At 41.7% G+C, this 57,671-nt stretch carries 46 protein-coding genes; 36 read left to right on the forward strand and 10 right to left on the reverse strand.

Going from position 1 to position 57,671, the window contains the following annotated elements; genetic code table 11:
* Positions 1-283 precede the first annotated feature (283 nt).
* From grxC to H6G18_RS16320, 3 genes are all read left to right on the forward strand, one after another.
* Entirely contained in the window at positions 284-595 is a 312-nt protein-coding gene (gene grxC, locus H6G18_RS16310) for a glutaredoxin 3 (protein ID WP_190408151.1), read from the forward strand.
* Positions 596-733: 138 nt separating this feature from the next.
* Positions 734-1,177 (forward strand): tRNA adenosine(34) deaminase TadA, encoded by a 444-nt coding sequence (gene tadA, locus H6G18_RS16315; protein ID WP_190408197.1) that lies wholly within the window; start codon positions 734-736, stop codon positions 1,175-1,177.
* Positions 1,178-1,290: 113 nt separating this feature from the next.
* Positions 1,291-2,118 carry a lysophospholipid acyltransferase family protein gene (locus H6G18_RS16320; protein WP_190408152.1) on the forward strand — a complete coding sequence of 276 codons (828 nt, stop codon included), beginning with the start codon at positions 1,291-1,293 and terminating at the stop codon, positions 2,116-2,118.
* Positions 2,119-2,139: 21 nt separating this feature from the next.
* Here H6G18_RS16320 and H6G18_RS16325 read toward each other — a convergent pair whose 3' ends face one another.
* Positions 2,140-4,266, reverse strand: a complete 2,127-nt coding sequence (locus H6G18_RS16325) for a S8 family serine peptidase (RefSeq protein ID WP_190408153.1) — start codon at positions 4,264-4,266, stop codon at positions 2,140-2,142.
* Between the two features lie 175 nt (positions 4,267-4,441).
* Here H6G18_RS16325 and H6G18_RS16330 point away from each other — a divergent pair, with 175 nt between their 5' ends.
* Positions 4,442-5,026, forward strand: coding sequence for a hypothetical protein (locus tag H6G18_RS16330; protein ID WP_190408154.1), 585 nt, complete (start codon positions 4,442-4,444; stop codon positions 5,024-5,026).
* Positions 5,027-5,406: 380 nt separating this feature from the next.
* On the opposite strand, the gene psbA is transcribed toward H6G18_RS16330, so the two are convergent.
* The 3 genes from psbA to H6G18_RS16345 form a co-directional block, all read right to left on the reverse strand.
* A complete protein-coding gene (gene psbA / locus H6G18_RS16335) occupies positions 5,407-6,489 on the reverse strand; it encodes a photosystem II q(b) protein (protein ID WP_190408155.1) in 1,083 nt (360 codons plus the stop codon).
* 173 nt (positions 6,490-6,662) lie between these two features.
* Complete coding sequence (locus tag H6G18_RS16340) at positions 6,663-8,162, reverse strand: MBOAT family O-acyltransferase (protein WP_190408156.1); 1,500 nt, start codon at positions 8,160-8,162, stop codon at positions 6,663-6,665.
* Positions 8,163-8,330: 168 nt separating this feature from the next.
* Positions 8,331-11,348 carry a DUF1574 family protein gene (locus H6G18_RS16345; RefSeq protein WP_190408157.1) on the reverse strand — a complete coding sequence of 1,006 codons (3,018 nt, stop codon included), beginning with the start codon at positions 11,346-11,348 and terminating at the stop codon, positions 8,331-8,333.
* 217 nt (positions 11,349-11,565) lie between these two features.
* Here H6G18_RS16345 and H6G18_RS16350 point away from each other — a divergent pair, with 217 nt between their 5' ends.
* From H6G18_RS16350 to H6G18_RS16375, 6 genes are all read left to right on the forward strand, one after another.
* Entirely contained in the window at positions 11,566-11,805 is a 240-nt protein-coding gene (locus H6G18_RS16350; protein ID WP_190408158.1) for a hypothetical protein, read from the forward strand.
* A 99-nt stretch (positions 11,806-11,904) separates the two neighbouring features.
* Positions 11,905-14,985 (forward strand): phosphoenolpyruvate carboxylase, encoded by a 3,081-nt coding sequence (gene ppc, locus H6G18_RS16355; RefSeq protein ID WP_190408159.1) that lies wholly within the window; start codon positions 11,905-11,907, stop codon positions 14,983-14,985.
* A gap of 72 nt (positions 14,986-15,057) precedes the next feature.
* Complete coding sequence (locus H6G18_RS16360) at positions 15,058-15,312, forward strand: hypothetical protein (protein ID WP_190408160.1); 255 nt, start codon at positions 15,058-15,060, stop codon at positions 15,310-15,312.
* A gap of 32 nt (positions 15,313-15,344) precedes the next feature.
* Entirely contained in the window at positions 15,345-15,968 is a 624-nt protein-coding gene (locus tag H6G18_RS16365; RefSeq protein ID WP_190408161.1) for a hypothetical protein, read from the forward strand.
* A gap of 67 nt (positions 15,969-16,035) precedes the next feature.
* Entirely contained in the window at positions 16,036-16,341 is a 306-nt protein-coding gene (locus tag H6G18_RS16370) for a small RNA NsiR4-regulated ssr1528 family protein (RefSeq protein WP_190408162.1), read from the forward strand.
* Between the two features lie 305 nt (positions 16,342-16,646).
* Positions 16,647-17,501, forward strand: coding sequence for an SDR family NAD(P)-dependent oxidoreductase (locus H6G18_RS16375; protein ID WP_190408163.1), 855 nt, complete (start codon positions 16,647-16,649; stop codon positions 17,499-17,501).
* A 122-nt stretch (positions 17,502-17,623) separates the two neighbouring features.
* On the opposite strand, the gene H6G18_RS25080 is transcribed toward H6G18_RS16375, so the two are convergent.
* Together H6G18_RS25080 and H6G18_RS16380 are read right to left on the reverse strand one after the other, a co-directional pair.
* Positions 17,624-17,752 carry a hypothetical protein gene (locus tag H6G18_RS25080; protein ID WP_277875603.1) on the reverse strand — a complete coding sequence of 43 codons (129 nt, stop codon included), beginning with the start codon at positions 17,750-17,752 and terminating at the stop codon, positions 17,624-17,626.
* Positions 17,753-17,921: 169 nt separating this feature from the next.
* Complete coding sequence (locus H6G18_RS16380; protein WP_190408164.1) at positions 17,922-19,334, reverse strand: DUF3370 domain-containing protein; 1,413 nt, start codon at positions 19,332-19,334, stop codon at positions 17,922-17,924.
* Between the two features lie 232 nt (positions 19,335-19,566).
* Here H6G18_RS16380 and H6G18_RS16385 point away from each other — a divergent pair, with 232 nt between their 5' ends.
* The 3 genes from H6G18_RS16385 to H6G18_RS16395 all read left to right on the forward strand — a co-directional run bounded on the left by H6G18_RS16385 (position 19,567) and on the right by H6G18_RS16395 (position 23,519).
* Complete coding sequence (locus H6G18_RS16385; RefSeq protein ID WP_190408165.1) at positions 19,567-19,953, forward strand: hypothetical protein; 387 nt, start codon at positions 19,567-19,569, stop codon at positions 19,951-19,953.
* Positions 19,953-20,285 (forward strand): hypothetical protein, encoded by a 333-nt coding sequence (locus tag H6G18_RS16390; protein WP_190408166.1) that lies wholly within the window; start codon positions 19,953-19,955, stop codon positions 20,283-20,285. Before H6G18_RS16385 ends, H6G18_RS16390 begins: the two co-directional genes overlap by 1 nt.
* Positions 20,286-20,798: 513 nt before the next feature.
* On the forward strand, positions 20,799-23,519 hold the full coding sequence (locus H6G18_RS16395; RefSeq protein WP_190408167.1) for a zinc-dependent metalloprotease: 2,721 nt from the start codon (positions 20,799-20,801) through the stop codon (positions 23,517-23,519).
* Positions 23,520-23,528: 9 nt separating this feature from the next.
* On the opposite strand, the gene H6G18_RS16400 is transcribed toward H6G18_RS16395, so the two are convergent.
* Together H6G18_RS16400 and H6G18_RS16405 are read right to left on the reverse strand one after the other, a co-directional pair.
* Complete coding sequence (locus H6G18_RS16400) at positions 23,529-24,359, reverse strand: response regulator transcription factor (RefSeq protein WP_190408168.1); 831 nt, start codon at positions 24,357-24,359, stop codon at positions 23,529-23,531.
* A 136-nt stretch (positions 24,360-24,495) separates the two neighbouring features.
* The gene (locus tag H6G18_RS16405) at positions 24,496-26,409 is read right to left on the reverse strand and encodes a scytonemin biosynthesis sensor histidine kinase (RefSeq protein ID WP_190408169.1); all 1,914 of its coding nucleotides are present in this window, start codon (positions 26,407-26,409) and stop codon (positions 24,496-24,498) included.
* 970 nt (positions 26,410-27,379) lie between these two features.
* Between H6G18_RS16405 and scyA the strand changes: the two genes are divergently transcribed.
* From scyA to H6G18_RS16520, 23 genes are all read left to right on the forward strand, one after another.
* Positions 27,380-29,272, forward strand: coding sequence for a scytonemin biosynthesis protein ScyA (scyA, locus tag H6G18_RS16410; protein WP_190408170.1), 1,893 nt, complete (start codon positions 27,380-27,382; stop codon positions 29,270-29,272).
* A gap of 351 nt (positions 29,273-29,623) precedes the next feature.
* Entirely contained in the window at positions 29,624-30,685 is a 1,062-nt protein-coding gene (gene scyB / locus H6G18_RS16415; protein ID WP_190408171.1) for a tryptophan dehydrogenase ScyB, read from the forward strand.
* Positions 30,686-30,721: 36 nt separating this feature from the next.
* Positions 30,722-31,705: a scytonemin biosynthesis cyclase/decarboxylase ScyC gene (gene scyC, locus H6G18_RS16420; RefSeq protein WP_190408172.1), complete on the forward strand. Its 984-nt coding sequence runs from the start codon at positions 30,722-30,724 to the stop codon at positions 31,703-31,705.
* 80 nt (positions 31,706-31,785) lie between these two features.
* Positions 31,786-33,051, forward strand: coding sequence for a ScyD/ScyE family protein (locus H6G18_RS16425; RefSeq protein ID WP_190408173.1), 1,266 nt, complete (start codon positions 31,786-31,788; stop codon positions 33,049-33,051).
* 82 nt (positions 33,052-33,133) lie between these two features.
* Positions 33,134-34,492 (forward strand): ScyD/ScyE family protein, encoded by a 1,359-nt coding sequence (locus H6G18_RS16430; protein ID WP_190408174.1) that lies wholly within the window; start codon positions 33,134-33,136, stop codon positions 34,490-34,492.
* Positions 34,493-34,594: 102 nt separating this feature from the next.
* Positions 34,595-35,761 (forward strand): scytonemin biosynthesis PEP-CTERM protein ScyF, encoded by a 1,167-nt coding sequence (gene scyF, locus H6G18_RS16435; RefSeq protein WP_190408198.1) that lies wholly within the window; start codon positions 34,595-34,597, stop codon positions 35,759-35,761.
* 115 nt (positions 35,762-35,876) lie between these two features.
* Positions 35,877-36,629 (forward strand): EboA family metabolite traffic protein, encoded by a 753-nt coding sequence (locus H6G18_RS16440; RefSeq protein ID WP_190408175.1) that lies wholly within the window; start codon positions 35,877-35,879, stop codon positions 36,627-36,629.
* Between the two features lie 72 nt (positions 36,630-36,701).
* Positions 36,702-37,637: a TatD family hydrolase gene (locus H6G18_RS16445; RefSeq protein ID WP_242040355.1), complete on the forward strand. Its 936-nt coding sequence runs from the start codon at positions 36,702-36,704 to the stop codon at positions 37,635-37,637.
* A gap of 49 nt (positions 37,638-37,686) precedes the next feature.
* Positions 37,687-38,586: a UbiA-like protein EboC gene (gene eboC, locus H6G18_RS16450; protein ID WP_190408176.1), complete on the forward strand. Its 900-nt coding sequence runs from the start codon at positions 37,687-37,689 to the stop codon at positions 38,584-38,586.
* A 45-nt stretch (positions 38,587-38,631) separates the two neighbouring features.
* On the forward strand, positions 38,632-39,459 hold the full coding sequence (gene tyrA, locus H6G18_RS16455; protein ID WP_190408177.1) for a bifunctional chorismate mutase/prephenate dehydrogenase: 828 nt from the start codon (positions 38,632-38,634) through the stop codon (positions 39,457-39,459).
* Between the two features lie 90 nt (positions 39,460-39,549).
* A complete protein-coding gene (locus H6G18_RS16460; RefSeq protein WP_190408178.1) occupies positions 39,550-40,191 on the forward strand; it encodes a DsbA family oxidoreductase in 642 nt (213 codons plus the stop codon).
* A complete protein-coding gene (locus tag H6G18_RS16465) occupies positions 40,188-41,363 on the forward strand; it encodes a 3-dehydroquinate synthase (protein WP_190408179.1) in 1,176 nt (391 codons plus the stop codon). Before H6G18_RS16460 ends, H6G18_RS16465 begins: the two co-directional genes overlap by 4 nt.
* Before the next feature lie 148 nt (positions 41,364-41,511).
* Positions 41,512-42,756 carry a metabolite traffic protein EboE gene (gene eboE / locus H6G18_RS16470; RefSeq protein WP_190408180.1) on the forward strand — a complete coding sequence of 415 codons (1,245 nt, stop codon included), beginning with the start codon at positions 41,512-41,514 and terminating at the stop codon, positions 42,754-42,756.
* An 81-nt stretch (positions 42,757-42,837) separates the two neighbouring features.
* A complete protein-coding gene (locus H6G18_RS16475) occupies positions 42,838-44,235 on the forward strand; it encodes an alkaline phosphatase family protein (protein WP_190408181.1) in 1,398 nt (465 codons plus the stop codon).
* 318 nt (positions 44,236-44,553) lie between these two features.
* On the forward strand, positions 44,554-46,782 hold the full coding sequence (locus tag H6G18_RS16480) for an anthranilate synthase (protein ID WP_190408182.1): 2,229 nt from the start codon (positions 44,554-44,556) through the stop codon (positions 46,780-46,782).
* Entirely contained in the window at positions 46,775-47,599 is an 825-nt protein-coding gene (trpC, locus tag H6G18_RS16485) for an indole-3-glycerol phosphate synthase TrpC (protein ID WP_190408183.1), read from the forward strand. The genes H6G18_RS16480 and trpC overlap by 8 nt, the downstream gene beginning before the upstream one ends.
* A 200-nt stretch (positions 47,600-47,799) precedes the next feature.
* On the forward strand, positions 47,800-48,759 hold the full coding sequence (locus tag H6G18_RS16490; RefSeq protein WP_190408184.1) for a zinc-dependent alcohol dehydrogenase family protein: 960 nt from the start codon (positions 47,800-47,802) through the stop codon (positions 48,757-48,759).
* A gap of 51 nt (positions 48,760-48,810) precedes the next feature.
* Positions 48,811-49,626 carry a tryptophan synthase subunit alpha gene (gene trpA / locus H6G18_RS16495; RefSeq protein WP_190408185.1) on the forward strand — a complete coding sequence of 272 codons (816 nt, stop codon included), beginning with the start codon at positions 48,811-48,813 and terminating at the stop codon, positions 49,624-49,626.
* A 134-nt stretch (positions 49,627-49,760) separates the two neighbouring features.
* Positions 49,761-50,990, forward strand: coding sequence for a tryptophan synthase subunit beta (trpB, locus tag H6G18_RS16500; protein WP_190408186.1), 1,230 nt, complete (start codon positions 49,761-49,763; stop codon positions 50,988-50,990).
* A 12-nt stretch (positions 50,991-51,002) separates the two neighbouring features.
* Positions 51,003-52,097: an anthranilate phosphoribosyltransferase gene (gene trpD / locus H6G18_RS16505; RefSeq protein WP_190408187.1), complete on the forward strand. Its 1,095-nt coding sequence runs from the start codon at positions 51,003-51,005 to the stop codon at positions 52,095-52,097.
* 22 nt (positions 52,098-52,119) lie between these two features.
* Entirely contained in the window at positions 52,120-53,184 is a 1,065-nt protein-coding gene (aroF, locus tag H6G18_RS16510) for a 3-deoxy-7-phosphoheptulonate synthase (protein ID WP_190408188.1), read from the forward strand.
* Positions 53,185-53,599: 415 nt separating this feature from the next.
* Positions 53,600-54,358: a hypothetical protein gene (locus H6G18_RS16515; RefSeq protein ID WP_190408189.1), complete on the forward strand. Its 759-nt coding sequence runs from the start codon at positions 53,600-53,602 to the stop codon at positions 54,356-54,358.
* A 132-nt stretch (positions 54,359-54,490) separates the two neighbouring features.
* Entirely contained in the window at positions 54,491-55,729 is a 1,239-nt protein-coding gene (locus tag H6G18_RS16520) for a hypothetical protein (protein WP_190408190.1), read from the forward strand.
* Here H6G18_RS16520 and H6G18_RS16525 read toward each other — a convergent pair.
* Both H6G18_RS16525 and H6G18_RS16530 read right to left on the reverse strand, forming a co-directional pair.
* Positions 55,709-56,128, reverse strand: coding sequence for a hypothetical protein (locus tag H6G18_RS16525; RefSeq protein WP_190408191.1), 420 nt, complete (start codon positions 56,126-56,128; stop codon positions 55,709-55,711). The two genes, H6G18_RS16520 and H6G18_RS16525, sit on opposite strands and share 21 nt — an antisense overlap.
* A gap of 16 nt (positions 56,129-56,144) precedes the next feature.
* Positions 56,145-57,635, reverse strand: a complete 1,491-nt coding sequence (locus H6G18_RS16530) for a glycosyl hydrolase family 57 (protein WP_190408192.1) — start codon at positions 57,633-57,635, stop codon at positions 56,145-56,147.
* Positions 57,636-57,671 lie beyond the last annotated feature (36 nt).

Consider the following 57,671-nt stretch of genomic DNA (forward strand, 5'->3'; position numbering starts at 1 on the left):
GTTATGTTCATTGGTTTGAGGAGATAATGTTATGTTGACTATTTTAGGACTTTTGGAGTTAGTCTAACTAAGAATGTAAAGTTTTGTATCAGCTTTCAACATTTCTGCAAAAAAAGATAAATTCATTCAGCAGTCTCAGCAATCATCTACGGTAGAACAGAGCATTGTCGCAGCAAAATTTTGTCAAGGTTTGCCAACAGAAATTTCTCAAACTAACCCTTCGGCAGTACAAAGAAGTTCGACATCCACTTTATAATTTCCCAAAACCCATAAAATCAAAACTATGTTGAACTTATTCAATCAATTTTTTGGGCGCTCTCCAGAAAAAATTAAAGCCAACGTAGAGATATATACTTGGCAAACTTGCCCTTACTGCATTCGTGCCAAAATGCTGCTCTGGTGGAAAGGTGTACAGTTTAACGAATATAAAATTGATGGTGACGAAGCAGCCAGAGCCAAAATGGCAGAACGTGCCAACGGCCGCCGCACAGTACCGCAAATTTTCATCAACAACCAACACATTGGTGGTTGTGACGACATTTATCAGCTAGATACCAAAGGTCAACTTGATCCCCTTTTGGTACAGCCAGCATAATTGAGTGCTGATTAAACAATTCTTAAATTTTGTAGCTTTAGCTTCCCGTAGGGTATTTTGAATTTTGAATTCCCCGTTCACACAGTGTCCCATTGGGAAGGGGTTGATTACCCCGAATATCTCACGTATCGCCAATGGATGAGTCACGCTTTGGAGTTAGCAAAAATTGCTGGTAATGCAGGTGAAGTTCCCGTTGGTGCGGTAATTACTGATGCTAGTGGTAATTTAATTGCGGAAGGAGAGAATCGCAAAGAGCGTGACCAAGACCCGACAGCTCACGCGGAAATTGTGGCATTGAGGGTTGCGGCTAAAACTTTACAAACTTGGCGACTGCATGAATGCACTTTGTACGTCACCCTAGAACCTTGCCCAATGTGTGCTGGTGCGATTATACACTCACGGATAGGAAAGCTTGTCTATGGAGTGGACGATACCAAAACTGGCGCAATTCGGACTGTTATGAATATCCCTGACAGTGCAGCTTCTAATCACCGCTTATTGGTTATGGGAGGCATTCTAGAATCAGCCTGTCGCCAGCATTTGCAAGACTGGTTTGCCACTCGCCGGCTGCAAAGCAAGTAACGGACAGACGTAAAACTGTCCAGGTACTATGACACAAGTCACGGAAGAAAATCTACGGTGGAACTACGTCAATATCACACGACAATTTTACCGGACAAATTGCAGCTACCAACATGATGGAATTTTTCTCTGCGTCTGATACCTGCCAAGTAAAACCAACAAATACGCTGACAAATCCTCAGGTAGCTGTGACTACTTCACGGGTTTCTCCTTGGTTAAGTTCTGTGTTGTATTTTGTTGGTAATTACTTCTTACTGCCATCCTTCTTTGGGCGCATTTCAATTACTGGACAAGAAAATATTCCCAAAACAGGCCCGGTGATTCTGGCTCCAACTCATCGAGCGAGATGGGATTCGTTGCTTCTACCTTACGCAACTGGGCGTTACGTCACAGGTCGAGACTTAAACTTTATGGTGTCGAATAATGAATGCCGAGGGTTGCAAGGTTGGTTTGTGCGGCGTATGGGTGGTTTTCCTGTAGATACTCAACACCCAGCTGTTTCTACTTTGCGCCATGCTGTTGAACTACTCCAGCAAGGACAAATGTTAGTCATTTATCCGGAAGGCGATATTTTTCGAGATGGTAAATTGCACCCCCTTAAGCCAGGAATTGCTCGTCTAGCCTTGAGCGCGGAATCTAGTTATCCAGGTGTAGGGGTAAAAATATTACCAATTAGCATCAATTACAGCCAACCTTATCCCTGCTGGGGTACAGATGTAAGTATTCACATTGGCTCGGCAATTAATGTCCAAGATTACACTCATGGTAAGGTGAAGCAAAACGCAAAACGGCTCACAGAGGATTTAGCTAGAGATTTACAAAGGTTAAGTAATCCAGAACTAGCGTTCAGTCATCATGCAGTCGTAGAAGTTACCAATGCTGCCAGGAAAAGGGAAGATGAGGGAGTAGAGGAGCAAAAGAAAATCATTGTTAACTGTTAATTAATGACTATTGACTATTGACTAAATCCCCAAAGTTAATTCCCAACTATTGAGTGTGCCGACATCTTGGGGTGAGTAGTCAATTATCCATAACTGCCAATTACCTTTGGCTGATTGTGAGAGTAATAGTTTCAGGATAGGATGCGATCGCACTCCATAAGTTGTCTGTAAATCTGTACGATTGCCTAAGGTACGATTTTGCAACAGCACCTGTTGATTATTGGGGGCGATTAAATAAATTTCTATATCACCTAAGAAATCGTGAGTAAGATTAACTGCGACTTGGATATCTTTGACTGTGCTTGAATCAGAGATAGAAATTACACTCTTGATACCCTGTATATTATTGTCGGGAATGTCTCTGCGCTGAGAATTAACAAGTTTTACCTGTTTACTTGCATCTGATGACGTGGTGCGTTGTTGGAATGCGGTTTGTACTGCCCTCGCAGCATTGACCTTGCCATAACCAAACCATTGAGAATGTCCATTTTCATCATATTTACCTCCACTCAAACTCAGTTGTGGGTCTGGATTAGGGTCTACAATCTTATCTGCCGTTGTTTCTAAAATTTGTTTAACTTGTTGGGCTGTCAAGTCAGGATTAGCTGATAAAACTAAGGCTGCTACCCCCGCAACCACAGGCGTAGCGCTGGAAGTACCGCCAAAGTTGCTGGTAAAATCACCAGGAGCATAACCTGCGACTCCCACTATGTCGGTCGTTAACATTTCTAATCCACTCAGGTTAGTTCTGATTGTTGGTTGTGTATATAAAAAACCCTTCTCTGGAAATGACATTCCTGGTGAGGCGTTGTTACTAGGCGCACACAGAGCAATGTTTTTTCCCCAATTACTGTAGGCGGCTTTTTTACTCATGCTGGTGGATGCGGCAATTGTCATCACATCAGGATGTACCCCAAAACCATTTAACCAATCTGTCACACCTTTGAGAACATTATCCGGCCAATCCTTCTCATTGACAGCACCACTAACTGGACGATTGGCATTACCAGCCGCGAATAACACTACACAACCTTTACCATTTCGCCCACGGGTAGCAGCTCTGGTAATGGCTGCCTTTTGCCGTAGCGACAAGGGAAAGTACACAGCAGAAGCCCCCCAACTACAAGAAATGACACTGGCTCCCTTTTCCATTGCCCAGTTGAATATTTGCTCAATTGATTCGTCATCTAAAAACCCAGTGGTACGAATGGGCATAAATGCACAACCAGGGGCAACCCCGACAATTCCCGTACCATTTTCTTCCGCCAACGCTAGACCAGCACAAGCTGTACCATGACTGCTTTCTTTGCTACTAGGTAAGGGCAAAAAATCGTCTTCTCGCAAATCTCTGGGGGCAACAATTTTACCGCTACCTTGAAAATCTGGATGATTCAAATCAAAAGAATCATCGACCACAGCCACCACTACAGAACGGACACCACGAGTAATATCCCAAGCCTGTTCTACGGCGATGTGAGAGCCTGCAACCAACTCACTACCACCGTTATGGTTGAGATACCATTGCTGGGGATAGAGTGTGTCACGGGGTTTGTAATGCGGTTCTGTTTGTATCAACACATTGGGTTCAGCCGCCAATACATCTGGAATGGCTTGCAATTGATTAGCAATTTTGATGGGATTTTCTGTGGCTTGCTTACTTACCAGAAACACAAACGCATTTGGTAAACCAGGAATTGGTTTATCTTCGATGAGGTTAAATTGAGAGGCTATGAGGGTAATTTTGGCAGCATCTAAACTAGGTGCAAACTGAATCGTAATTTGGTCGCTCAGATAAACAAAAGTCCCTGGATTATCTTGAACCGTGTAAGCATGGCTGGCAAAAGTGACATTTTGGTCAGCGCGGGCTTGGGCAATGGCATCCTGTCTGCCGTGGGCGATCGCTTGCTCTATTTGATTTGCTGGAACCTGATATAGTTCTAAGTGAGCTTGGGTAATACTGACCTGCCAAATACCCCAGCTAACCTGAGATAATTGTTGCACAGGAAAGTCGGTGACAAAACGGACGGTGAAGCGGTCTAAAGCTTTTTCGAGTATCAATTCTTCACCACCCCTTTGCAGAACTAATCCCAAGTTGCTTGCTGGTAAACCTGTGGTTGAAAAATCAGAGGAGTTATTGCGGTCGTTCATAGGAGCGATTGTGGTTAATGCACTGGCTAGGGGAACTCAATTCAACCGATTTCCTGTCTAAATCAAAGAAACTCAGTACTTAGCGTCGCTTTGTTAAAAACGCAAACAGAGTTAAGATACCCGAAGTTTCCCTAGATTGATCTGTTTCTTAATAGTTGTTGCACAAATTGACCCCATGAACCTCGCGGCCCCTGCTTCTGTAATTCGTTTGACTTCTCTATCGGTGATAGCAGCTTTTGCTCTGTTTGCACCAGTGAATGCTCAAAACCAAGCACAGCCTATTGATCCCAATAGCCCAAATAATCTACGTCCTACAGCTCAAAATAACAGTGTGTTGAGCATTGAGGGTGGAGAACGTTTAATGAAAGAAGCAGAACAAGCTGTTGCTGCTCAAAACTATGCCTTAGCTGCCAAAAAGCTCCAAGAAGCACGTCAGGTATATAATCAGTTATCGAATTTTTATCAAGATTTAAACTCTAGTTTTTCAGGCATTGATAATAGAGTTTCCGATTCTCAGCGTCAAAGGGCTTTATTAACAGCTCAAAAGCGGGATGAAGCGACCTATCAGTTAGCGTTGGTACATCGCGCTCAAAATCAATCAGAATTAGCTGTACCATTATTGGTGCAAATTATTAAGAGTCAAAACCCAACACGCGATTTAGGTAAGAAGGCTTATCAGCAGTTGTTTGAGTTAGGTTTTGTCGATGCGCCTTTTCCTAGACAAGGCGGTGCTAATCCAGCTTCATCATCGCAAAAATAACTGAATTAAATTACGGCGTTGCTGAATCATGGGATGATTTTTGTTTCGCTCCTACCCTGCGGGTTCCGCTTGGGGTATGCGCGAAAAATCAATAGTTTGCTTTGCTTAAAATCTGAATTTATCCCGCATTTATGCAATGCCTTACTTTGTGTCTCTATCCCTCCTGCCTATTGGCCGTAACAATACACCTCAATGGTAGGATGGGATTTTTTATGAGAGACGTTGCATTGCAATGTGCCTGAAAGGCATGATGATTTTGGCGAATTATCTGATCCGAACCTGATTGAAAGGTGATTGACGCAGATATAGATGAAGGCATAAAAAAGCGCTCTCCAAATTTTAACTGGAAGAGCGCTTTTTTTGTAGCTAAAAATTCAGAATTAACCGTTGATAGCAGGTGCGGTTAAAGCAACAGGAGCAACTTCACCAGCAGCTAAGTCTAAGGGGAAGTTGTGAGCGTTACGCTCGTGCATTACTTCCATACCCAAGTTAGCACGGTTGATGATGTCAGCCCAGGTATTGATGACACGACCTTGTGAGTCGATGATGGACTGGTTGAAGTTGAAACCGTTCAAGTTGAACGCCATTGTGCTGATGCCCAATGCGGTGAACCAGATACCAACAACTGGCCAAGCAGCTAGGAAGAAGTGCAAGGAACGGCTGTTGTTGAAGGACGCGTATTGGAAAATCAAGCGACCGAAGTAACCGTGTGCAGCAACGATGTTGTAGGTTTCTTCTTCTTGACCGAACTTGTAACCGTAGTTTTGTGATTCGGTTTCGGTTGTTTCACGCACCAAGGAGGAAGTTACCAAGGAACCGTGCATTGCGGAGAACAAGGAACCACCGAATACACCAGCTACACCCAACATATGGAAGGGGTGCATCAAGATGTTGTGTTCTGCTTGGAACACGATCATGAAGTTGAATGTACCGGAGATACCCAAGGGCATACCATCAGAGAAGGAACCTTGTCCGATGGGGTAGATCAAGAATACTGCGGTAGCAGATGCCAAAGGTGCAGAGTAAGCTACGCAGATCCAAGGACGCATACCTAAGCGGTAGGATAATTCCCACTGACGACCCAAGTAGCAAGCGCATCCGATCAAGAAGTGGAAAATTACCAATTGGTATGGACCACCGTTGTACAACCACTCATCTAAGGAAGCTGCTTCCCAGATTGGGTAGAAGTGTAAACCAATAGCGTTGGAAGAAGGAACAACTGCACCAGAGATGATGTTGTTTCCGTAGATCAAAGAACCTGCTACTGGTTCACGGATACCATCGATGTCTACTGGAGGTGCAGCGATGAAAGCGATGATGAAGCAGGTGGTAGCGGCTAGCAAGGTAGGAATCATCAACACGCCGAACCAACCGATATAAATCCGGTTTTCGGTGCTGGTGATCCATGTGCAGAACCGTTCCCATACGTTAGCGCTGGAGCGCTGTTGTAAGGTTGTGGTCATTTTTTTATGATTGCTTTGGATTTTTGCAGATTAATCAGGCGATTTAATTTAAAACACCTGTGCAATAAAATCTACATGAATTTACTATAGAAGTAATTCACTAATTCATAATTCTTAATCTTTAATCTTGAGTTGTTTACTTTATGTAAAGAAACACAAATTTATGGATACATTTAGAAATCAAAGTAAATATATGGAAGACTACCTTCAGGAGCAAATAACCACACTGCGTAAAGGAAAAGAGGTACAAAAACGAGTTTAATAGGCCAGTTTAAATCTAGTTTCAGCTTGCCTTTAAAGGCATAAGTTATACCCATGAGAATAAATAAAGTTACAAGCATTACAGACACTTGAGATTGACTGGTATTCAAGGCTTCGATATAAACTTTTTGAGCAAATTGGGCATCCGCAGAATGACCCCAGAGGTGCTGAATAACAAAAGAAGATTCTTGCAGATTAGGTAGACGAAACCAAATCCAAGAAGTAAATACCATCACTTGGGTTATTAGCCAGGCTATAACTACCCCTACAGGATTTTGCCAGAATAGTTCTAATTTTTCGTAGCGATCGCTCATCACATCTGTTAGTCGATGAACTACTAAGGCTAAACCGTGATAAATACCCCAAATTACGAAACCCCAAGCGGAACCATGCCAAATTCCAGCAATTAGCATGATAAGAAATAAATTCCCACAGGTGCGAGTTAAACCCTGACGAGAACCACCCAAAGGAAAATAGACATAATTTCGCAACCAATCTCCCAAAGTCATGTGCCAACGCCGCCAAAATTCGGCAATGCTGGTGGTGAAGTAAGGAAAATCAAAATTTTCTGGTAGTACTAAACCAAACAGCAAAGCAGTACCACGGGCGATATCTACGTAACCATTAAAATCTAAATACAATTGCAAACCATAAGCAAAGGTAGCTAACCAAAGGTCGTTACTACCAGCCCGTTGTAAATTCCCAAAACATAAATCAACAAAAATTCCTAAGCGGTCTGCCAAAATACCTTTTTTTACAGCACCTCTAGCGATTAACCATAATGCTTCTGATACTCTATCAGCAGTCGGAAATTCTAATGTATTAAATTGATTTGCTAGGTTGTGATAACGCGTGATTGGGCCGGAAATTAACTTAGGGAAGAATAATTTATATGTTGAAAATTGGAGAAAATTATTAGTAGCGGGCGCACCCCGATAGACATCTATTAAATAAGCAATACATTCAAATGTGAAAAACGAAATACCTAAAGGTGCAATAATTTTCCAAGATGTTTCTGATGGATTAACTGACAAATTAAAAGTTAACTGCAAAAAACTATTGATATACTTGAAACCTAGTAATAAAGCAACATTTAAAATTATCCCTAACCATAATACTTTTATCCGCCGACGATTCCAATCTACTTGAGCAAATTGCCAATCTTCATTAGAAATTTTCCAGTTTATATTATGTTGCCCTGGTGAAGTATTTTTACCAATTTCTCGTCCCAAACGAAAATTAATAAATGTCAGTGCTAGTAGCAGTGGTATGTATTGGATACTTAAGGAAGAGTAAAAAACAAGGCTAGCAATCAATAAAGTCCACAATCGGAGTTTTTGTTTACCCAAAGACCAATAAACACCCAGCACACTTAACAAGAAAAGCCCATACAGAATAGATATAAAATTCATGGTTTAGTCAATAGTCATTGGTCATTAGTTTGAATTTTCTCCCCCCTGCTACGCCACTTGCTCCACTTGGGGAGACTCCTTCTCTAAGAGAAGCTTCCGCCAACGCGGAGCGTCCCCCAGGAAACTTAGAGAAGACCCCAGTGGCTCCTGTTTGCTACCCTCCTATATCTACTTGGCGGGCCAGGAAATCATCGGGTCATTGGCTAATTTTTTTGAGACTTCGTAAGCACCAAAACGATTGAGGTGGCTGGGGTCGGAAAAATAATCGTTGGCTTTTGGCCAAAGTTCGCTTAAATCTCGATAAATAAAGTTAGGATTTGTGGCTAGACCTAACATATATTGCTGAAATTCTTGTTCATATTTTTTGCGTACTGGGTCTAAATACTCTGCGGTAAGGGGCATATTGACAAAGGCTAAAGAAATATTCTGCGATTGAGTAAATTGCAAGACATCACGGAAGGCGGCATCTTGTATACCTCCTACTTGGAATGATTTATAATCGTTATCGTAATTACCTGTAACTTTGGAATGTTTTTGATAGTATCTGGCAGGATGGAAGCGCACAGATAAAGCTAGGAACCCATCAAAATCTACAGCTTGTAAATTACTACTATCGTCAGTATTATTTGTTGTTAGCTGTGTGGGTGATGCTGCTTTTGGTGGTTTGCTAAATATGGGTAATGATTCTAGTTTATTTTGCAATAAATTTTTAGCTTGATCGCGGTTTTTATAACTGGCTGAAAAGGCAGCTAAACCTTGATTTAACCACAGATTAACAGCTTGATAACTGTTAATTTCGGGCTTTGGTGCTTTTTTTACCTCTTCATCTGAATTTTCGGAATTTTTTGTTGATTGTTCGCTATTAGTGGGTGTTTGGGCTTGCTGTAGAATATGTTGATAACCGGGGGAATTAGCGATCGCTCTAAATGTTAAGTCTTCCCGTCCACTATTAAAAGCACGGGAACCATCAGCCCAGATAATGATTTTTGGTAATTCTGATGGTTGCAAAACTTGGCGAATCACAAAGTCTACTACTTGGGCTGTGGCGCCGTTAATGCCAAAGTTGAATACGTCTACTTTGGGATAACCTTGCAGTGCTAAGGCTTTAGATAAGGCCATGGGATCAATTCCTCTCAAGGCGCGGGAGGAACCGATAATTAACACATCCGCAGGTTTGCCATTTCTAGCGATGCGTTGTCTATATAAAGCTAGTTGCTCATCTAATTGCCTAACATTAAAACTAGGCATTGACGATCGCGCGGCTAATAAAATAGCGGCGGCGGTGGCTTTTTCCCTGAGTGGTGCGGCTTTGAGGATTCTGGGTTGGTTATCATCATCTTGAGTGAAGCCGGAAGCATTGAATGCACCACCTCTTTGCTGAGAACTGCTGGTGAAAAATGCCGTTCTCTCGCCTTGATGATCTTCGTAGTCAGGTTCTGTCACAGAGGACGATGGCGTTCCGCCCACAGTAGGTGAGCGCTGTGAGACACTAGTCACCTGTGTTTGCATGGTGCGAGTGACAATAAAACCTAAAACCCAATCGGTTTGTAGGGTGAGCAACAAGCCGAGAGTACCCCAAACCAAGGCAATTTTGATCCCTTGGCTATCGGTAACTGAGTTGAAGGACTGACCACTTTCTGTAAATAACTGGGTGTTGAGAAACCACTTCCGCACTGTGGTAGTTGTGGCTGCTACCCAATCTTTTGCCACTTCCGAGACGAAATTTTGTACTTCCTCGGTAGTGACATCGGAACGCAAAATTGGTTCGTCGTCATCTTTGGTGATCAGTTCATTGACGTATTCGGAAGTAGCGGCAAATTCTGGGGTAGCTTCGGGAACTAAGCGCTGGCGATGGACTAAATCTACACCATAATGCCAAAAGGGTTCCTTGTTACCAGCACGGCGACCATAAACCCGCACACCAGCTGTTCCAGCCAAGTTTAATTGACGTAAAAATTGGATGACTCTGGGCGCTACTTGTTTCCGACTAGGACAGATTGGGGCATCACACATAATATGTAGTAAATCCCCTTTCCGCAGCAAGAGTACCCGCAAACCTCCTGTTTTCAACCGTCGGTCTAAGTCAGGATTGAGTAAGCGTTCTAGTAAAAAAACAATTGCTGGTTCATCACCGATAATAGCCAAATCTAGGGCGGAGGTAGCCAAGGCTGGATGTTCGCTGGCGGGTAACTTTAGCCAATCAATCCATTCTGGTTGCTTGTCATTGGGTTTTTGTCCGTAAACAGTAGCCGCCAGAATACCTTGGGGAGCGATCGCTTCTAGTTGGGACAAAATTTTCTCGACGCAAATTGTCTTATCTGGTACTGGAGAATCGTGGGAGGAGTCGGCAGCTGGTTCACAAAAAATATGTAAGGTGGATTCTTGTAAAGAAACTTGCACCTTCACCAGTAACTCTGACAATGCTGCTGTTAATAGGCGGGCGATCGCTTGGACATCTCCCCATCTTGCCCATTCTTTCAGCATCGTTTCTGGCGGTGTCAAGTCAATTCTTAACAGCCAGTCAGGGTTTGTCTCTCCATTAACTTGAGAAACAATGACAGCATCACGGTAGCCAGCTAGCTTCAATTGGCGCAATTTTTGGGCTACTGGTTCTGCAAGTAATGAAGGGTCGGGGCTATAAGCAGACTGGCAAAATATCCACAGGCGATTAAATACATCAGGACTACCATCGCTTGGCTGATGCTGCTTAACCCTCACCTGCACCGCCACACCCATTGCACTCAAGGTTTCGCTGAGATAGCGGGCTATGGCATTAGCATCTCCCCGACGTGCCAAACTCTCATTAGAAAGTATCATTGCCCCACCAGGGGCTTTTGCTGCATCTTCTAGCAGGGCTTGTTCCACCTGTTCCAGATGGCGTTCCAACTGGTTTAAGTAGACCTTGTGACACCATTCGGGGCGATATTCCCCTTTTTTTCGACCGTAGACGAATACTTGGTATATTGAGGGTTGTTCGTTGCTGGTGAGGACATCTAAATCGGTTTGCTGTAAAGCATGAAGCAAATCAGAGAGAGTGCGCCAGCGTTGAGGACACTCTAACCCTTCACAAAGAATATGAAGGTCATTTCCCCGTAAGCGGACTTTCACCCCGAAAGTATTGATCCCCGTTGCTTGGCTGACCCATTGCAACAAGGATTGCTGGCTATCTAGTAGGACTGTTTTCATGGGCAGTTAACTTTACAAGAAGCGAATGTTGGGGGGTAGTGCCTGCACTTGTAAACTAGAACCATAGGTCTATCACATTTTTGAGTTTTCTGTTAACAATTTCGTTACCATTTCGGCTTGCTAAATAGGACAAGATAGTCTTATACAGTTACAAGTCATACAGATTTTGAGTTTTGCGTTTTATTCTACTCGTTAGCCCATCAATTAAGGATAAGTAATGCCTCCTATTACCCAAAAATCCACACCAAACCCCGGATTAAATTTGGTTTTGTTTAGCATTCCCCAATCTCTCCTCCTAGAAATAGGTACAGCGTCTATACTACTGCTGCTTACCACTGGACAAGTCACCGTAAAAGCCCTGGAATCCTTAGGAGCAGCGAGTGAAGAATTATTTCGCGGCGATCGCCTGCCTATTTTACCCTTCCCCGATGACGATGAATTAAATAAGCAAAGTTAAAAAATATACTTTAAATATATGTTCACGGAAAAATCCAAGAGCATAAATGACGAAATATCAACCTGTTAAACAGTAATTGGCTTTACAAGAGAAGCAACTATGGGTTCTGTTTTATACTCTCTATCTGAATCTGCTAATTTATCTCCAGCATCGGAATTATTTTTGCGTCATCGCCTGCAAATAGTAGAAGAACTGTGGGAGTCGGTGCTGCGGCAAGAATGCGGTCAAAATATGGTAGATTTGTTGCGGCAATTGCGCGATTTGTGTTCTCCTGAAGGACAAGCGACAAAAGACCAAGCCGTTTCCGCCGTCAAGTTAATTGAACAATTGAATATCAACGAAGCTATCCGCGCAGCTAGGGCTTTCGCTTTGTATTTTCAGCTGATTAACATCATAGAGCAGGAATATGAACAAAGGCAGCAATTAACGCGCTATTCTGAATTGGAAGCAGAAACCCCAACCCTGAACGGTTCTGAAAACATTACCTCTTCCTCTAACCACAACGAAGATGATGTGATTTTCAACCGGGGTTTAGGGATAGATTTTTTGGGGAAAAATTGGACTAATAGAGGACAAGGTAAGCAAAAAGGGACGTTTGCAGCTTTATTTCCCTTATTGCATAAGTTGAATGTTCCACCCCAGCAAATTCAACGCCTAATTTCCCAACTGGATGTCCGCTTGGTATTTACAGCCCACCCGACAGAAATTGTCCGCCACACCATTCGGGACAAACAACGCCAGGTAGTAGACTTGTTGCAACAACTAGATGAAGTGGAAAATCGCGCTAATAATGGCGGAGGTTATCCTTGGGAAACCGGAGAAATTCGAGAAAAATTACTCGAAGAAATCCGCTTGTGGTGGCGCACAGACGAACTCCACCAGTTCAAGCCCACGGTACTGGATGAAGTAGATTATGCTCTGCACTACTTCCAAGAAGTTTTATTTGATGGGATTCCCCAACTGTATAAACGCTTCAAATACGCCCTGAATGAAACCTTCTCTTGGCTAGAACCACCGAGCAAAGATTTTTGTTCCTTTGGTTCTTGGGTAGGTTCAGACAGGGATGGTAATCCATCGGTGACACCAGAGATTACTTGGCAAACAGCCTGTTATCAGCGCAAAATGGTGTTGGAAAGATACATCAAATCTGTCAAGCAACTGATTGAATTATTGAGTATCTCCATGCACTGGAGTGACGTACTACCAGATTTACTGGAATCTTTAGAGTTAGACCAATCCCAGTTAAGTGAAGTATATGACGCGCTGGCGCTGAGATATCGCCAAGAACCCTATCGTCTCAAACTAGCTTATGTCCTCAAGCGGCTGGAAAATACCCGCGATCGCAATTTAGCATTATATAAAGGGGAAACCCCCACCAACGAAGATAGCCCCATGTACCGTTCTGGGTCTGATTTTTTGGCAGAGTTGCGTTTGATTCAGCATAACTTGACGGAAACTGGATTAAGTTGCCGGGAACTAGATAATCTCATCTGTCAAGTCGAAATTTTCGACTTTAATCTGACAAAATTAGACATTCGCCAAGAATCAACCAGACATTCGGACGCTTTAAACGAGATTCTCGAATATCTCCAACTATTACCCCAACCATACAACGAACTATCGGAAGAACAGCGAGTGGCTTGGTTGACAACCGAACTGCAAACCCGTCGCCCATTAATTTCGGCAGAATTACCATTCTCCGACAAAACTAATGATGTCATTAAAACCTTCCGCATAGTGCGATCGCTCCAACAAGAGTTTGGGATCAATATCTGCCAAACTTACATCATTAGTATGTGTCGTCAAGTCAGCGATGTCTTGGAAGTCCTGCTACTAGCCAAAGAAGCCAGACTTTTTGACCCAGCGATCGCCGTTGGCACAATTCAGGTAGTACCATTATTTGAGACTGTCGAAGATTTACAACGCTCTCTTAGCGTCATGCGACAGTTGTTTGAGTTACCCTTATACCGCGCCTTACTAGCAGGGGGCTACGCAGCAATTAACGGTAGCCCAGAAAACATTCCCCCATCGCCCCATCTCCCCCTTCCCCTCTCCTCTGTCTCCCTCACTCCCGACTTACAGGAAGTCATGCTGGGATATTCCGACAGCAACAAAGACTCCGGTTTCCTAAGTAGCAACTGGGAAATTCATAAAGCCCAAAAATTCTTACAGAAAATCGCCGAAGAATATGGACTAAATCTGCGGATTTTCCACGGACGCGGCGGTTCTGTGGGAAGAGGAGGCGGCCCAGCCCACGAGGCGATTTTGGCTCAACCAGGACACAGTATCAACGGACGGATTAAAATTACCGAACAAGGGGAAGTATTAGCTTCCAAATACTCCTTACTGGATTTAGCCCTGTACAACTTGGAAACCATCACTACTGCGGTAATTCAAGCCAGTCTTCTCCGGACTGGGTTTGATGATATCGAACCGTGGAACGAAATCATGGAGGAATTAGCAGCGCGATCGCGGCAACATTATCGTGGTTTAATTTACGAACAACCAGATTTCATCGACTTTTTCCACCAAGTCACCCCTATCGAAGAAATCAGCCAACTACAAATTAGTTCCCGTCCCGCCCGTCGTCCTTCTGGAAAGAAAGATTTAAGCAGCCTCCGCGCTATTCCTTGGGTATTTAGCTGGACACAAACCCGATTCTTGTTACCTTCTTGGTACGGTGTTGGGACAGCTTTACAAGAATTTTTCAACGAGGAACCAGAAGAACACCTCAAATTGATGCGCTACTTTTATGTCAAATGGCCTTTCTTTAAAATGGTGATTTCCAAAGTAGAAATGACTTTGGCAAAAGTAGATATGCAAATGGCTGGTCACTACGTACAGGAATTGTCTGACCCCGAAGACAAGCCCCGGTTTGATAAAGTATTTGAGCAAATTGCTAACGAATACTACCTTACAAGAGATTTAGTCCTGAAAATTACCGACCACAGCCGACTCTTAGATGGTGATCCTGTACTCCAGCGTTCCGTACAGTTACGCAATGCTACAATCGTCCCCTTGGGATTTATCCAAGTTTCCCTCCTCAAGCGTCTACGCCAAGCCAAGAATAATACTGCTACCTCTGGTGTCATCCACTCTCGTTACAGCAAGGGTGAGTTACTACGAGGCGCATTGTTAACAATTAACGGTATTGCGGCGGGAATGAGGAATACTGGTTGATGTTAGTTGTCAGTTGTCAGTTGTCAGTTGTCAGTGATAAAACACATATAACTGACAAATAACTAATGACTAATGACCAAAAATAAAGTTTTAATCTGTAGTTTACTAGCCTTATCATCTGGATTTTTCGGCGGTTATATCGGCGGAGAAATTACATTAATGCTGCATAGCCAGAAGTGCCAAAATAAAGGTTGGGGTATGAGAGAATTATGTCATGTGTGGATCACACCGGGGGCAACATGGCAAGGTAGTACAACCGGAATTTGGACGGGGACAATCTTAGGAGCATTTGCTGGTGGTTTAGTAATAAGGGAAAATCGTTATTAGTTAATAGTTGTGAATAATAGGGAATATATTCAATGGCATACAGTGATTTCACCCTGTCTAAAGTTAAAGAAGCATTTCAATTAACCATTAACGAAAAGCGCAACCTTTTTCAAGATACATTGCCTGTAAAGCCTTCTTCTACCTTAAAAACACTGTTAGCCGAGTATATTCAACTAGCAACTGCGATCAATACGGAAAAAGCTCGTTCAGAATTATTGATTATGCAGGTTCTTACAGAAGTTAGAAGGCAGTTGAATTATAAAATTTCTTTATTTTCTGGTACAGATTTTGATGTAGATTCTAGTAAAGGTTTGAATGGTTATTGTGATTTTATTATTTGTGCTTCTGAAGAACAATTTTATATTAAATCTCCTGTGATTACGATTGTTGAAGCCAAAAATGAAAATATTAAAGGTGGTTTAGGACAATGTATTGCCTCAATGTTGGGAGCGCAGATTTTTAATCAACATACACAACAGGATATAAATAAAATCTACGGTGTTGTGACTACTGGAACTAACTGGCGGTTTTTAATTTTAGAAAATAATACAGTTTATATTGATATTATTGAATACTATATAAATGATGTAGATAAAATTATAGGAATTTTGCTGCAACCATTTCAATCAGCTTTTGTTCAAGGTATTCATAGCTGAAAAAAAGATTATTGATGGGTATCTGTTGGCTGATAAAATATACTCATAACATTATGAGTATACTTTCATGACTGCTGAAAATAACGTAGTAAATTCCGATACTAAAGGTGCTGATGCCATTGATGAAGCGATCGCTAAAGGCATCGATTTTGATGGTACTCCGATTCCACCTGTAAAACTAGACCTATATCACAAAGTCATGGCGTTGGAAGCAAATAGACAGCGTAGTGGTGTATCTAATACTATGCGATCGCGCATCATCCGCATTGGCGCAAAACACATCCCCCAACTAGAACTCGATCAATTACTCGTAGAAGCAGGCTTTGCACCCCTAAAAGAAAAAGACATTGCCTTTTTCTACGGCGGTAAGTAATTTTCAGCGTAGGCATAGCCCTACGCTTATTTTTGCAAGTAATCTCAATGCTATTTATTTATAAGCATAATAAATAAATTATACATAATTTTTAAGTTGCTATTACACAATTATGACGAAAATGTGATCATTGATTTGATGAGATAATACCATTTAACTTTAATACTAAAATGAGGTTTTGCCAGCATTATATAAGCTCATGAAATTATAGAATTAGATTCATAAATATGGCATATAAGTAGCAAATCTTTCATTTGTTTCAAGCAAGTAATTTTATAGTTAAGCTCAGAGAGTGGAGAATATAAATGCTTGCAAAAAATCAAGGTACAGTCGTAATTACAGGAGCATCCACAGGAATTGGTGAAGCCTGCGCTTTGCATTTAGACAAATTAGGATTTTGTGTCTTCGCTGGCGTGCGTAAAAATTCTGATGCTCAAAAACTTCAACAGAAAGCCTCTCAAAGACTTATCCCTATTTTTTTAGATGTTACTGATGCTGATTCGATTGCATTTGCAGTTGAGACAGTAAAAAATACAGTTGGTGATGAAATTTTTGGCTTAGTAAACAATGCTGGAATTGCCGTTCCAGGCCCGTTAGAATTATTACCAATTGCAGAATTTGAACAACAAATGCAAGTTAATGTCACTGGACAACTAGCAGTCACACAAGCATTTCTTGGTTTATTGCGCCAAGGTCGAGGACGAATTGTCAATATGGGTTCCATTAGCGGTAGAAGTGCGGCTCCATTTCTTGGTGCTTACAATGCTTCAAAATTTGCGCTGGAAGCACTTACCGATGTGATGCGTATGGAGTTACGACCTTGGGGAATTTCAGTTTCCATTATAGAACCAGGTGCGATCGCTACCCCCATTTGGGAAAAGTCTTTCACTCAAGCCGACATAGCAAAGGAAAATTTATCACAATCTGCCCAAAATCTCTACGGTCATGCGCTGACTGCTGTCCGTAAACAAGTAGGAATTCTGGCATCTAAGAGCATTTCTTCGGATATTGTAGCTGAGGCTGTTGTTCATGCACTCACAGCAAAAAAACCAAAGACACGCTATCTCATCGGTCAAGATGCGAAAATGGGAGCATTACTCAAGTATCTTTTGCCTGATAGATTGTATGATCGTGTAATTTTATATTCAATGGGTTTATAGATATTGAGCAATGTCCACTAACTCTGTTAGCCTTTTTATCAACTTTAAATAATTTGCGATCGCTCTCAGTAAAATACGACAAGAAGGGATCACGTACTGCCCAGAAGAGAAAGACCTTCAGATCAGAACAAGGAATTACTCGCTCTGTGTGCGATCGCTCTTATCTCAGAAACCTGACGGATAGCATCTTCGCCTTGATTTAAAGAATCAGGTGATACTTCCAAATTGATTGGTTGAATAAATTGACTCATTACCAACTGGTTTTCAGAAAGGGTTGCTATAAAAATAGCAAATTGTGCTTTGTCTCTGGCTTAAATTACTTTTAAATTTCCAATTTTACGCCTAGCCTAATGTGAATTAGGAATAATGACTCTCCACTCATTACTCATTACTCATTACTCATTACTCATTACTCATATTTTATAAAGTCCTCACTGTTAAAACCTGTGGTGGTGTGGAATCTGGGGGATAAATCACATCTACCTGTACATTACGCCTACTCGATGGTGGCATGGCAAATTGTACTAATGGTTCTAAAACTTGTCCGGTTCTATGCCACAAATGTACGTAGCGTATCTGTTGTTTTCCCTGGTCATCAAAGTAACGTAGCCGAACTGTACCTCGGAAAAAGGGAAAATCCAGCGAAGGTTTACGGAAGCGTACACCACCTTGAGATAATTTATCTTCTTTCAATGGTGTTTCCAAAGTGACTGTCACTTTTTGAGTTTGGTTACTATTATTCTTCAAAGGCAATGTGAGATTATATTCCACCCCATAATTACCATGCGCTTCATAAGCTGTATCTGGGTAACGTACCAGCATCTTAGCTGTTTGACTTTGGTCTGTACCCAATCGCCCACCCCGTAAAGTAACTATAGGATAAGAAATGCCTTTGCCAGTTTGGGGTATGGTTAGAGTTGTCGCTTTAGGATTATCAGTCAGCGTGGCTTGCCATTGGGAACCTTGAGAAACACCAGCCACACGCCCATAAATCAAAGCCCCACTGGTAGCATTTGGTGGGGTAGGGGTTTTATCTCGTGGCCCAGCAAAGTTACCATTATTGAGTAAAGCTTGCCATTCTGTCATAGTTGGCGCACGGTCGGAACCATCAGCATTTTTTTTAGCAAACATAGCCAAGCTGGCTGCATAAACTTTATCACTACTCCGTAGGCGGAAAAAACTAGAGCGACCATTGACAGGCTTTTCCAAATTCCGCACAGGAATAGAATGATTCAGCAACATCCGGCTTTGTCCGGGGGGAATAACCAATTTGGCGGGAAAATCAACCTGTCGCACACCCCGCAGGACATCAGCAACAGCCCTGGCTCCTGGCCCAGAGTAGGCTTTACCATCATTATTTTCTAGGTAGGGGGGTAAGGTGACAAAGGGTGCATCCTGCATCAAATAACTAGCAGCTTGTAAGACATCAACTGTCACAGGTTTTTTCCCAGGATTATTGACAATTACGCCTAGATAAAGCGTTTGTAAATCCTTGGGTGTGTGGGTGTAATGGTGAGCAAATAAATCAAATCGTCCTTGGAAGGGAAAATTCAAGTGTGCGGTTGGTGTTTTTTTACCGTTGGTGGGAAAGGTGGAAAGTAAAATACCCTCAGTTTTCACCCACTCTGGGCTATTACTGTTGAATACAGGGATATTATCTAACTTTCCTGGTAAAGCCCTGATTTCTCCTGATTGGACAATAATCTGAGGTTCTGGTTTGGGTGAAGTTTGAGCAACAACAGAATCATCTTGAGGATTAGTACAGCCGACAGTTTGAATAAGAGTAAGTACTGATAAAAGTATGAATAAAGGTGATGATAGTTTACTTGGCATAAAGAATTGCAGTGTTCAGGATAAGCTAATGTAACTACAATTTTATGTATGCTGATTCCTGGAGGCGATCGCTGTTTTTATCCATATATAATTAACATAGTCAATCAACCTATAGCTATGACTCTATTTCTATCATTTATTTTCTGTATAAATATAGTTTGAATACTCAATTATTTAGAGTTATACGCTAAATTTGAAGTTAGTTTAGTATTTCAGGTCTGGAATCATTTAAATGGAAATACTTATTGAGTCTACAAACGATTTTGAGCAAGATTTAAATAAATTTAATAATAAAGAAAAATTTAAAATCATTAAAAAATTAAATCGATACGTTGAGCTATTATCAAAGAATATAAATTTATTAGAAAATCAAGCTTTTAAGTTAAAAGATATCAAGCTGAATGCAGATTATGAATCTTCCCTTTATGCTTTGATTATCGATAAAAATTTAAGGTTAATCATCACTATTGACGATGATCCAATTTTTGACGTTACAGTAATTACATTATTCAGAGTAGTCCAGACTGAAGATGCTGCAAAAGCTTATGCTTCAGTGGCTGAATCTCTCTATCAAGATTTTAGTGTGAAGAATCGAGAAATTGAGGTTCGCTCTAAATAATGTCACGAATTAAACCACTTTTGGATGAGCATGGTGTTATCCATGAAGCTATGGATATTTTACCTGATGATCTAAAAATTGATTTTCTGGAAGCTTTGGCTGAACTAGAAGATAATGAATGCCATAGAACTAGAACTTTTCCAAAAACAAGACTTCGTAAAGTTAAAGGTATCAAGCAGGCAATATATCGTGCTGATATTGATAAATTATCAGGATGGCGACTTCATCTTCAGTATATTGAGGGTAAAATTCACTTAAAAGATATTATCGATGGTCAACGTCATGATGACGTTATTGAAGTGATTAAATCAAAAAAACATAGATATGATTAGGAACTGTCAGTTGTTTTACCAATGATTGCTGACAAAAATATATCTCCCTGTGGGTTGGGTTTTTTATCAATAGTTTCCTCTAATTAAGCAGCTTTTGCTTTTGTATGTGCAAAGTATAAAAAATTTTAAACTTTTAAGTAAATACTGAGGTATTATAATGAAACTATTATCTCAACAAAGGCTTACATCAATATGCCAGTGATAAATTTTACTAACTTTTGTCCGCTAGTCTGAACAGAAAGCGATCGCTGACTCCCATCCTTGCAACAGCGTAGCATTGACTACTTTTTTTAACCAGCAATGCAGATATAGTTCAAAAACATCTATCTCTAGTTTGATAGCTTATCTATCTTTAGAGGTAAATATTGCTAAATGGTAAATTTTATCTTATAAATGAAAAACTATAAAACAACTCTCATGGCAATGAAACCACACACTACTTTTGGTTTAGTAGTGTCGGTTTTTCTATTGGCATTTTCCACAAAATAACCGCTTCAGGCATAAAACGAAAGGATGAAATACTGGATAACTAAATTAGTCATATTTACAGTATTTTTATGTAATTTATTACTGATTTCTCATCATGCAAGAGCCGAACCACTAAATACACTCCCCGTAGTGGAAAACTTAGCTGTTGCTGAAAATAATTTTGGTGAGAAGCCACAAGAAGATTTCTGGCAATTTCGTCAGCTAGTCAAAGGAACAAAAAAGCTACAGGGGCTTTTTAATCTTTATAGCCAGGAAAATTTGGGGGAAGTTTTTTTAGAAATTAAACCAGAACAATTAAATAAAAACTACTTAGCAACAGTGACATTAGAATCGGGTATTGGGGAAAGCGGTATCTATAGCGGCTCGCCCCTGGCTGATTACCTTTTCTATTTCCAGCGAGTCAATAATAATTTACACTTTGTAGTGCGTAATGTTAAATTTCGTACAGCAGCAAGTCAAGCAGAACAGCGATCGCTTGCTCGTTCATTTAGCGACTCAGTTCTTTATTCATTACCAATAAACAGTATTGATCCACGTAGCAAAAGTATTCTCGTCAACTTGGACGACTTGCTGATGCAGGATTTTCCCGGCTTAACTCCTCTACTAAAATACTCTTTACAGGCTGACTACCACCTAGAAAGAAGCAAATCCTCTTTTAGCGATGTCAACAGCTTGCCGGAAAATTTAGAGATTGATGCAATTTATGGTTTTTCATCACCAGAAGGCGCAGATTTAGTTACCTTACCCGATAGCCGAGCGCTCACCCTCAAGGTACACTACAGTTTTTCCCAACTCCAAGGAAACAACAGCTATATTCCTAGATTAGCCGATGACCGAGTAGGATATTTTATTACTGCTTTTCAAGACTTCTCTCACAATACTGAAGAACCCTTTGTACGTTATATCAATCGTTGGCATCTGGAACCATCTGATCCTAACGCACCCTTATCTCCACCCAAACAGCCGATAGTGTTTTGGATTGAAAATGCTGTACCCCAGTCCTATCGTCAGGCGATTCGGGAAGGGGTACTGATGTGGAACCAAGCATTTGCCAAAGCAGGGTTTGAAAACGCCATTGAAGTGCGACAAATGCCGGATGATGCTGACTGGCAACCAGCTGATGTCCGTTACAATACAATACGCTGGTTCAATTCTCTAGATGCAGGTTTTGCTAAAGGGCCTGTCCGTGTTAACCCCCTCACCGGCGAAATCTTAGACGCAGATATTATTATCGATGCCAACATGGTGCTGTCAGTTCAGCATGAATACCGCGCTTTGATGGAGGATAATTCATCGCTGGGTAATATGTGCAGGAGGCAGGAGAGGAAGAGACAGGGGGCAGGAGGCAACAGGGGGGAAGGAGATATTAAGCGGATTTTTTCGCCCCATCCCTACTTTTCTGAACTTTGCTATAGCCACAATACTTCTGAGCAAGCAGCTATGGGAGCGTTGGCGTTGTCACTTTTGCAAAATACTCAACCTAGTAGTGAGGCGATGCAAGAATATGTCCATCAATACTTGCGTTATCTGATCGCCCACGAAGTTGGACATACTCTGGGTTTGCGTCACAATTTCCACGGTAGCACCATGTTAGCTCCCCAAGAGCTAAATAACACAGAAATGACTCGTACCAAAGGTTTAGTTGGTTCGGTGATGGATTATCTACCGGTGAACATAGCACCCCAGGGAGTACAGCAAGGGGATTATTTTCCCAGAGTGATTGGCCCCTATGATGAATGGGCAATTGAGTATGGTTATAAAAACAGTCTTCATGCAGTAGATGAGGTAATGACACCGGAAGTAGAAAAAATTTTTTTACAGCAGATTGCTTTAGCATCACCCCAACCAGAATTATCTTACGCAACTGATGAAGATATCTGGGATCTCAATCCTCTGGCAAATGTCTGGGATATGAGTAGTGATGTGCTGGTTTATTCCCAATGGCAAATGGATAATGCCCGTGTGATGTGGCAACGCCTTGATGAACATTATCTGCCCCAAGGAGAAAGCTATAGTCATTTGCGCGTTTTATTTGATAAGGTTCTCAAATATTATTTTCGTAACGCCGCTTTACTTTCTAAATATATTGGCGGACAATCCTTTCGCCGTACTCACGTCAGTGATGATAGTTCTTGGGCATTTGTCCCAGTTCCACTTGCCAAACAACGTCAGGCATTAGCAGAGTTACAAGAGTATGTTTTTGCTGAGGATGCTTTCAGTTTCTCACCAAAATTACTCAATCAACTGGCTCCCTCACGTTGGCAACATTGGGGAAGTTATGTACCCAACAACCGTCTTGATTATCCTATTCACGAACGTGTTTTGAGTTTTCAAAGAACTATATTGCGATCGCTCTTAGATAGTGAACGTCTCCACCATTTACAAGATATAGAACTCAAAACCCCATCTGAGCAAGCCCTTTCCATACCAGACTTATTCGACACCTTACAAAAAGGCATCTGGACAGAAGTTTTCACCGCAGCAGAACCAAAGCCAATTTCTAGCATCCGCCGTTCATTGCAACGAGAATATCTAGATATTTTGCTAGAAATGGTCTTGAATAATGTTGATATACCGGAAGATGGACGCACACTAGCTTGGTATGAATTACGCCAACTGCAAAACGCTATTGATACCCAGCTGAAAGAATTGGGTAAACAAGCTGATATTTATACCTTAGCTCACTTACAATTTTCTAGCGATCGCATCACAAAAGTATTGAATGCACAGTTAGTTTCCAATTAGGGGAATCCATTAAACTTTTACTAATTCCTCTTTCTTTTTAGAACACAACCGCCAAGCGTGGGGAGGTAGACCGTGATGTTGGCGAAATTGGCGGGAAAAATGACAAACGTGTTGATAACCCAATAATTTAGAAATTTGTTCTACTGTTTCATCGCTATTTTGTAGTAAACAACGAGCTTCTGCCATCCGACGTTTAACAATCCAGTTATTGATAGTTTCTCCTGTTTGCTTGGCTACGCGATTAGTCAAATAAGCAGGAGAGTAGCCAACAGCCGCCGCTACATCGCACAAAGTAATTCCTTGATGAAAATAAGCTTCGATGAAGTCGAAAACTTCTTTTAATTGGGGGACGGAAGGAAAAATCGACTGAGAATCTGTAGGAATTGTTGGTACAGTATTGAGTGTAGAGGCTGGTTTTGGGGTTCTCTGGAGGAGAGTATTGCACCAGTTTTGCAGAGATGCTTGCTTTCGTAACCGAGTGGCGATCGCTTTTAGTAGTTCATCCAGAGTAGATGGTTTAGTAATATAATCATCAGCTCCTAGTTCCATACCTTTGCGAACATCTCCCCTAGTATCGCTAGCAGTCAAAAAAATGAAGGGAATACCTGTTGTTAAAGGATCTTGGCGCAGTGTAGATAGAACACTATAACCATCCATCTGAGGCATCATAATATCGCAAATAACTATATCAGGTAAATGTTCCTGCGCTTTTTGAATACCCATCACACCATTTTCAGCACCTATTGCCTCGAATCCTTCAACTTTCAGTCCCTTTAAGTAGAGATTACGGGTAACTGCATCATCTTCAATGACCAGAATTGTGCTTAGTGATTCTTGCATTATTTTTCAGTGAATATTTTGGATAAAGAGTCATTACCAATCTCTGCATTCAGCATCAAGCAGAGTTACTTCGTTCCATTTCATAAATGTTAAGTTACAAAAATTTGACATTTATAAATTGGAGCAAATAGATTTTTTAAATACTGTATGGCAGCATGACAGTAAATGTAGTACCTACACCAATTTTACTCTCTACCGCAACTTGACCACCATGTAAATCTACAAGGGTTTTAACAATTGACAGCCCTAGTCCAGTACCCGGAATATTATCAACATTATTACCTCGGTAAAATGGTTCAAACAGTCGTTGTTGGTCTGACATGGAAATTCCAATTCCACTATCTTTAACCTGAAAAATCACCTTTTTATTGTTACAGAGTAGCTTGAATTCAACCATACTCCCTAAGGGAGAGTATTTAATTGCGTTATCTAGCAAATTCTTCAGAATCGAATCTAATATATTCTTATCCATGCAGACCTTGATGTAGTTAGTTTGACTAATAAAATAGATAATATTCTGCACATTAGTCATCTGCATTTGTGCAACTAAATCATGACAGAACTCAACTAATTCAAATCGGCTTGGTTCAACCTTGATTTTTGCGGCTTCTGCCTTTGCAAAGAACAACATATCATCCAACATCTGGTTGAGTTGTTCAATGGATAATTGAACTTGATCGAGTAATGGTTGTATTGTCTCCTCTGTTTGTGCATCAAGATATCGTTTGAGTAAGTTATTTGAAAAGGAAACAATATTTAATGGATTGCGGAATTGATGGCACACCATAGAGAGGAAACTTGCTCTTAATTCACCGAGGTGTCTTGCTTGATCTAAAGCTTGGTTAAGCTCTAATTCTGCTTGTTTATAATCGGTGATATCAATAGCTGTAATCATCTCCACTGGTTTACCTTGAAAATCAATTGTGCTATCAAGCATTGTGACTGCACAAGCTAACCAGCGTTCTGTACCATTTTTATTCAGAATATTTATTTCTTGATACTCAAAGTTAGTGGCTGTAGCTGAATTACGTATATGCCTACCTTTTCTATTTTTAATTAGCCGCCGAATATCAAAGCCATTTAGAAGTTCTGCTTTGGTGTAGCCTGTAAGTAACTCTACTGCGGGATTAACATAACAAAACTGTGTACCTTGTATCAAAAAAGTGCTAGCATCGCTAGTTTCAGCCAAAGCCCGAAACCTCGCTTCATTCAAGCGTAATGCTTCTTCCGTCTGCTTGGATTCAGTAATATCCCAAATACTCCAGACTCTGCCAATTATCTTTTCTCCCAGCCATTGTGGTTGAGAATAGTGAGCAAAAACCCTACCATCTTTTAATTCTAAAATATCGTAGCTCTCGATATTAGATATGCTAGAAATTTCCCAAATCAATCTATTAAAAGTTTCTGGATCTTTTATTTGACTTGCAAAAAAATCTTTACAGCGAGGGCATTTCTTGGATAATATCAGATGCTGTGGAATCTTCCACATCTCAGAAAATTTTTGATTATAGCTGAGAATATCGCCGTCAAAGTTAATAGAAACAATACCAATTGCAGTAGATTCGAGAGTCGAACTAAGTAAAGAGAGAGACGTTTCTAAATTAACTTCTTTTTTCTTCAATTCAGAAACTTGCTGTTGCAGATTGTTGTTAGCATCTCTTAATTCGTTAATCCACTTTTGTACACTTAATTCTACTATTTCATTACTCTTTTCTCGCACAAAAACACAACTAAATCTTCTTCCTTGGTCTTCTAGAAAAGTCAGAGACATTTCCACCAAAAATGTTCTACCACCCTTGGCACGATATCGAGTTTTAAATGTGCAAGAATCCTGTAGTCTAATTTCAGCCCAATTATGAATAGTAAAATCTATATCTACGCCTTGCAAGCACATTGCCAGTAACTCTTCACGAGAATATTCAGTCATGCGACAAGTTGCATCATTAACGTAGAGAAATTGCCAATTTTCTCCCAAGCAGAAGGCTGCTTCTACGGCATTATTTATAAGAAAATCAGCGAACTTAAACTCTAATTCTGATTGTATGTTCATTCTGCGCTAGAACTCCAAAATATCTTTTGTACTGACATATTTGCATGATCAAAATTTGACTCCTTATTGAGTATTTTTAGAAATCAACTATGCGCTTATATGTACCGATTGATTATATTTCGTTTAAATTGACGAGTTTTTACTAATTAATGAAATCTCTTAATTATTCTTAAATTCTCCACTCAGGAATTTAATATGGATGTATCAGTTGATTCATCTGTCGTTAGAAATACATTGATATTCACTGTTTTTCATATCTTTAAAAGTCTATCTATCATAAGACATAGGTTTTATTTTTTTAATGATTTGCATATATTACTCAGTCACTTCTGATGAAATATCTGTGGTGAGACAAAAGACACGTAGTCTGCTTGGAGACAGGATGAATACGTGAACATTATTGTAGTAATAGTCATAGTTGGAGTACTGATAATTTACGGATGTAATCTAAATAGTTTAGTTTATTGAGATTTACTATTTTCATCAACAGAAGTTAACCTTTCCTATGGAATAGCACCAACACAACAAGTTCGATTTACATCAAAAAAGATTAGGAGTGCTACGGTTGATCAACCATATCAATTTGTGCTTTATAGTCACAAGTAAAGAATTGTTTTCTTAATTTTAATGTGACATAACTTAACAAATAGCGCAAGACATCCAGAGAATCTGCTTGATTTTCCGTGAAATATAGTTATTCAGACGAATGCGAAAGAATTGGTAACTGTAATCAAAAGATTTTTCATTGCGAACAAGTATTAATTTCCCGTACTCTGGTTTCCATAAGTACCGACTTGTTTTTTAAAAATTTTTTTCTACTGGGCTATAAAGCTGCACCATAACCTCTACTACTGTCTCAGCTCAGCCTTGCCAATATCATAAGCTACAAGTTTCTTTACGTTAGATTTCACCGCATGGCTAAGTGTAGCCTAAGGAGCCTTGTGCAAGTTTCTGGAATTAAGTGAAAGCAATGACTCAAAAATATACTGATTCCAACTCTCAGCTCATTAGTGGTGAGCTGTATAAAGAATTACCATCAGACGGTAGCCAACATATAGAATCTTTGTCCCACGATTCCCGTGAGTTGAACGACATAGAAATCCAAGCGTTTTCACCCAACGGTAATAATCCTACACTCTCGGTTGCCGATGCCATTGTCCAGATGTTGGTTAACTTGGGAGTATCCAGTGCCTTTGGTGTGGCAGGTGGTGCAATGGCTAGTTTGTGGAATGCGCTATCGAACAGCACAATGGAAGTGCTGAACTTTCGCCACGAAGCAGGAGCCGCGTTTGCTGCCGTTGAAGCACATTTTGTTAATAATCACCCCACTGTAGTATTTACTACAGCCGGGCCAGGTATAACCAACGCCCTCACAGGCTTATTCGCTGCTCGTGGTGAAGGAGCAAAAGTGATTCTGCTGTCGGCTTGTACCTCAGCACCCCAACGTGGACGCTGGGCAATTCAAGAAACCAGCAGCTACACCCTACCCAGTGGGGGAATGTTCACCCCTGGCGCATTGTTCAACTACGCTATCACCGTAGAATCAGCAGCCCAACTCCCGCAAATTTTCCGCAAATTGGCCTTGGGTTTAGCTCAACCAGGTGGTTTTGTCGCCCACTTGAGCATTCCTACAGGTGTACAGACAAGTCTTGTTGAGGGTATATCCTGGCCTCAATTAGATGTAGCGGCTTATCGGGTGACTGCGCGAAAAGAAAAGGTAGCCAAATCAGCAGAGTTATTATTTTCTGAACCTTTCGCCATCTGGGTTGGTTTTGGTGCGCGTCATGCTGCCGAAGAAATTCGTCAACTGGCACAAAAAACTGGCGCAGCCGTTATTTGTTCACCCCGTGGTAAGGGCATATTTCCTGAAGATCATCCTCAGTTCGTTGGTGTTACGGGTTTGGGTGGTGATGCTTCTGTCATCACCTATATGGAAGCGCAAGCACCAGCCCGTACCCTTGTATTAGGAACCCGCTTAGGAGAGCCTACTTCCTTCTGGAGTCAGACAATGGTTCCCGCAAAAGGTTTTGTCCACGTAGATATTGATCCCGAAGTCCCAGGTGTGGCTTATCCCCATGCCAACACCTTCTCAATTCAGTCTGACATCAAGACTTATTTACAAGAGCTTTTGCAACATCTTCCAGAAACTCCTCGTTCTAGTATTCTCTCCTTACCTCGTCCCCAACTCGAACCAATTGTAGCCGCCCCAGACTATCCAGTACGTCCGGAAGTATTGATGGCAGCAATTCAAAAAATTATTGTCGAAGGTAGTGACGCAGTAGTTTTGGCGGAGTGTGGTAACTCATTTACATGGTCTACTCATTGTCTGCGATTCACTGAACCGAATCGTTATCGAGTCAGTACTGGAGTTGGCGCAATGGGTCACGCTGCAACAGGTGTTGTGGGTGCAGCCCAAGCGCGGAATGGTAAAGCTGTGGCGATTGTGGGCGATGGTGCAATGCTGATGAATAACGAAATCAGCACAGCCGTGAAATATAAGATTCCGGCGATTTGGATTGTTCTCAACGATGCCCGATACAATATGTGCTACCAAGGCATGAAAGTGTTGGGTTTGAAAGGTGCAGATGCAGAGATTCCCCCAGCCAATTTTGCCATGATTGCTCGTGGGATGGGCGCAGAAGGTATTGGAGTTTTGAGAGAGTCTGATTTAGAGGCGGCTTTAGAACAGGCGATCGCCTCACAAGTTCCCTTTGTCGTCGATGTCGTAATCGACGCTGATCGCCCCGCCCCTTCTGGCGCACGGAATAAAAGTTTGGCAGCCCAAGGAGTTAAATCAAATGGGAATGGCAATGGTAATGGCAAATCAACAGGTGCCAAGCACGTTTCTTTCCCTTTGGTGTGATTTTATCTCTAAGAGGATGTTTGAAGTGATGACCTACAGTGGGTCGGAAACCACCACAGGAAAAAATAACTCCCTATTAGGAATATGGTGTGAAGAGATTAGCTTCTCTCTTCATACCAAAAACTAAAAAACGAAATCAGAAACATTAAAGCCTATTTGCCAGTAAACATTAAGCTTTTAATTTCTGAACAATCTAATTATACAGAGTGGCAAAGTTAGCTAATTTTTTTGCAAATTTTCTTCACATTCTCCCAATTTCTTAGTTAACTTTGCCCTTCTACTTCCTTCATAGCCCATCCTTGGAAAAATTACTTACTCTAACCAAACCAAAATCAAGATTGAGAACCTAAAATGCAGCTATTTGAAACTGTTAGAGAAATGGGACATGAGCAAATACTCTATTGTCATGGAAAAAATCCAGACATCAGAGCAATTATTGCCATCCATGATACCAGCTTAGGGCCAGCAATGGGAGCCACCAGACTCTATCCTTACGTGAACGAAGAAGCAGCCTTAAAAGATGCTCTGCGTTTGAGTCGGGGAATGACCTATAAAGCAGCTTGCGCTAACATTCCCGCCGGCGGAGGCAAAGCAGTTATTATTGCTAACCCTGAAGATAAAACCGACGAAATGTTAAGAGCTTATGGACGCTTTGTGGAAAGTCTCAAAGGTAGATTTATTACCGGACAAGATGTGAATATCACTCCACAAGATGTCCGCATAATTAAACAAGAAACTAATTATGTAGTTGGTGTAGAAGAAAAATCTGGTGGGCCTGCTCCCATCACAGCTTTAGGCGTATTTTTAGGGATTAAAGCTGCTGTAGAATTTCGTTGGCAAACTAAAAATCTTGAAGGTATGACAGTTGCCGTTCAAGGTTTAGGAAATGTTGGTAAGAACCTTTGCCGACACTTACATGAACATGGCATCAAGCTTATAGTTGCTGACTTTAGTCCTGAAAAAACAGCAGAAATAAAAAATCTTTTTGGTGCTACAGTAGTAGAGCCAGATGAAATTTACTCACAAAATGTAGATATATTTTCTCCCTGTGCTATGGGAGGAATTATCAACAGTCAAACAATTCCCCAACTGCAAGCTAAAATTATTGCTGGTGCTGCCAATAACCAGTTAGATAATGAGCGTCTGCATGGTCAAAGATTAGTAGAAAAAGATATCCTCTATTGTCCTGATTATGTAATCAATGCTGGCGGCATCATCAACGTCTATAACGAAATGATTGGCTATGAAGAAGATACAGCCTTCAAGCAAGTCAATAATATTTACGACACATTATTAGCAATTTTCGATATTGCTCAACAACAAAGCATTACGACTAATGATGCTTCTAAACGCCTGGCAGATGAACGAATCATGAAGGCGAGAATCAGTAAAAATCAACTAATTGCTGCTTAATACTGAGCAATTAACTATTAATTTGAGGAGCGACTAGTGGAAACAAATACATTTGCAACTTCAGCTTATATTGCGACATCCCCGGAAACAGCATTTGAGTATCTTTGCAGTTTAAAAAACTTAGATGACTGGACATTGTTCAGTCGAATGCAGGAGAAAATTGACGAAGATACTTGGGTAGGAACCGCATCCGGCTATCAAAGAAATTTATATTATCACGTTAAAAAACTCGAAAATCCCCTATTCTATGGCATTGAATGGCACTGCGGATTTGAGTACAATAAATACTTCCAAGTGTACCCCGTGTTACTATTTCCGCCAAACTATATAGAGCCGGGAACAGACGAAGAAGGCGTGTACTTTCATTGGTTGAGTTTTGTTGATCCTGGGCGACAAACACCAATGATTATGCAAGGTATTCATACAGTACATACTTCCGAGTGTCGCTCTCTTAAAGCTAATCTAGAACGGAAACTTGGTCGGACTACAGCAGCAAAAGGACGCTACTTTATTGATACCGATACTATCTATGTTGATGCTCCAGTCGAACTCGGAGTTGAGTACTTAAAAGAAGTTAAAAATATTGATGAGTGGGCGCATTTAGTCAGACCAATGGGTGAAGTTAGCGGTCAGTCTGGTGAATTTTTGGACGAGTATGATCAGAAAGTCAAAATTTCAGCACGGGTTCATAGTCTGAGCAAATATTACCTACTGGAACAAGAATACTTTTATCCAGAACACGACTTCTATCAACGTTCTGTAGCCTTGATGATTCCCGCAGCTTATTCATTTGCAGACCCTGATGCTTCTGGTTTCATTCTTCATCGGATTACCTTCTGGAAAAATGGTGAACAATTTGCCCACGGCAAACTCCAGATAGAAGACTTCGGCGCTGAGAGCATGAATATCAAACGCTTCTTAGAAGCCAAAGCAGGTAATCTCAAATCCTTCGACAGAGGTATGAGCTATGTACCAGTACATAAAACTCAAGCGCAAGAGTTAGTAGCTAACACTCGTTAAAAGTTTGTAGTAAGCACTTCAGTGCTGAATTGAGCGCTAAAGCACTCACTACAAACGAGATAGAGACAAGATTGCAACACATGAAACTCAAACAACTAACTATTACTTTATTTACTTTTTGTGTTGCCGCTTTTTCAGGAATTAAAGCTGCCGAAGCTGCATCTTTTTCTGTAGTGGCAGATGGTTTGAATAATGCCAGAGGTTTGAGCTTCGGCCCTGATGGTGCGTTATATGTGACCGAAGCAGGAACCGGAGGTAATGGAGCTTGTATTCCCTCAGTTACTGGTCAAGGTGGTTCTCTGTGCTACGGCACAAGTAGTACAGTCCTGAGAATTGAGAATGGTGTGACATCACCTGTACTTACTGGACTACCTTCCATCGCCCTAGCTGATGGTACTGGTGCTGGTGGAGCGCGAGACATCCAATTTGATGCGATAGGTAAGCCTTATATTTTGCTGGGATATGGGGCTGATCCCACCTTTCGTAACAATCTTGGCAACATTGACTTAGGCAAAATCATTGCTCCCGACTTTCAAACCAACTCATGGACGAGTATTGCCGATTTAGCTAACTACGAGCTTGTCAATAACCCTGATGGTGGCGATATCAATAGCAATCCCTTGGGCTTTTTTATTGATGGCGATCGCCTTATTGCTGTAGACGCAGGTGCAAACAACTTGCTGAGTGTGCAAACCAATGGCACTAATTTACAAACACTGTCCGTCTTTCCCCAAGAAATATTAACCAATCCAGTTTTCCCACCCTCTGGTACTCCATCCACTGAACCAGGGCAAGTACCAACTCCCACAGCACCACCACCATCACAATTGCCTATTCAAGTAGTCCCTTCGAGTATTGTTAGAGGCCCTGATGGTGCTTACTACGTTAGTCAATTTACTGGTTTTCCCTTCCCTGAAGCTGGAGCCAAAATTTATCGAGTTGGTACTGATGGGGAAACAACAATCTATGCAGAAGGCTTTACTCAGTTAACAGACTTGGAATTTGATAGCGCTGGTAACTTGTATGCCTTGCAGTACGCCAATCAGTCAGCTTGGAAAGGCAACTTCGATGGTTCATTAATCAAAATTGCTGCCGATGGTACTCGTACCACCATCCTCAGTGGTAATGGACTGGAGTCACCCAATGCTTTGACAATTGGCGCTGATGGGGCAATCTACATCACAAATCGGAGCGATCGCCCAGGACAAGGACAAATCATCAGAGTTGATAATTCCCAGTCTGTTCCTGAACCTAATTCTGCTTTAAGTGTGTTCCTACTCGGTGCTTTTGGCGTTGCTTGGCTACGAAAGTCAACAAACAGAGTTGGTCTCAGCCAAAAGCCTTGAAATCGCGTTGTCTTCTCCCACAAACACCCAATCCAAACTATTAATCTTTCCACCAATTACTAACTCTCATTCTTAATCAAGTATGAAATTCAAGCTATTCGCTCTAACACTGCTTACTGTTAGCATTGCAACTGTTTCCACAACAAACACAGCAGAAGCAGCAAGCCTAACAACAATCGCCACCGGACTGAATAATGCACGGGGTATTACCTTCGGCCCTGACGGTAATATTTACGTGGGAGAAACAGGACTTGGTGGAACCGGGAATTGCCAAGGTTCTCCCAGTACAGCTGGTCAGTTAATCTGTGCAGGAAAAACAGGTTCAGTTACCAGGATTACTCCCAATGGTCAGCAAAGCCGCATATTCGATGGTTTTGATTCACTAGCATTACAACCATCTCAACAACAAGGTGCTGGGCCTCAGGATCTGAAATTCGATGCCTTTGGTAATGCCTATCTTTTAGCTGGATATGCTGGTAATCCCGGAAACCGGGATAGAGAACTAAATGCTGTAGCAACTAATGTGACCTTCCCACCCTTGCAAAACTTCATTGCACCTTTAGTTCCTGCCGACCAAGTATTAGATACTCCCTCGTTGGCTAAATTATACAAAGCCGACCTGAACACCCAGGAATTAACAGAAATCTTTGATTTTGGGGAATATGAACTATTCAATAATCCCGACGGTGGCGATGTCATTACCAACCCCTATGCTTTAGCAATTAGAGGTAATACTGCTTATATAGCTGATGGTGGTGGTAACGTTATTTATGGTGTAAACCTTGATGGTAGTGGAGTTAAAGCCCTCCCCGTACCCACACAACTAGTAAGCAATCCTGAATATCCACCCCTCTCACCAGACCTACCCCCTGGTGTCATACCTGATGGCCCACCACCAGAATTTATCGAACTGCAATCAGTACCCACAGGGATTGCACTTGGCCCCGATGGTAGGATTTATTTTGGTGAATATACTGGTTTCCCTTATCCAGAAGGTCAAGCCAGGATTTTCCGCCTGAATGAGAATGATGAAATAGAAGTCTTTGCCGAAGGATTTACACACATCACCGACCTCACATTTGATCACAATGGCAATTTGTTAGTCTTACAATTCAGTGATGAGGCTGAGTGGAAAGGTAGAGACTTAAGTCAATTACCTGGTTCGTTAATTCAAGTATCTCCTAATGGAACTCGGACAACTTTAGTCGCAGCAGGCGCAGGACTAGAATCATCTACAGGTATCACTGTTAGTCCTGACAACACAATTTACATCACAAAACGTGGTGTCGGCCCATCAGGAGAAGTCGTGCGAGTCAATGTCACATCTGTTCCCGAACCTACAACTGTACTAGGTTCATTAACGGCTGCGGCGTTGGGTGCATCTTCAATGTTGAAGAAGCGCAAACGTAGTAGAGAGTTAGTTGTTGTCACAACAAAATAAGTAGGGACTAGGGAGTGAGAATTTATTTCTCATCTCCCTCATCCTTATGAAAAACCTGTATGAATCTAACCAAATTACATTAAATCCCGGAGCTTAATTGTGATCACACTACCCAAAAAATTGTCAATCACACTTGTGGGTGCTGGATTGATGACACTAGCAGCTGTGAGTGAAGCCAAAGCTGTCACCTTAAAATATGAAACTAGTATTGGTAGACCTGCTACTTTTATGAACGGTGACTTTCCCGGTGTTCCAGGAACACTGGCGGTTCCCCAAGGTATAGGTGTACAAGACTCTACTAAGAATATTTTTATTAGTAACGGTCGTGGTATTGATCGTGTAGATGTATTCGATAGTCAAGGTAACTTCCTCAGAGCAATTGGTAGCACAGGTAATGGCCCTGGACAGTTCGACGAGCCAGCAGACCTAAGATTTAATCCCATCACAGGCGACTTACACGTGGGTGATGTTTTCAACAGTCGGATTAACGTTTTCGATGCCGAAGGTAATTTTAAGACATCCTATGGTTCATTTAGTGGGGCTGTAGAGGATAGATTATTCTTCGGCCCTGGAGGAATGGATTTCGATAAAGCTGGTAATTTGTATGTAACTGACTTTAGTGCAGATATCATCAAGGTATATAACCCAGATGGGGTAGAAATCAGAACTATTGGCAGTCCTGGAAGTGGAGATGGGCAATTTTCCGGGCCTGGAGGCTTAATCATCTCTGACAACACTGGCAGAATTTACGTTAATGACCAATACAATGGTCGCGTTCAAGTTTTAGACCCAGATGGTAATTTCTTATTTGCCTTTGGTTCTACAGGCTCTGCACCCGGTCAGTTTAGAGAACCAATCGGTATTGATGTAGACGAATACGAAAATATCTATGTCGCGGATTCTCAAAATAGCCGTGTGCAAGTATTTGATAAAAACGGTAACTTTCTAACTACCTTTGGCGAACCAACCCGCAATGCGGCTGGTGAAATTGTCCCACCACCTACACCTCCAGCACTTGGCGGAACTACTCCTTATGGTACTCCTATTGATTTAACACCAGGCAGATTTAACTGGTCTGCTGGGTTACATTACGATGATGGCAAAGTGTATGTAGGCGATTTCTTCCAAGGTCGTGTTCAAGTGTTAGCGGTAGAAGGCAGAACTCAAGTACCTGAGCCTACCTCAATGTTGGGCTTAGGCTTACTAGGATTGGGTTTTACTGCTACAAAATTACGAAAAAATAGACAGCGCAAGTCAAGCATTAGTTGAGATAAGCGATTACAAAAGTCTGCTATCTAGACTTATCAAGATTATTTCTTTGTGTCTCTGTGGTTTAAAAATTGATTTAACCACAGAGGTAAGTAAATAGGTGAAAATTAAAATTATGTCTGCTTTAATTACTATAAAAACAACTAGTATTAGTAGTTTATTACGTTACTGGATTTCACAAGTAGTAGATAACAAAACTATTATCTGGCTTGATGAAAAGAAGGAACAGATTAAAAATAGTGTCACTGGACGAGAATTTTTCACTGCGTTTAGTATGGTGTCTCGTTATGTGACTAAAGACCAATTGCAACTAACACTAGAGGATTTGAAAGCAGCTTCAGCACTACATACAGGTTGGTTTCCTGGTCATTGGAGTTTAGAGCAAGCTGCACGGACAATATTAGTTTTAGCATTGCCACAAGATGATACAGAAAAATATTTACACACTTTAGAGCAAGTATTCACATCGGCAGATGTTAGCGAATTAGTTGCACTTTATCAAGCCTTACCTCTATTAGCTTACCCAGAACGATGGCAAAAACGGGCGGCGGAAGGTGTGCGTAGCAATATGACAGCAGTATTTAACGCTGTGGCCTTACGTAATCCCTATCCAGCACAATATTTTGATACTTTGGCATGGAATCAGATGGTATTGAAAGCGTTGTTTGTGGGTAGTCCTCTGCATTTAATTCAGGGTTTAGATGTGCGTGCTAACGGTGAGTTAGCGAGGATGTTAGTTGATTATGCTCAGGAACGCCAGAGCGCCAACCGTCCAGTTTCGTCTGAACTTTGGCAATTGGTGGAGTGTGTCAAACCAATTCGCAATTCGCAGTTCGCAGTTCGCAGTTCACAATCAGTGGGATCTTGAAACCTACATAATTACCAATTACTAATTTGGTCATTAGTTATTTCCCTGCAATTCTCCGAAAAAATCAAAGTTATGAACAACAAATTTATTAATAAAAATATGATGTTTATTGATCCTCACATTCACATGAGTTCGCGTACCACTGATGATTATGAAAAGATGCGTCAGTCGGGAATTGTGGCTGTGATTGAGCCTGCTTTTTGGTTTGGACAACCGCGTACTAATGTTGGTTCGTTTCAAGATTATTTCAGTAGTTTGGTTGGCTGGGAAAGGTTTAGAGCTTCACAGTTTGGTATTAAACATTACTGCACAATTGGACTAAATTCTAAGGAAGCTAACAACGAAGCTTTAGCCGAGCAAGTCATGGAACTTTTGCCTTTATACGCTTGTAAAGAAGGTGTAGTGGCTATTGGGGAAATTGGCTATGACGATATGACACCTGCTGAGGATAAGTATTTTCGCTTGCAATTAGAACTGGCAAAAGAACTAGATATGTTGGTGATGATTCATACACCACACCGGGATAAAAAAGCGGGTACAAGCCGCAGCATGGATGTCTGCATTGAGCATGGGTTAAAACCTTCCCAGGTGGTTGTAGACCACAATAACGAAGAAACAGTCAAAGAAGTTCTAGACAGAGGTTTTTGGGCAGCATTTACCATTTATCCGAATACAAAAATGGGGAATGCTCGTATGGTAGAAATTGTTCGTCAATATGGGAGCAGCAGCATTATTGTAGACAGTAGTGCAGACTGGGGAGTGAGTGACCCCCTAGCTGTACCTAAAACAGCTTTACTGATGCTGGAACGAGGCATTTCCGAAGCGGATGTTGAAAAAGTCTGTTATGAAAATGCACTTTCAGCTTACAGCCAAAGCGGTCAAATGCGAGAATCCGACTGGCTAAACTTCCCACCAATCGACCAAAGACAAAAATTTAGCGATAATTCCGTCCTGCGAGGACAAGAACCATTGGTAGAGTCGCGCCATGAATATGCACTGATTGAATAACTCATCATCTAAAAATCTCTCTCACTTCTGTTCCTGCGTGAGTAAAATCATGAATACCACAACCCTAAACACCCGTTCTTTGTGGGCATATCTGCAATTATTGCGACCTGCCAATATTATCACCGCCTGGGCAGACATCATGGCTGGCTTTGCAGCTTCGGGATATTTTATACAAGTTGATATAGTACCATTACTATGGTTGCTACTAGCTACCACAGGCTTGTATGGCGGCGGCATTGTATTTAACGATGTATTTGATGCTGAACTAGATGCCCAAGAACGTCCAGAAAGACCGATTCCTAGTGGTAGGGCATCTCAGACTGGGGCAAGTTTATTGGGAAGTTCGCTGTTGATTGTGGGTGTGGTGGCGGCGGCGCAAGTTTCGTGGGTAAGCGCGGTATTAGGTTTGGCGATCGCTACATCCGCATTACTGTATGATGCTTTTGGGAAACACCACCCAATTTTCGGCCCCATCAATATGGGATTTTGTCGGGGTGGTAACTTATTGTTGGGCGTGAGTGTCGTCCCTAGTGTAATAGGTGATTATTGGTTTTTAGCTTTGATTCCCATAGTTTACATTGCTGCAATCACAGCTTTGAGTCGTGGTGAAGTGCATGGCGGAAAACTGAGTACAGGTATAACAGCCTTATTGTTGGTTGTGGCAGTGATTGTTGGGCTTTTAGGTTTAGGATTACTCACAAATTATCAAGTTCTCACAGCGTTACCATTCCTCATATTGTTGGCTATCCGAGTATTAATCCCGTTTATCAAAGCTGCGCGCCAACCCACTCCAGAACAAATCAAGATTGCAGTTAAAGCAGGTGTCTTATCTCTGATTATTTTAGATACTACTTTAGCTGCTGGTTTTGCTGGTTTCCCCTACGGTTTATTAGTTTTAAGTCTTCTACCAATTTCTATGATATTGTCCCAAATTTTTGCTGTGACTTAAACCTAGCTTATGCACATTTAATATATAAAATTGGAGGCTAGGCAAATGTCTTTACAATCCTCTCTTAACCGGGAGTTTATATCAGTAAATAATATCAAATCTCGACAAATCACCATCATCGGTGGACGTGGGAGAATGGGGAGATTATTCGCTGAACAACTTTTGGCTATAGGTCATCAAGTTAATGCTTTAGGACAACAAGATTGGGACTATGCAGAGGAACTGTTGAATCAGGCAGATTTAGTGATAGTTTCTGTCCCTATTGAACATACTGTTGATGTCATCAAACGTGCGGCAAAATATCTGGCTCCAACCACAGCTTTGTGTGATATTACAAGTATTAAAACTCAGCCAAATCAAGCGATGTTGACACATCATAATGGGGCTGTTATGGGATTACATCCTATGTTTGGGCCAAGTGTCACATCGTTCTCTGGACAAAAAGTAGTAGTGTGTCCTGGTCGGAATGATGACGCGTTTCATTGGTTATTAGATTTTCTGAAAAATCAAGGTGCTGATTTAATTACTTGCACGCCGGAAGAACATGACGAGATGATGGTATTTATTCAAGCAACGCAACATTTTTGTAGATTTAGCCTTGGGGTTTTCTTTGCTCAAGCAAATCTTGATATAGAGGGCAGTTTATTAATGTCATCTCCGAGTTACCGCCAAGAAATTGAAATTCTTCAACGCTTGTTTCGCCAAAATCCTAGTTTGTGTGTTGACATCATGTTAGCTACTGAAGAAAGATGTCAGGCAATTAATTCTTTAGCTGATACTTACAATCGTTTGGCTAAGTTGGTAGTGAATAAAGATAGGGAAGCATTAATTAGGGAATTTGCAGAAAATAAGCAGTTTTTTTCAAGAGGATAATAGTTATCTTTTATCTAATTCTTATTAAATTTCAGAAGCTAAAAATATTGAGTTTAAGAGGCCATTTTTTAACGTAAAAGGGCGCCGAGTATGTTAATTGATATTTTCCACGATACAGTTTGCCCTTGGTGCCGCATTGGAAAGAAACATCTTTTTGATGCTTTAGCACAATGGCAAAAGGAAACAGTAAAAATTTGTTGGCATCCATTCTTACTTGATGATACTATCCCTACTGCTGGTTACGAATTTCTTAGTTTTATGCAGGAAAGAAAAGGTATAGAAGCCGCAACACTCCAGAATTTATTTAATGAAACACGACGAATAGGTCAAGCATCTGGAGTTACGCTAGACTTTGATAAAATTAGTTTAGCTGTTAATACCAAGCTTTCTCATCAACTGATTACAATTGCACCAGATGATAGTAGAAATCAGGTTGTAGAAGCAATTTATCAAGCTTATTTTGAAGATGGTTTAAATATCGGTGATGTTGGTGTTCTTGTGAAAATAGGTAAAACCTATCAAATAGATGCTAGTAAATTAAGCAACGAATTAAGTGATAATTCTTTACTAGATGGCATTATGGCTGAGTCAACATCTGCTCGCTTGTATGGAATTACCAGTGTACCTTTTTTTATCATTAATAATAAAGTTCAAGTAAAAAATTCTGGCTCAGTAGAGTTATTCCTTGAGGCTTTAAATCGTGCTGCAATTATGGAAGCGACAACAATATGATACTTGACACCAGACAAAAAACTAAATTTAATTTACGACCTATTAAACAAAGTTTTGCCGTTAGTTATAACTACGAAATTCATTTTACCCAAAATCTGTTTAGTGTAAAAAATCCTACTTTAGCACAGACTATTGCCGCCGATGGGGAAAAGAAACCAAAGAAAATCGTAGCGGTGGTAGATGGAGGATTGTTAGAGTTTTGTCCAGATTTACTCCAGCAAATTACAAACTATGCAAACTTTTACGCTGAGGTATTAACTTTAGCTGTTGAACCAATGCTTGTCCCTGGTGGAGAAGCGGCTAAGAATGACCCCATGTTGTTGGAACAAATTCACCAACTGGTGGAAGCGGCGGGAATTTGCCGTCACTCTTACCTGTTGGGAATTGGTGGTGGTGCTGTGTTGGACTTGATAGGATATGCAGCCGCTACAGCGCACCGGGGAGTCAGACTGATTCGGATTCCTACAACGGTTTTAGCGCAGAATGATTCCGGTATCGGTGTGAAAAATGGTATTAACGCCTTTGGGAAAAAGAACTTTTTGGGTACATTTGCCCCACCTTATGCCGTAATTAATGACTCTGCATTCTTGAGTACATTATGCGATCGCGATTGGCGTTCTGGAATTGCCGAAGCCATAAAAGTTGCATTAATTAAAGATGCTAGCTTCTTTGATTTTATCCATGAACACACCACAGTCCTCACCCGGCGGGACATGCACACCATGCAGCAGCTAATCTATCGGTGCGCCCAGCTACACCTAGAACACATCGCCGGTGGCGACCCCTTTGAAAAAGGTTCATCCCGTCCCTTAGATTTCGGACATTGGGCAGCTCATAAACTAGAACAACTGACAAACTATAATCTACGACATGGTGAAGCCGTAGCTATTGGTATCGCTTTAGACAGCACCTATTCTTACCTCCTGGGATGGCTAACTCATGCAGAGTTGCAACAAATATTACATACATTAGCAGCCCTGGGTTTTCAACTATACGTACCAGAACTAGCCGAGACATCATCTCTATTCCGGGGTTTGACTGAATTTCGTGAACACTTAGGTGGTGAATTAACTCTAACGCTGCTGCAACATATTGGAAAAGGAATCGAAGTTCACGAAGTAAATTTGTCCTTGTACAAACAAGCAATTTCCCTCCTACATGACTTTCGGTAACCGAAGGAGGAAAGGATACAATCCCCATAAATAAATTTAGCGAAAAGTTTGCGCGTCCGGGTTTCCCGGCGCAAAACTTTTCAAGACAGGGGCTTGTAATTTTGAATTTTGAATTCCCCGAAGGGGTAGACTCTGTGATTGAAAAAAGATGAAAACAGGAACCGACAACAACCTTCATTTAACTTACTGTACTAATATTCACCCTGGCGAAGAGTGGGAAAAAGTTTTTGCGAACCTCAAGCAATATCTTCCACCCTTAAAAGCACGAGTAGCGCCAGAAAAACAATTTGGTATCGGCTTACGTTTAGCAGAGGTAGCAGCTAGGGAATTACTCCAAGGGCATACCTTGACAGAGTTGAAATCATGGTTGACCGAACAAGACTTATATGTGTTTACCTTAAATGGCTTTCCTTATGGACAATTCCATTGGCAAGTAGTCAAAGACCTAGTTTATGCACCAGATTGGGCGAAACAGCAACGGTTAAACTATACATTGCAACTAACGCAGATTTTATCAGAATTGCTACCACCTGGGATGGAAGGTAGTATTTCCACACTACCGTTATCTTACAAACCTTGGTTTGAGGGAAATCAACTGACTCAAGCGTCCGTCATGCTAAATGCGAGTCAGCAAATAGCGCAAGTAGTAGAACAGATGGTACGCATCCGAGTTGAACAGGGAAAAATCTTACACCTGGATTTAGAACCGGAACCAGATGGATTACTGGAAAATGCAGCAGAAGTTGTTGATTACTTCCAAATGTATTTACTACCGATTGCTGGAGCTTATTTAATCAAGCAATTGGGAATCACGCAAGAACTGGCTGAGAATTATATATTAGATCATGTGCGTGTTTGTTACGACACCTGCCATTTTGCTGTGGAGTATGAAGACCCCCTTTCTGTGCTGCTGCAATTTAAAGCTGCGGGAATTAAAATTGGTAAGATTCAAATTAGTGCAGCATTGCAGGTAAACATACCCACGGAAACAGAAAAGCGTGGTCTAATCATACAAAGATTAAAGCCTTTTGCTGAGTCTACATATCTACACCAAGTCATCGCACGCACAAGCAACAGCAGACTAATTCATTATCAAGACTTAGAAACCGCCTTACCAAACCTAGAAAACACCACAGATAAAGAGTGGCGGATACACTTTCACGTGCCAATTTTCATCAGTGACTATCAACTGTTACAGTCCACTCAACATGACATTGTGAATGTACTAGATTTACTGCAACAACACCACTTCTGCAACCATCTAGAAATTGAAACCTACACCTGGGAAATCCTACCAGACCAGATGAAGCTAGACCTACCCGACTCAATCCAGCGTGAATATGAGTGGGTGATAAACAAACTATTACTCAAACAATTAGTTACTTTCCCTTAGCGCTACTCTGCGCTTTCCAGCCTGCGGCAAGCCGCAAAAGCTTCTACAGCGTCACTTTGCGTTTAAAAATACCCTCCTTTCATGCAAAAAACCGTCATTCTTAACGTCGTAGGATTAACACCAGACCTCATAGGTGAACATACACCCTTCCTTTCACGCTGGTCATCTACAGGAAAAACTGCCACAATCACACCCGTATTACCTGCTGTTACCTGTACAGCCCAAGCTACATATCTTACAGGTAAATCACCTGATGAACACGGAATCGTTGCTAACGGTTGGTATTTTCGTGATGAGTGTGAAGTTAAATTTTGGCGACAGTCTAACAAACTAATTCAAGCACCGAAAGTATGGGAAATTGCTAAAGAAATAGATCCTGACTTTACCTGTGCCAACTTATTTTGGTGGTATAATATGTACTCCTCTGTGGATTATTCGGTAACTCCTCGACCGATGTATCCTGCTGATGGCAGAAAATTACCTGATATTTATACTCAACCAGAAAACTTGCGATCGCGTCTACAAATTGATCTAGGTCAGTTTCCTCTATTCAACTTTTGGGGGCCTAACACATCAATTCGTTCCACACAATGGATTGCAGACTCGGCAAAATTCCTCGATGGACGTTGTGACCCCACATTAACACTAGTTTATCTACCCCATCTGGACTACTGTCTACAAAAGTATGGGACTGATATCACCAAAATAGCCAAGGATTTACAGGAAATTGACGCTATTTGTGGCGATTTACTCCAATTCTATGAAGGTCGCGGCGCTCAAGTCATTGTTTTGTCTGAATACGGGATTACCTCAGTCTCCCGACCCATCCATATCAACCGCGTCTTGCGAAAACATGGTTTATTAACAATTAGGGAAGAACTGGGACGAGAACTACTAGATGCTGGCGCTAGTAAAGCCTTCGCTGTAGCCGACCATCAACTGGCTCATGTTTACGTCAATGATCCATATTATATTCCCCAGGTGCGATCGCTCCTCGAAAACACAGATGGGATTGCTTATGTTTTAGATGAGACGGAAAAGCCTAGCTATCATCTCAACCACTCTCGTTCAGGTGAGTTAGTCGCCGTATCTCAACCAGATGCTTGGTTTACTTATTATTACTGGCTTGATGACCGTCGCGCTCCTGATTTTGCCAGAACTGTAGATATTCACCGCAAACCGGGTTACGACCCTGTAGAATTATTCCTCGACCCCGAAATCAAACTACCTCAAGTTAAAATCGCTACTAAGCTTTTGCAGAAAAAACTCGGTTTTCGTTACTTAATGGATGTCATTCCTGTAGATGCTTCCCTGGTAAAGGGTTCTCACGGTTGTCTTCCCCCTTCTCCATCTCAAGGGCCATTATTAATTACCCAACAATCTCACTTGCTCAATTGTAAAGCGATCGCTGCTACTGATGTTTACCAATTAATCCTCAAACATTTAATGGTAAATAGTAATGTAGCGATTCCCATGTGAGTGAAGTACAGCAATCAATATCTCTTACTTTAGCTAGATGCAGAAAAATATAAAAAAATTTCAGTAATTATGCTAATTAAGTTGTATAAATGCTAATAAATTGCCACTCACATCTAAAAATACTTCATTTCAAGAATGATTAAAATTGCGTAGGCTAGATGAAGAGTTTACAAAAACATTTCTATTCCTACAAACTTTGGCAGTAATACTAGCTTGATCTAAGTTTCACAGCATCGAATTGTGGAAACTTCTCTATTGCCTAAAGTTAGTTTTATGAGTGACAAGTTTTTGATTAATTAAATAGTTAGAGAGATTGTTATGATTACCGATTCTCACAGCTACACAACCTTTGGTGGTGTGCGTGTCTCTCGCTCCATTACACCAATTAAAATGGAGACAGCCTTAGAAGAGATTCTTTTCTACTTAAACTCTCAGCGTGGCGGCTTGCTGACTAGCAGCTATGAATATCCAGGGAGATATAAGAGATGGGCAATTGGTTTTGTTAATCCACCTGTGGAATTATCCACAAGAGGAAATACTTTCACTTTGACAGCATTAAATGAGCGCGGTTATATAATTTTACCAGTAATATTTGAGCGCCTTTTACAATCAGAACAACTTCAGGCAGTAACTCAAAATAATCATAAAATCACTGGATTAGTTAAATCAACACCAGAATTTTTTGCTGAAGAAGAACGCAGTAAACAACCTTCAACATTTACTGTCATTCGAGAAATTCTTCATATCTTCTCTAGTCAAGAAGACGAACATTTAGGATTATATGGTGCGTTTGGTTATGACTTAGTATTTCAATTTGAGCAAATAACCCAACGCTTAGAACGTCCGCAAGACCAACGAGATTTAGTTTTATATTTACCTGACGAACTGATAGTTGTAGACTACTATCAACAAGAAGCATTTCGGTTAGAGTATGAGTTGATCACAGCGCATGGTAGCACTTATGACCTGCCTCGCACGGGAGAGTCTGTTGATTATCGAGGTCAGCGCCTCATCCCAACTGAAAATGCTGACCATAAAATAGGTGAGTATTCCAAACTAGTAGAATTTGCCCTCGATTATTTCCGTCGCGGTGATTTATTTGAAGTAGTTCCCAGCCAAAACTTTTTCACAGCTTGCGAAGCACCACCAAGCAAACTATTTGAAACTTTAAAACAAATAAATCCCAGTCCTTACGGATTTATTTTTAATCTTGGTGGCGAATACATCATTGGTGCATCACCAGAAATGTTTGTGCGGGTGGAAGGTAGACGTATCGAAACCTGTCCCATTAGTGGCACTATTAGCCGAGGGCATGATGCTATAGATGACGCTGTGCAGATTCGTCATTTACTCAACTCCCACAAAGACGAGGCGGAGTTGACTATGTGTACTGACGTAGACCGCAATGACAAATCTCGCATCTGCGAACCCGGTTCAGTCAAGGTGATTGGTCGCCGGCAAATTGAACTATATAGCCACTTAATCCATACAGTAGACCATGTAGAAGGCATTCTAAGACCAGAGTTTGATGCCTTAGATGCCTTTCTCAGTCATACTTGGGCTGTAACAGTTACAGGCGCACCTAAAAAGGCAGCAATTCAGTTTATTGAACAGAACGAACGCAGCGTCAGACGTTGGTATGGTGGCGCGGTTGGGTATTTGAATTTCAACGGGAATTTAAATACCGGGTTAATTCTGCGAACAATCAGATTGCAAGACTCAATTGCTGAAGTGCGAGTTGGTGCAACCTTGTTATATGACTCCATACCCCAAGCAGAAGAACAAGAAACCATCACTAAAGCGGCGGCTGCGTTTGAAACCATTCGGCGCGCCAAACAAACAGACCCCAAAATTGAAGAATCTAGTACTAGAAAGTTGAGCAAATATCTTCCCGATGCTCAATCAGGGAAACACATCTTACTAATCGACCATGAAGACTCATTTGTTCATACCCTAGCTAACTACATCCGTTCCACAGGTGCAACTGTCACCACACTGCGTCACGGCTTCTCAGAATCCCTATTCGACACAGAACGCCCAGACTTAGTAGTATTATCTCCTGGCCCTGGTAGACCGAGTGAGTTCAAAGTGCCGGAAACCGTCGCCGCTTGTGTCCGTCGCCAAATACCTTTGTTTGGTGTTTGTTTGGGACTGCAAGGTATTGTGGAAGCTTTCGGCGGAGAATTGGGAGTACTCAACTATCCCCAGCATGGTAAATCCTCACGAATTTTTGTCACAGCACCCGATTCTGTGATGTTCCAAGGCTTACCCGAATCTTTTACAGTCGGTAGATACCATTCATTATTTGCATTACCGCAACACTTACCAAAAGAACTGAAGGTGACAGCGATTTCTGACGATGAGGTGATTATGGCGATTGAACATCAGACACTCCCCATCGCCGCCGTCCAGTTTCATCCAGAATCCATCATGACTCTAGCTGGAGAAGTTGGTTTAACAATTATCAAGAACGTGGTACGTGCTTATACACAGAATAAAGAGTCAATAGTTAACACTCAACAGTCAACCGTTCCCATCTATGACTAACCAAATTGCCCCTACGCGCCAGATTTTGGAAGAGATTGTGTTGTATAAACAGCAAGAAGTTACGCAATTACAACAGGAATTACCCTTAATTGCTTTGCAACAGCAGTTAACTACTGCGCCGCCTGTGCGAGATTTCTTGAAAGCTTTGCAAGATAATTCTCACAAGCCTAGCTTAATTGCCGAAGTAAAAAAAGCGTCACCGAGTCGCGGGATTATTCGGTTAGATTTTGATCCAGTGGCGATCGCTCAATCTTACCAAAAAGGTGGTGCAGCTTGTCTATCTGTCCTCACTGACGAAAAGTTCTTTCAAGGTGGTTTTAATAATCTGCGTTTGGTGCGTCAACAAGTCTCGTTACCCCTATTATGTAAAGAGTTTATCATTGACCCTTACCAAATCTATCTAGCACGGACTGCGGGTGCAGATGCGGTATTATTGATTGCAGCTATCCTCTCAGATGAAGAACTCCAACAGTTTTTACAAGTGATTCATGAGTTGGGAATGACTGCACTAGTAGAAGTCCATACCTTAACTGAACTAGATAGAGTGTTAAAACTGAAAGACCTACATTTGTTGGGAATTAATAACCGCAATCTGGAAGATTTTACAGTTGATTTAAAAGTAACGCAGCAACTTTTAACCCAGCGACAGCAAGAAATAGAAAACCTGAATCTCACCGTTGTCAGCGAGTCGGGAATTTATAACCCTGCTGATTTATCCTTTGTTGCTGGAGTTGGGGCGCGTGCTGTATTAGTCGGAGAGTCTTTAGTTAAACAAAGTGATGTTGAACAAGCAACACGTAGTTTGTTAGTAGCTTAGAATACTGTGTGCATCTTCTTTACCACAGAAACACAGAGAGGACTTCTTGCAGAAGTTAGGTCAAGGGGAAATATAGAATAAATCATTGATACTTTCTCCCTTCACCTTTTTCTGACACAAGTATAAAGCAGTCTTTAGCAGGAGACATTAGCGAACAAGAGATGAGAATAATGATGTTTTAGTTGCTTTGAGGTAATTATATGAGAGCGATGGCGATCGCTAACTTCGGCAGCCCAGAAGTTTTTACAGAAGTTGAAGTCAATAAACCAACACCAGCTAACAACGAAGTTTTAGTCAAGGTTTATGCAACTTCAGTTAACCCAGCAGACTGTGGAATGCGTCGAGGATTTTTTGGCCCAAGGGTTCAGTTACCAGCAATTCTCGGTTTTGACGTTTCTGGTGTTGTTGAAGCAGTTGGCGAAAATGTCAGAGATTTTCAAGTTGGTGATGAAGTTTATTACGCCATCCCCCATGAGTTAGGCGGCGGTGCTGATGCAGAATACCACGCTTTTCCGTCGTTTATGATTGCCAAAAAGCCCAACAATATATCTCATCTAGAAGCAGCTACCGTACCCGTAGCCGGGGGTACAGCATGGGCTGCACTCATCACCAGGGCAAATCTTCAAGTCGGTGAAACTGTTTTAATTCATGGCGGTGCAGGTGGTGTAGGTACATTCGCCATCCAAATAGCCAAGGCTGCTGGTGCTTACGTTTATACAACCTGTGGCGGCTATGATATCGACTTTGTTAAGTCCATTGGTGCAGATAGAGCCATTGATTACCGCAACGAAGACTTTACTAACATTATCATGCAGGAAACAGGTGGTGCAGGTGTTGATGTAACTTTCACTACCGTTGGTGGAGATATCTTAGCCAAAAGTTTGCTGGTGACAAAGCCCGGAGGTCGTGCGGTTACAGTAACAGGTGTGACAGGCGACCTCAACACCGCCATATTTAAAAACATTACTATCCATTTTGTACACTTAGACAACACTCTTGCCAAGCTGAATGCTTTGAGAAGCCTAATTGAACGTGGTCAAATCAAACCCGTAGTTGGAATTAGTTTTCCCCTTAATCAGTTAGCCGCAGCACATAAAAAACTAGAAGAAGGTAGTCAAGGTCTACACGGCAAAATAGCGATTGAAGTTATTAGTCAATAGTCATGAGTTTTTCCGCCTCATCTCCCCCAGTCCTCAATCTTTATTAAAACAATGCCTACCATTTCTGAGCATTTTCAATCTTTACGCCAGCGTCAACAGTGTGCTTTGATTCCTTTTATCACGGCTGGCGACCCGGATTTGGAAACTACTGCCGAGGCTTTACGCATTTTAGATCGTCATGGTGCTGATTTTATTGAGTTGGGTGTTCCCTACTCTGATCCTTTGGCTGATGGGCCTGTGATTCAAGCGGCTGCTACACGGGCTTTGCAACGAGGAACGAAATTAGAGCAAGTTTTGGAAATGCTGGAAACAGTTATTCCTAGTCTGCAAGCACCGATAATTTTATTTACTTACTACAACCCGATTTTGCATCGTGGGATTCAGTCGTTTTTAGAAACAATTGCGGCGGTTGGCGTGCGAGGGTTGGTAGTGCCAGATTTACCCTTAGAAGAAGCAGCAGAATTAATTAAAACTGCCGCTAATTTTGGTATTGAGGTGATTTTGCTGGTTGCGCCTACCAGTTCTCAGGATAGGATTGAAGCGATCGCACGTCAATCACAAGGATTCATTTACCTAGTAAGTGTCACAGGCGTTACAGGTATCCGTTCCCAAATCCAAGACCGAGTACAACACTTAATCACCGACTTACGCAATGTCACAGACAAACCCATCGGCGTAGGCTTTGGTATTTCTGCACCAGAACAAGCCCATCAAGTGAAAGAATGGGGCGCAGATGCAGTTATCGTGGGTAGCGCCTTCGTGAAACGCCTAGCAGAAGGTAGCCCAACCCAAGGACTACAAGCTGTAGAACAACTCTGCCAAGAACTTAAAACAGCAATCACCACCCAATCTCTACAACCAGTCTGAACAAGACATTCTCACTCATCACTCTCCGCGCCAGCCTGCGGGTTTGCTCTTAGCGTTCTCGTAGAGTAGCAAAGCGTTTACTGCGTGAGCAAAACACCCCCAATTTAACAACACCAAAATAAGGACTCCAAGCAGTGGTAAGCACTCCAGAAATCAAAAACCAACTTGCACGCCCGGATTCACTAGGCAGATTTGGCAAATTCGGTGGTAAGTACGTACCTGAAACCCTAATGCCAGCCTTAAGCGAATTAGAAACCGCTTATCAACAATACCGCGACGATGCTAGTTACCAAACTGAGTTACAAAACTTACTGCGCGACTATGTAGGCAGACCAAGCCCGTTATACTTTGCCGAACGCCTAACAGAATACTACGCCAGACCAGACGGAACTGGTGCGCAAATTTATTTAAAGCGTGAGGATTTAAATCATACAGGCGCTCACAAAATTAATAATGCTTTGGCTCAAGTATTACTCGCCAAACGCATGGGTAAACAGCGTGTCATTGCCGAAACAGGCGCAGGTCAACACGGTGTAGCAACAGCAACCGTGTGTGCGCGGTTTGGGTTGGATTGTGTGATTTACATGGGCATCCACGATATGGAACGACAAGCCCTAAATGTCTTCCGCATGAAGTTGATGGGGGCGGAAGTTCGTCCAGTGGAAGCTGGTACAGGAACCCTCAAGGATGCAACATCGGAAGCGATTCGAGACTGGGTAACAAATGTAGAAACTACCCATTACATCCTTGGTTCTGTGGCTGGCCCTCATCCCTACCCAATGATTGTCCGCGACTTCCACGCCATTATTGGTAAAGAAACCCGCGTCCAGTGTCAAGAGAAATGGGGAGGACTCCCAGATATTCTACTGGCTTGTGTGGGTGGTGGTTCCAATGCCATTGGCTTGTTCCACGAGTTTATAGATGAGCCTTCTATCCGTCTGATTGGTGTGGAAGCCGCCGGCGAAGGTGTCAATACAGATAAACACGCCGCCACCCTCACACTAGGCAGAGTCGGAGTTCTACATGGTGCAATGAGCTACTTGCTGCAAGATGAGGATGGTCAAGTCATTGAAGCTCATTCGATTAGTGCTGGACTAGACTATCCGGGTGTGGGGCCTGAACATAGTTATTTGAAGGATTTGAGACGCGCTGAATATTACAGTGTGACTGATAAACAAGCTTTAGATGGATTTCAACAACTTTCCCGACTAGAAGGGATTATACCCGCATTAGAAACATCTCATGCGATCGCTTACCTAGAAACCCTCTGTCCTCAACTCAATGGTAGCCCTCGCATTGTCATCAACTGTTCTGGCAGAGGTGACAAAGATGTGCAAACCGTCGCCAAAGTCCTTAATTATTAACCATTAACTAATATGGTAGCTGTAACTCAAACCCCACTTGATAACATCTCGGTTACTCCCGACACCAACGACTGGTCAGCTATATTGCAACAATTGCTCCAACGGCAATCCTTAACAGTTGCCCAAGCGACAGATTTAATGCAAGGCTGGCTAACAGATACCATTCCCCCCGTCCTCTCAGGAGCCATCTTAGCCGCAATCCAAGCTAAAGGCGTATCCTCTGAAGAGTTAGTTGGTATGGCCAGCGTCTTACAATCCCAGTCTTCTTACTCCCCTCCTCATTCCCCATTCCCCACTCCCCTTATTGATACTTGCGGAACTGGTGGTGATGGTGCGTCTACTTTCAATATCTCTACGGCTGTGGCTTTTGTGGCTGCGGCAGCCGGGGTAAAAGTTGCCAAACATGGGAATCGTTCTGCTTCTAGCAAGACTGGTTCGGCTGATGTGTTGGAAGCTTTGGGAATTAATCTCAATGCCAATCCAGATAAGGTACAAGCCGCAGTAAGTGAGGTGGGAATTACCTTTTTATTCGCGCCTGGTTGGCATCCAGCACTGAAGACAGTCGCAGCTTTACGCAAAACTCTGAAAGTGCGGACTATTTTTAATTTGTTGGGGCCTTTAGTTAATCCCCTGCGTCCCACTGGACAGATTATTGGTGTAAATGACCCATTGTTAATCGAAGAGATCGCCCAAGCATTATCTCATTTGGGATGTCGAAAAGCGATCGCTCTCCACGGACGTGAACGGTTAGATGAAGCTGGACTAGCAGATATCACTGATTTAGCCATACTCCAAGATGGAAAAGTCAGTTGTCTTGCACTCAATCCTCAAGAATTGGGGTTAAATCATGCCCCAACTCAAGCATTATCCGGTGGAGATGTGGCGGAAAATGCCGAAATTTTGAAGGCAGTTCTTCAAGGTAAAGGGACTCAAGCCCAACAAGATGTAGTCGCTTTAAATACAGCCTTAGCATTGCAAGTTGGTGAGGCGATTACCACGACAGATATTGTAGAAGGTTGTGTCAAAGGTATAGCTATTGCCAGAGAAGTGCTGCAAACTGGCGCTGCTTGGACAAAGTTAGAACAACTTGCTGAATTTCTACGCTAAACACATATACAAGGTAACAAAAATGATTGTCATACTTAAAAATGGTACACCTGCTGAAGAAATTACCCGCATCAGCGAAGGTCTGAGTGAAGTTTGGGAAGTCAAGGTAGAAAAGAGCATCGGCAAACATAAAGTTATCCTGGGAATCATCGGTGACACAGCCACTATCGACACATTGCAAATTCAAGAGTTCAGCCCTTGGATTCAACAAGTCATGCGAGTGCAGAAACCTTTCAAGCGTGTGAGTCGGGAGTTCCGCTATGGAGAAGCCAGCGAGGTAATTGTCAATACACCAAATGAGCGTGTTTACTTTGGTGAACATCATCCAATAGTTTTGGTGGCTGGGCCTTGTTCGGTGGAGAATGAGGAAATGATTGTCGAAACAGCCAAGTGTGTAAAAGCAGCTGGGGCTAAGTTTCTCAGAGGTGGAGCCTATAAACCCCGGACTTCTCCCTACGCTTTCCAAGGACATGGAGAAAGTGCATTAGGTTTGTTAGCGGCGGCGCGTGAGGCGACAGGGTTAGGTATCATCACCGAAGTTATGGATACTGCCGACTTAGCAGCCGTGGCGAGAGTTGCTGATGTGATTCAAGTCGGTGCGCGGAATATGCAAAACTTCGCGTTGCTGAAAAAAGTAGGCGCTCAAGATAAACCAGTGCTACTCAAGCGGGGTATGGCTGCAACCATTGACGAGTGGTTAATGGCTGCTGAATATATCATGGCTTCGGGCAATCCTAACGTGATTTTGTGTGAACGGGGAATTAGAACCTTCGATAGTAAGTATGCACGGAATACCTTGGATTTATCTGTGATTCCCGTATTGCGATCGCTCACTCATTTACCAATTATGATCGATCCTAGTCATGGTACAGGTAAATCTGAATATGTGCCACCAATGGCAGCAGCTGCGATCGCAGCCGGTACAGATGCTTTAATGATAGAAGTTCACCCTAATCCAGCTAGAGCATTATCAGACGGTCCCCAATCTTTAACTTTCGAGAGATTTGACCGATTAGCACACGAAATGTCAATAATTGGTAAAGTTGTCGGACGTTGGCCTCAACCTGCATTAGCTAATGTTATTTAGCTAATACCAATTCTCTGTAAAGCTATCTATTATTTTGACCAATTTTCTCTTAAATAACTGGCGCATGATATCCGTTGAATAATCATGTGCCAATTTTCATATTTATTAATGTTTATGAATCACTAAAAATAGGATATTTAGAAGAACGAAAAACGAAACATTATTCATTGTATCGCTTCAAATATATATATATATTTGTAGTGACCTCATTATTATAAAAGCTTGATTAATTGGGTAAGGAATATTGATTATCAAGCTAATAACTATAGCAATTATAACTCAATATACCTAATCACAAATGTCAAGCTTTGGCAAAAGAAAACACAAAATCAAGTCTGGAATTTGGTTGAATTTTGTCTGTTGAATTTTCGGTGTTAACAAAATTTTGATCCGAACTCTAGGAGTATGTTTTCTAATGACTGATTCAAATAATAATAGTGGCGGCAACCCCTCTACTAACGAACTCGGTAGTTTACTTCGGCAATCACCTTTTGGTGCTTTACTTAACATTCCAGGTGTCACCGAAGAAACAATCATTCAAGCTTTTGGCAGCGCTGTAGGTGGTAATGGGAATAATCCGTTTGGTGGCGGTGGCGCACCAACTGGCGGCGGCGCACAGGGTGGCGGGAATCCTTTTACTAACTTTGGTAATCCAAATGCTCCTGGTAGTCCCTTAACTGGTGGTGTCAACCCCTGGACTGCTATCAGTCAAAGTGGTAGCGATCCCTTAACTGGTGGCGGTAATCCCTTTGCAGGCGGTAGCGACTCCTTAACTGGTGGTAATCCGTTTGCAGGCGGCAGTAATCCCTTTGCAGGTGGTAGCAATCCTTTTGCAGGCGGTGGTAATCCCTTTGCAGGTGGAGAGAATCCTTTTGCAGGCGGTGGTAATCCCTTTGCAGGCGGTGATAATCCTTTTGCAGGTGGAGAGAATCCTTTTGCAGGCGGTGGTAATCCCTTTGCAGGCGGTGGTAATCCTTTTGCAGGTGGAGAGAATCCTTTTGCAGGCGGTGATAATCCCTTTGCAGGTGGTAGCAATCCCTTTGCAGGCGGTAGCAATCCCTTTGCAGGTGGAGAGAATCCCTTTGCAGGCGGTAGCAATCCCTTTGCAGGCGGTAGCAATCCTTTTGCAGGCGGTAGCAATCCTTTTGCAGGCGGTAGCAATCCCTTTGCTTAATATTTAGTAGTAGAAATTATTAGACTTATCCAAAAAACCTTATAGATGAACACAGAGTAATAGCTAAAAATTGTCTGTGTTCGTCTGTATTTTTTCGTAATTATTTAAAATAAACATAGGAGAGTATTTCTGGTGGAAGATTCTGTTATTAACTTAGTTGATGTTGGTGTTAATAGCTCTAGTACTGATAGTTTACCTCAGCAATTGCCTCCGACTGACGATAGGTCATCACCTTTCGAGGAACTATTCAGAATTTTAAGTGAAAATACATCAGGAAGTATTAGTAACCTTCCGGGTAATGGTATTAATCCCTTTGCTGGTGATGGTGGGCTTGAGCTTCAAAAATTAATTTTTGATCGCTTGCAACTAGTTCTAGGCGACGAATCTAACAATCCATTTACAGGTGGAGGTAATCCTTTTGTAATTGGTAACTCACCTATTGGTAATGGCAACAGAAACTTTGGTAATAACAACGCAACTATTGGTAATTTTAACTCAGATTTTGGTAGTAACAATGCCACAATTGGTAATGGCAATTGGAATTTTAATACTAATAACACAACTATTGGCAACGGTAACTGGCTTTTTGGTAGCAGTAACACAACCATCGGCAATGGCAACTGGTATTGGGATGACGGAACTAATAATGCAACTTTAGGTAATGGTAATTGGTACTTTGGTAGTGATAATGCAACCATTGGAAATGGTAATTGGTATTTGGATAATGGCAGCAATAACGCAACTTTAGGTAATGGTAATTGGCATTATGGCAGTGATAATACAACAATTGGAAATGGAAATTGGTATTTAGATAATGGCAGCAATAACGCAACTTTAGGTAACGGTAATTGGTACTTCGGCACTGATAATACAACTATTGGCAATGGTAACTGGGATTTCGGCACTAATAATACAATTCTTGGTAATGGTAACTGGATTTTCACCAGTAATAATACAGTTATTGGTAACGGAAATAGGCTAGTAGATAGCGACAATATAAATATTGGTTTTGGTGACAATATTGAAAATTTAGACTTTTTCGTACAAGGTACTAGAGATGGAATTGATAATATAATTAACTCTCTTGTGGGAAGAATAGGTCAAGATTTTATTGGGTTAACAGGAAATCTGGAAATAGGAGAAACCCAAACATTTAACCGACTTATTCTTGCAAGAGATAATGGTACAGATAATAATAGTTTGTCCAGTAATATTGAGCAGCTTGTAAATTTACTCAGTAGTATTCCTATAAATCAGTCGCCTTATCAGCCTGTACCAAATCCTCAATCTGTACCCGAACCTACTTCTTCATTATCATTAATAGTGGTTGGTTTTGTCTGTTTGCTATTATCAAAGTTTAAAAATAGATAAAGCGATCGCCTCCGGCGGGGCGTAGCCCATCGCTTGCTGTTGTCGCACTCGCACCGAGTCGGAACAAGTGGGAGTCAAGTTGTACACCCCATCACTCAATCCAAATTCAGATATATATACATCATTGCCATCACGGGGGTCGTTACTGATGGGTTCGTCGCTCTTCAAGTTGATGAAGAAACGAGGATTATTCATAGTGACGGTAATGATATCATCACCATAACCGCCCGTAATCTTACCATCTGAGCGGGGTGCATCGTTGGGGTTGGTGTTGTTATCCCAACTGGGGGCAAAAGTAATAGTGATTGTGTCGTTACCAAGTCCACCATGAGCAGCAAAAATACCGTCTGGGTCAGCAATAACATCATTACCATCGCCACCAAACAGGCGATCGCACACCCATCATCAAGAGAAATCAAATAGATGTCAAAAAATGCTTACCACGTTGATAAATTTCACGAGCATAATCAGTCCAAGCACCTTGTCCCCAATAACGAAAGCAGCTTGTTTGTAGCAAAAGATTGTGTAACAGTGCTTGGCGATAATCGGCTCGTTTGGTAATAGATGAAACTGAATCATTGAGTAATAAATTATCAAACTTTTGATGAAATACACTACTCAATTCATACATGGGAGACAAAACATTTTCATATCCCTTCACCCAACTGATATGATTTGTCCAAGAAGCTCCTTCTACATGAAAATGAGAATTAATTTGCTTTATTTCTTGAATGGCATTCTCGACAGCTTCCGGTTGAGGACTATCTGGTGAAACTCGCTGCCAGATTTGATGTTGCCCTACTGGCTGACAAGTGGGAAAATCTTCAACTTTACAACCAGCGGCCTCAATTAACTCTAAATATTCTGTACCACATAGTCCAACAATACCAGATTTGCCACCGCCGTTATTTACCATATCCCACCAAGCCTGTTTGAAGGCGCTGGGAAATTCATTCATCATCACACCGCCATTTTCCCCATCACCAATTTGACTAACGATTGGGGGGATTTCTACATTTCCTAACTGCCGTTTTGATAAAGTTTTAGCTTCATAATATGGCTGCATTTGAGCAACTAATTTAGTGTCAGAACCTTGGGTTTTAATTAAAGCAATAATACTAATAGTTTCACCTTGAGAATTACGGGCAATCAGACGATGGGGTAAATGTTTATCGATGAGAGATTGCCCATCAATTGTTTCTACTGTATGTTCTTGTACCAACAGCCAACGATAGCCGCATTCTTTTAGTGCTTTGATAAATTGAAATAATGTATCTGGATGATTTGGTAAGTGCATTTCTGGTGGAGAAAATCCCTTAACTCTTGCTAATGCTTCCCAGCCAAAAATTGCGGCAAAATATTGTTGCCATGCCAAGATATGTAATTTAATATCTTGGATTGGTGTGGAAGGAATGACAGCATGACCCCACATTGTACCCAGCCATTCTACATAAGGTTGATATGTGCGGTCGCAAGTAATCCGCTTCAGGTTATCTAGAACATCATCGCGTCCCATTTGTCGGAGTCCCCACAATAGATTACCAGAGTAATCCAACATGACGCGGGGATTGCAACCTTGGTTGACGAGTTCAGGAATCAACTCTCCCATGCGACTGTAACAATAGGCAAAAGGCCCGGCGTTATGATTATCTCCTTCCTGGGGATGTGCAAACATATATTGCAGATTGCTGATCAGTTCACCACCACTACCAGCTGGTATAGTTGGTTGGTGCATATGTAGAGCGATCGCAAAGACTGCATTTACATCTTCTAACTTAATATTCGTCGTGGGTAAGAAGACAGGCGCATCATTGTTAACGATAGAGAGAACCTCAGCTTCCCAACCAGATATATTTGGTAAACCATCTATAATTTCTGGTATGGAGGTATTTTGTAAAGACAGCATTTTAGTTGCTCCGCAACAATGAGTTTTGATTATGGT

Origin of the sequence: Anabaena subtropica FACHB-260 (genome assembly GCF_014697105.1) — a bacterium.
Lineage (GTDB): Bacteria > Cyanobacteriota > Cyanobacteriia > Cyanobacteriales > Nostocaceae > Trichormus > Trichormus subtropicus.

Excerpts from the sequence above, each read along its gene's own strand:
- H6G18_RS16465 (WP_190408179.1), top strand. The coding sequence starts at position 40,188 with ATGATACTTGACACCAGACAAAAAACTAAATTTAATTTACGACCTATT.
- ppc (WP_190408159.1), top strand. The coding sequence starts at position 11,905 with ATGGGTTCTGTTTTATACTCTCTATCTGAATCTGCTAATTTATCTCCA.
- H6G18_RS16405 (WP_190408169.1), bottom strand. The coding sequence starts at position 26,409 with ATGAACATACAATCAGAATTAGAGTTTAAGTTCGCTGATTTTCTTATA.
- trpD (WP_190408187.1), top strand. The coding sequence starts at position 51,003 with ATGGTAGCTGTAACTCAAACCCCACTTGATAACATCTCGGTTACTCCC.
- H6G18_RS16400 (WP_190408168.1), bottom strand. The coding sequence starts at position 24,359 with ATGCAAGAATCACTAAGCACAATTCTGGTCATTGAAGATGATGCAGTT.
- scyB (WP_190408171.1), top strand. The coding sequence starts at position 29,624 with ATGCAGCTATTTGAAACTGTTAGAGAAATGGGACATGAGCAAATACTC.
- eboE (WP_190408180.1), top strand. The coding sequence starts at position 41,512 with ATGAAAACAGGAACCGACAACAACCTTCATTTAACTTACTGTACTAAT.
- H6G18_RS16340 (WP_190408156.1), bottom strand. The coding sequence starts at position 8,162 with ATGAATTTTATATCTATTCTGTATGGGCTTTTCTTGTTAAGTGTGCTG.
- H6G18_RS16330 (WP_190408154.1), top strand. The coding sequence starts at position 4,442 with ATGAACCTCGCGGCCCCTGCTTCTGTAATTCGTTTGACTTCTCTATCG.
- H6G18_RS16395 (WP_190408167.1), top strand. The coding sequence starts at position 20,799 with ATGAAATACTGGATAACTAAATTAGTCATATTTACAGTATTTTTATGT.
- H6G18_RS16480 (WP_190408182.1), top strand. The coding sequence starts at position 44,554 with ATGATTACCGATTCTCACAGCTACACAACCTTTGGTGGTGTGCGTGTC.
- H6G18_RS16430 (WP_190408174.1), top strand. The coding sequence starts at position 33,134 with ATGAAATTCAAGCTATTCGCTCTAACACTGCTTACTGTTAGCATTGCA.
- H6G18_RS16425 (WP_190408173.1), top strand. The coding sequence starts at position 31,786 with ATGAAACTCAAACAACTAACTATTACTTTATTTACTTTTTGTGTTGCC.
- H6G18_RS16325 (WP_190408153.1), bottom strand. The coding sequence starts at position 4,266 with ATGAACGACCGCAATAACTCCTCTGATTTTTCAACCACAGGTTTACCA.
- trpA (WP_190408185.1), top strand. The coding sequence starts at position 48,811 with ATGCCTACCATTTCTGAGCATTTTCAATCTTTACGCCAGCGTCAACAG.
- H6G18_RS16490 (WP_190408184.1), top strand. The coding sequence starts at position 47,800 with ATGAGAGCGATGGCGATCGCTAACTTCGGCAGCCCAGAAGTTTTTACA.
- trpC (WP_190408183.1), top strand. The coding sequence starts at position 46,775 with ATGACTAACCAAATTGCCCCTACGCGCCAGATTTTGGAAGAGATTGTG.
- H6G18_RS16360 (WP_190408160.1), top strand. The coding sequence starts at position 15,058 with ATGACCAAAAATAAAGTTTTAATCTGTAGTTTACTAGCCTTATCATCT.
- H6G18_RS16475 (WP_190408181.1), top strand. The coding sequence starts at position 42,838 with ATGCAAAAAACCGTCATTCTTAACGTCGTAGGATTAACACCAGACCTC.
- H6G18_RS16530 (WP_190408192.1), bottom strand. The coding sequence starts at position 57,635 with ATGCTGTCTTTACAAAATACCTCCATACCAGAAATTATAGATGGTTTA.
- H6G18_RS16515 (WP_190408189.1), top strand. The coding sequence starts at position 53,600 with ATGACTGATTCAAATAATAATAGTGGCGGCAACCCCTCTACTAACGAA.
- H6G18_RS16445 (WP_242040355.1), top strand. The coding sequence starts at position 36,702 with ATGAACAACAAATTTATTAATAAAAATATGATGTTTATTGATCCTCAC.
- aroF (WP_190408188.1), top strand. The coding sequence starts at position 52,120 with ATGATTGTCATACTTAAAAATGGTACACCTGCTGAAGAAATTACCCGC.
- H6G18_RS16345 (WP_190408157.1), bottom strand. The coding sequence starts at position 11,348 with ATGAAAACAGTCCTACTAGATAGCCAGCAATCCTTGTTGCAATGGGTC.
- H6G18_RS16440 (WP_190408175.1), top strand. The coding sequence starts at position 35,877 with ATGTCTGCTTTAATTACTATAAAAACAACTAGTATTAGTAGTTTATTA.
- H6G18_RS16320 (WP_190408152.1), top strand. The coding sequence starts at position 1,291 with ATGATGGAATTTTTCTCTGCGTCTGATACCTGCCAAGTAAAACCAACA.
- H6G18_RS16390 (WP_190408166.1), top strand. The coding sequence starts at position 19,953 with ATGTCACGAATTAAACCACTTTTGGATGAGCATGGTGTTATCCATGAA.
- H6G18_RS16385 (WP_190408165.1), top strand. The coding sequence starts at position 19,567 with ATGGAAATACTTATTGAGTCTACAAACGATTTTGAGCAAGATTTAAAT.
- psbA (WP_190408155.1), bottom strand. The coding sequence starts at position 6,489 with ATGACCACAACCTTACAACAGCGCTCCAGCGCTAACGTATGGGAACGG.
- H6G18_RS16370 (WP_190408162.1), top strand. The coding sequence starts at position 16,036 with ATGACTGCTGAAAATAACGTAGTAAATTCCGATACTAAAGGTGCTGAT.
- grxC (WP_190408151.1), top strand. The coding sequence starts at position 284 with ATGTTGAACTTATTCAATCAATTTTTTGGGCGCTCTCCAGAAAAAATT.
- H6G18_RS16350 (WP_190408158.1), top strand. The coding sequence starts at position 11,566 with ATGCCTCCTATTACCCAAAAATCCACACCAAACCCCGGATTAAATTTG.
- H6G18_RS25080 (WP_277875603.1), bottom strand. The coding sequence starts at position 17,752 with ATGAGTCAATTTATTCAACCAATCAATTTGGAAGTATCACCTGATTCT.
- H6G18_RS16460 (WP_190408178.1), top strand. The coding sequence starts at position 39,550 with ATGTTAATTGATATTTTCCACGATACAGTTTGCCCTTGGTGCCGCATT.
- tadA (WP_190408197.1), top strand. The coding sequence starts at position 734 with ATGAGTCACGCTTTGGAGTTAGCAAAAATTGCTGGTAATGCAGGTGAA.
- scyA (WP_190408170.1), top strand. The coding sequence starts at position 27,380 with ATGACTCAAAAATATACTGATTCCAACTCTCAGCTCATTAGTGGTGAG.
- H6G18_RS16365 (WP_190408161.1), top strand. The coding sequence starts at position 15,345 with ATGGCATACAGTGATTTCACCCTGTCTAAAGTTAAAGAAGCATTTCAA.
- tyrA (WP_190408177.1), top strand. The coding sequence starts at position 38,632 with ATGTCTTTACAATCCTCTCTTAACCGGGAGTTTATATCAGTAAATAAT.
- eboC (WP_190408176.1), top strand. The coding sequence starts at position 37,687 with ATGAATACCACAACCCTAAACACCCGTTCTTTGTGGGCATATCTGCAA.
- H6G18_RS16380 (WP_190408164.1), bottom strand. The coding sequence starts at position 19,334 with ATGCCAAGTAAACTATCATCACCTTTATTCATACTTTTATCAGTACTT.
- H6G18_RS16375 (WP_190408163.1), top strand. The coding sequence starts at position 16,647 with ATGCTTGCAAAAAATCAAGGTACAGTCGTAATTACAGGAGCATCCACA.